This window comes from Mesorhizobium sp. CAU 1741 (genome assembly GCF_039839275.1).
In the GTDB taxonomy this organism is placed as follows: Bacteria; Pseudomonadota; Alphaproteobacteria; order Rhizobiales; family Rhizobiaceae; genus Aerobium.
In genome coordinates, this window is record NZ_JBDOQP010000002.1 from 392,809 (window position 1) to 449,532 (window position 56,724).

Genomic DNA, 56,724 nt, shown 5'->3' on the forward strand with positions numbered 1-56,724 from the left:
GACCAAGGTACGCAACTGCTTCACGTTGCTGCCCTTGGGATCATACAGGTCCATTACCTGCTTGACCTCGCGCAGCGAGAAGCCGGTCTTGGTTCCCAGCAGGATCAATTTCAGCTTCGTGACGTCACGCTTCGTGTATAGACGGGTGTTGCCCTCGCGCTTCGGGGTCAGCAGACCCTTGTCTTCATAGAAGCGCAGGGTACGCAAGGTAACGCCGAACTGCTTGGCCATATCGCCAATACGAATGTAGCCGTCCGAATGCTCGGCGCCACTGGCCATGCTTTCGCTGGCCGACATCAGATTCATCATTTCACAATTCCCCGTTATCGCGTTCCGACATCTTGCGGAACAGACGACTGGATACCCTTGGGGCGAAAGGCATCCGTTGCATCACTTGAAACAGGACGCGCCGTAAGCCGGCTCGTCAGCATGGCGCGCATATAATCGCTGGCCCGGGATGCCGCAAGTGCGAAATCCTGACGCAGGGTCACGCCACACCTTGGCATCAACAGGGCGACGCGAACATGGTTAACGACTTCTTTACCAGCTCGGGAGAAAGGTGAGCGCGTCGGTGTCCCGTGTTTATCCTGTATTTCGTTGCCACGGTTCTTCCACTCTGGGAGTTCGACCGCATGTGTGCCCTCCACCATACGTGGCGACGCGCGGAAAGAGCTTCAAGGCAAGACGTGAGAACAGCCGGCAATTCCCGGCGACCAAGGCGGCAGCGGACGCTTCTATGAACAACACACGATCCTATCTCGATTCGATCAATGCGGGCCGCAAGCGCCGGCCGAGCACCTCGCTGGAGGAATTGAGCGAAACGCTCGACGAGATCGAGAGCCGAATCGGTCCTTCCCGCGACGACAGGCGCGGCGGTGCCCGGATGCGCCCGCTGGCACGCAGGCTGGCGGCCGAGGCCTCCTATCCGGACGCCTACGACAATCGCGACCGGACCTACCCGGCAGCGCCGCGCAGCCCTGCGCCGGACAGGCGCCGCGCGCCACGACGCGAAGAGCAGCCAAGCCCGGACGAGCTGAACGCCCTGCGCGAGGAACTGCGCCATCAGATGAGCACGGGCCTGAAGCGCGAATTCTTGCGCCTGCGCGACGATATCGAGAAAGCCCTGCAAGGTGCCGCGCCGGCGACGCAGGTCGCGGAACTGGGCGTCGAGTTCGAGCGGCTGGCGGCGATGATCCACAAGCTCGCCCAGCGCACCGACGACCGTCAGCTCAACGTGCTGCGGCTGGAAGTGGAAGAAGTGAAGAACGCGCTTGGAAAGCTTGCGCGCGAAGACACGATACAATCGCTCGACCGCCGCTGGGAAGAGCTCGACCAGCGCTGGAGTGAGCTTGCCACCCAGGTCGCGCAGTCCGGCCGCGACCGCAGCAGCGACGCGGCCGTTCAGGCGCTCGGTGCACGGCTGGAGCAGATCAGCGAGGCGGTTGGCGCGCTGCCCGATTCGCTGGCGTTGCGCGCGCTCGAAGACGAAATGAAGACCCTGGCCGTCACGGTCGACCGGATTGCCCATCGCCAGGACCGGATCGCACCCGATACGCTCGCCGCGATCGAAGACAGGCTGGACGAGATATCGCGGGCGATCGCGGTTTCGGCCGCGCAGGCGGCGGCCCCTGCATACGACCATGAGCCGCTGGAGCGCATCGAGGCACGGATTTCCTCGCTTGCGCACCAGCTTGGCGAAGTCGTGGAAGACAATCCGGCAAGCGCGCTCGCCGACCAGTTGGCGATGTTGTCGAGCCGCGTGGAGGAGATCGGCCACCGCGTCGACGTTCCGAGCGAAACAATCGACCGCCTCGCGGCCCAACTCGACGCGATCACGCGCAAGCTTGACCACACACCTGCAGCGCCAGACATGAGCGGCGTGCTGCGCGGTCTGGAAGACCGGTTCGCATCGCTCTCCGGCCTGCTCGAACAGCGCCAGGACGACGCCCTCTCGCAGGGGCAAAGCCTCTTCCTCGAGCTCGAAAGACGGCTCGACCAGGTCGCCTCGCGCCTCGAAGATGGCGGCCAGGCCGTTCCTGCGGCGCAGGACGCCCAGTTGCTCCAGGCCATGGACATGCGCTTTGCGGAACTGGCCTCGCAGCTTGAAGCACGCCGTCCCGCACCGGCAGACGACCATGCGATCCGCGACCTGGAAGCCAGGCTGGAAACGATCTCGACCCGGCTCGAATCGTCGGTCGAGCGGCCCGCCGTCGATCCTGACCTGATCCGCAGCCTGGAAGCGCAGATCGCCGGCCTCGCCGCGCACATATCGCAGCCTGCCGCGCCCGCCCGCGAACCGGAAAACCTTCTGCCGCGGCTCGACCAGATCGAAAAGTCGATCACCGAAAGCCGACGTGACGTGATGGAAGCGGCCCGCATGGCCGCGGAAGATGCCGTGCGTTCGTTCTCCGGATCGGCCGGCGACGGCGCGGTGGTGGCCGGGCTTGCAGAAGACCTCAAGTCGCTCGAGGCGCTCACCCGCAAGTCGGACGATCGCAACGCCAAGACGTTCGAGGCCATTCACGACACGCTGCTGAAGATCGTCGATCGGATCGGAGCCGTCGAAGCCGGCGCCTCGCGCGGTAACGCGACACCGCCCCCGCGCACCGAAACCGCGCGCGACGCGCTGCTTTCGCTCGACGAGACGCCCTCGCTCTCGGCCATCTCGGACGCCATGCCGCTGGCACCTGTTGCGGACGATGGCGAAGACCGCAGTCTCATGCGCACCGGCAAGAAGAAGCGCTCGGCCGCAGCGGCCGCAGCGGAAGCCGCAGCTGACGCCGCGCGCGAAGAGCAATCTGGAAAATTCGAGGCGGCGGGTCGCCTTTGGAAGCTGGGTGGACTGAAACGGGCTCTTTCAGCACGTGGCAGCAAGCCTACGCTGGAGCAATCCGAACCGATTTCCGGGCTGCCGGAAGCCTCCGTTTCGGATGCGCCGGAGATCGACGCCGAAACCCCGCTGGACCCGCAGGTCGCAAACCGCCCGCTCGAACCCGGCTCCGGCGCGCCCGACCTCAACGCGATCATGAAGAGGGTGCGCGACGAGCGCGGCCAGCCCGCGCGTGGCAGCGATCCGGATGCCGCAAAGGCGGACTTCATCGCCGCCGCACGCCGTGCCGCGCAGGCGGCCGCCGCCGAAGCGGAAGTCATGAAGCGCAGCCCGCAGACGAAGGCGAAGGGCGGGAAGTTTTCCAGCCTGCTCGGCAACAAGCGGAAGCCGGTGCTGATGGGCATCGCGGCGGTGTTGATGGCTCTCGCTGCCTTGCAGTTCGCTCGTTCCTGGAACAGCGATCCCGAGACGGCCAGCGTGCGCCCGGCTGCTCCCTCGGTCGAGACTGCACAGATACTCGAACAGCCCGCTCCGGCGCCTGCCGCACCTTCGGTTGAAGAGCCCGTGCTCGCAGGCCAGGAAAGCTCAGCACGCTCGATGATGGCGATGGCGCCCGAAAGTCCGGAAGACGTTGCCACGGACTGGCTCGATACCGGGGCCGCCACACCGGTCGCTGAACCAGTTGCCCCGGCACCGGAGGCGGCGGCTGCCACGGATGAAGGGGCAGCGGAGATCGAAGCAGCGCCCGCCGCCGGCGATCAGACCACGGTCGTGATCCCGGTGGAGGCCGGACCGGCGCCCCTGCGGGAAGCGGCGGCCACGGGCGACCCGAAGGCGCTGTTTGAAATCGGCAACCGCTATGCCGATGCTCGCGGCGTCGAACAGGACATGGCGACCGCCGCCGAATGGTACCGGCAGGCGGCCGAACAGGGTCTGGCGCCCGCGCAATACCGCATCGGCAACATGTACGAGAAGGGGCTGGGACTGGAAACCGACCTCGCGCAGGCGAAGTCCTGGTACACGCTCGCCGCCGAGCAGGGCAACGCCAGCGCGATGCACAACCTGGCTGTGCTGAATGCCATGGGCGCTGATGGAGCGGCCGACAACGAGGCCGCCGCCCGCTGGTTCGAGCGCGCTGCCGAACTCGGCGTCAAGGACAGCCAGTTCAATCTCGGCATTCTTTCAGCCAAGGGCGTGGGCATGCCGCAGAACCTCGAGGAAGCCTACAAGTGGTTCTCGCTTGTCGCCGATGCCGGCGACCGCGACGCCGCGCAGAAGCGCGACGAGATCGCCAACGCACTGCGCCCCGAACAGCTCGAAACCGCACGCGACGCGGCGGAACTGTGGCGCGCCAAGCCGCTCGATGCCGAAGCCAATGCGGTCGAGATTCCCGACGGCTGGCGCGAAAGCGACGAGACGACGTCGAGCGTCGACATGAAGCAGGCAGTGCGCAACATCCAGCTCATCCTCAACAAGAACGGCTATCAGGCCGGCACCGCGGACGGGGTGATGGGGCAGAAGACGAAGACCGCCATCGCAGCCTTCCAGAAGGACAACGGCATGGCGGCAACGGGGGAGGTCGACGAGGCGCTCGTGCGCGCATTGCTTGACCGCCGCTGAATGCGCCACCGCATGTCGCATTGATGCAAATACCCGCAAATACGGCGATTTTTTCCGCCTGAAGCGGCCTGGACGGTTTGACTTCGTGTTCCTGACGGCGCAAGAACGAAGGACTTTCATGACCCTTGCAGCGCCGGTTTCTCGCCGGTGTCAGGGCACGTTCAGTCGAGTTTGGCGGTGGGCATTTATCTCCCGATCGCGGAAATGTCAGTCAACATGGTCGTCCTTCTGGCCATGGGGGCTGCGGTGGGCTTCCTCTCCGGAATGTTCGGCGTAGGTGGCGGATTTCTGATTACGCCCCTGCTGATCTTTTACAATATTCCGCCAGCTATCGCGGTCGCGACCGGTGCCAACCAGGTCGTCGCGTCGTCGATTTCGGGTGCCCTGTCGCATCTCAAGAAGGGGACGATCGACTTCAAGCTCGGCACCGTCCTGCTTGCGGGAGGCATATTCGGCTCCAGCTTCGGCGTATGGGTGTTCTCGCTTCTGCGCAGCATCGGCCAGCTCGACCTGTTCGTCTCGCTGCTCTACGTCGCATTGCTCGGCAGTGTCGGAGCACTGATGCTCATCGAAAGCGTCAATGCGCTGCGCCGCTCCAAGGGCGGCGTGTCGCCCTCTCTGCGCAAGCCGGGCCAACACAACTGGATTCACCGCCTGCCGCTGAAGATGCGCTTCCGCACCTCGAAGCTGTTCGTCAGCGTCATTCCCGTGCTCGTGCTGGGCGCGGTGATCGGCTTCCTGGCGTCGATCATGGGCGTAGGCGGCGGCTTCATCATGGTGCCGGCGCTGATCTACATGCTCAAGGTGCCGACCAACGTGGTCGTGGGGACATCGCTCTACCAGATCATCGTCACGGCCGCCTACACCACCGTCGTGCATGCCACGACCAACCAGGCAGTAGACGTGGTGCTTGCGTTCCTTCTGATGGTCGGCGGCGTGGCGGGTGCACAGTACGGCGCCAAGGCCGGCCAGAAGCTGCGTGGCGAACAACTGCGCGCGCTGTTGGCGCTGCTGGTTCTGGCGGTTGCGCTGCGGCTGGCGTTCGACCTGTTCGCGCCGCCAGCCTCGGTGTACTCGCTCTCCCCTCTGTCGGGGGTGTGAGCGATGAAGGCGGCGCTTAGCAGGGCAATCGCCACGACGCTCGCGGCGCTGCTGGCGCTCGCACCGGCCGCACTCGCCCAAGCGCCCGAGACGGCGCCGCAGGAGAGCATCCAGATCGGGCTTTCCACCGATCGCGTCGCGATCACCACCGATTTTTCAGGCGCAGACCTGACGATCTTCGGCGCGCTCGACAATGCCGACCCGTTCATCAGCCGGCAGGGACGCTACGACGTGATCGTCGTGCTGGAGGGCCCGCCGCGTCCGCTGGTGGTGCGCAAGAAGACGCGGGTGCTGGGGATGTGGATCAACACCCAGTCGGAAACTTACATCAACGTGCCGTCGTCCTATTCGCTGGCTACCACCCGCGCCTGGCAGGACATCACCTATCCGGACAACTACCGACAAATGGCGCTGGGTTCTGAAAACGTCTCGGTGACGCCGCTTCGCGCCGAGGGAGACCGCACGACGCTGGCGGAATTCACCGCCGCGCTACGCGACCGCAAGCGGGCGACCGGCCTCTACAGCGAACGCATCGGCGGCGTGCATTTCCTGTCGCAGAGCCTTTTCCGCGCAACGCTCCATCTTGCGCCGAACGTGCCTGTCGGCACGCACCGCGCGCGTGCTTTCCTGTTCAAGAACGGCGTTTTCGTGCGCGAGAGCTCGGCTCAGCTCGCCATCCTCAAATCCGGCTTCGAGCAGCGCATCTATCGTGCGGCCCAGGAGCACGGCTTCCTCTATGGGTTGGGGGCGGTTGCGTTGGCCTTCGTCACGGGCTGGCTCGGACGCATGATCTTCAGAAGGGACTGAGCCGGCCTCAGCCGGCGCGAAGGCGCTGGCCCGCCACCGCATAGACACGGCTTGCGCCGAGCATATGGGCGAAGAAGGTTTCCCAGCGAAACAGGCCGCGATAGGCCCTGTCGAGAACGTTGAGCGAGCCGGTAAACGCGCCAAAGGCCGGCATCACCATGCGATCGCCATCGGTCGCGAAGCAGCGGCGTCGAACCGCCCGGCCCCGCTGCACGACCATGGCGCCGGGATGCAGGTGCCCCGCGATCTCACCGGCGTCCGCGCCGGGCATCGGCTCGTGACGGAAGCGCAGCCGTCCGATCGCGATCTCGCCGACGACCGTGCCCGGCAGATCGACCGGCGCATCGGGATCGTGATTGCCGGTGACCCACAGCCAGTCGCGTCCGCTCATCAGTCCAAGAAGGGTCTCGCGATACTGGGCCGGCATGCGCCCCGAGCCGCCGCAATCGTGAAAGCTGTCGCCCAGGCTGATCACCGTTTTCGGCTTGTGGGCGGCGAGCACGGCTTCCAGGCGTTCGAGCGTTGCACCGGTATCGTAGGGCGGCAGCAGCCTGCCGCGCCGCGCGGCCGACGACCCCTTCTCGAGGTGAAGGTCCGAAACCACGAGCAGGTCCAGATCCGGCAGATAAAGCGCGCCGCGCGGATCGCACAACGCCGCTTCGCCGGCGATGTCGAGCGGCCGGGCGGGTCTGGAGACGCCGGTCATGTCAGGCATTGCGTTCATCGTTCCAGGTGGTCCTCTCCCATCGCCTCGCGGATCAGATCATCCTCGACTTCCGATAGAAGCATGTCGTCGGCCTCACCCTTGACGCTTTCCCTGCCGATTTCCAGCATGACGGGAACCGCGAGCGGCGAGATTCGGTCGAGGCCCTTATGCACGATTCGACCCTTGATGCGCGAGAGCAGGTCGGCGAGCCTCCTGACATCCAGCAGGCCGGCCGCGGCATCCGCCCGCGTCGCGCGCAGCAGGATGTGGTCGGGGTCGTGCGTGCGCAGGACGTCATAGATCAAATCGGCTGAGACGGTGACCTGCCTGCCCGTCTTTTCCTGCCCGGGGTGGCGCTTTTCGATCAGCCCCGCGATAACCGCGCAGGCCCGAAACGTCCGCTTCAGCATCCAGCTTTCCGCCATCCAGGCGTCGAGATCGTCGCCCAGCATGTCCTCGTCGAACAGCATGGAGAGTGGCAAGTCGCCGGAGCGATGCATGGCCCCCATGTCGGCATGCGCCCAGACAGCCAGGGAATAGTCGGTGGCCACGAAGCCGAGCGGGCGCGCGCCGGCCCGCTCCAGCCGCCGTGTCAGGAGCATGCCGAGCGTCTGATGCGCCAAACGGCCCTCGAAGGGATAGACGACCATGTAGTAGCGCTTGCCGCGCGGAAACGTTTCAACCAGCATCTCGCCGGCCTTCGGCAGCATCGACTTGTCGTTCTGGAGCGACAGCCAGTCGGCCACCTGCTCCGGCAATGCGCTCCAGCGCGACGGATCAGCCAGCATCGCGCGCACTTCCGCCGCCAGATAGGTGGAGAGCGGAAACTTGCCGCCGGCGTAGGAAGGCACCTTCGCATCCTGGCCTGGCGCGTTCGAGACGTAGCATTCGTTCTCGCGGATGCCTTCGAAGCGCAGCATCTTGCCGGCGAAGAGAAACGTGTCGCCATGCGCGAGCGTCTCGACGAAATACTCCTCGACCTTGCCCAGAGACATGCCGCCGGTCGGGCTGCGCCTGCCGCCGGCGCGAACCATGCGCACATTGAGCATCGGCTCTTCGATGATGGTTCCGACATTGAGCCTGTATTGCTGGGCAAAGCGGGGATGGGAGACGCGCCACAGTCCCTCCTTCGTCTGGCGGATGCGCGCATAGCGCTCGTACGTGCGCAGCGCGTAGCCGCCGGTGGCAACGAAATCGACGATCCGCGCGAAGGTTTCAGTGTCCAGCTCGGCATAGGGCGCGGCGGTGCGCACTTCCTGCAGCAGCGCGTCGGCTTCAAAAGGCTGCGCACAGGCCATGCCCATGACGTGTTGCGCCAGCACGTCGAGCGCGCCTTGCGCCAGAGGCGGCGTATCCTGCGCGCCGAGATAGTTCGCCTCGAGTGCGGCTCGGCATTCCAGCACTTCGAAGCGATTTGCGGGCACCAGGATGGCACGGCTCGGCTCGTCCATGCGGTGGTTCGAGCGCCCGATGCGCTGCGCCAGCCGGCTGGCGCCCTTGGGCGCGCCGATATGGATGACGAGGTCGACATCACCCCAGTCGATGCCGAGGTCGAGCGTCGACGTGGCCACCACGGCGCGCAGTGCGTTGGCTTCCATCGCGTTCTCGACCCTTCGCCGCTGGGCGACGTCGAGGGAGCCGTGGTGGAGCGCGATCGGCAGCGTATCCTCGTTGATCCGCCACAGCTCCTGGAACAGAAATTCGGCCTGACTGCGGGTATTGACGAAGAGAAGCGTCGTGCGGTGTGCCTTGATCGCATCGTAGACCTCGGAGATGGCGTAGCGCGCCGAATGGCCCGCCCACGGCACACGTTCTTCGGAGTCCAGGATGGTGATGACCGGCTTGGCGCCACCCTGGACGGTGATGATGTCCGCCATGCCGCCGGCTGGGTTCGTTGCCGGGTTCTGGGGCACCAGCCAGCGGCGCAGCCCGTCGGGATCGGCGACCGTCGCCGACAGGCCGATCGTCTGGAGCTGCGGCGCCAGCTTGCGCAGCCGCGCGACGCCCAGCGCCAGCAGATGCCCGCGCTTCGAGGTGACCAGCGAATGCAGTTCGTCGAGCACGACATATTTCAGGCCGGCAAAGAACCGGTCGGCATCCTTCGACGCGATCAACAGGGCAAGCTGCTCCGGCGTCGTCAGCAATATGTCCGGCGGCGCAAGCTTCTGGCGCGCACGCTTATGCTGCGGCGTATCGCCAGTGCGCGTCTCGATCGAGATGTCGAGCGTCATCTCGCTGACGGGCCGGCCAAGATTGCGCTCGATGTCGACGGCCAGCGCCTTGAGCGGCGAAATGTAGAGCGTATGCACGCCGGTGTGGGCCTCGCCCGGCTTCCGCTTCGCCCGCTGCGAAAGGTCGGTGAGAGCGGGCAGGAAGCCGGCCAGCGTCTTGCCCGCACCCGTCGGCGCGACCAGCAGCACGGATGCGCCGGCGCGCGTCTTCCCCAACAGGTCGAGCTGATATGGACGCGGCGACCAGCCGCGCGTCTCGAACCAGCGTGTGAATGTCTCGGGCAGGAGGGGCGGAAGCTTCGTCACGAACCACAGGTAGCGCCGGGAGAAGGGATCGCCAAGATGGGAAATGAGCGGCGTTGGTGAGGCGGAAAGGGTCCGGCATGGATCCCCGGGTCAAGCCCGAGGATGACGAATGGAAATAGGAAATAGCCAGTCTTGCCACGTTTACGCTGTACCAGCCCACGCTAACTCGGCGTACTGTACGCAGGCATATCCTTCTCCACCTCGTCATCCTCGGGCTCGACCCGAGGATCCATGCCGGAACCGTGCAACTTCACTGCCGGTGATGACGACGTGGATAGCGTCGTCAGCCATGCGATGCTCAGCCGGGACTCAATCCCCTACCATCGCCCTGTGAACAGCCCACCTCTCCGCCTCGTCGTCCTCGGGCTTGACCCGAGGATCCATGCCTAAACCGCTCACCCACCCCGCGACGGAACAGACATTCGGCGCGCCCCTTTCCGGGATCGCGCAAATGCCTATCTTCAAATGGCCATGCAGCCTCAGCTTCTGCTTCACCCCCGCCCCGAAGGGCTCTATTGCCCCCCGGGCGACTTCTTCATCGACCCGGTACGCCCGGTCGATCGCGCGCTTATCACCCATGGCCATTCCGACCACGCCCGCGCCGGCCACCGCCATGTGCTCGCGACGCGCCAGACGCTCGACATCATGGCGCTGCGCTATGGCGAGGACTTCGCCGAGGCAACGCAGGTCGCGGAATATGGCGAGCGGCTCGCCGTGAATGGCGTCGACGTCTCGTTCCATCCCGCCGGCCACGTACTGGGTTCCGCACAGATCGCCGTCGAGCATGGCGGGATGCGCATCGTCGCTTCCGGCGACTACAAGCGGGCGGCTGACCCCACCTGCGCGGATTTCGAGCCGGTGCGTTGCGACGTCTTCATCACCGAGGCCACCTTCGGGCTTCCGGTCTTCCGCCACCCCAAGGCAAGCGACGAGGTGAGCCGGCTGCTCAAGTCGGTCTCCCAGTTTCCCGAGCGCGCGCATCTCGTCGGAGCCTACGCGCTCGGCAAGGCGCAACGCGTCATAAGGCTCATTCGCGACGCGGGCCATCACGACCCGATCTACATCCATGGCGCCCTCGCCCGGCTGTGCGACTACTACAAGCGCGAGGGCATCGATCTCGGCGCGCTGGAGCCGGCGACCGTGGAAGGCGGCGCCAAGTCCGGGTTCGCCGGTGCGATCGTCGTCGGTCCGCCCTCGGCATTTGCAGATCGCTGGGCGCGCCGCTTTCCCGATCCGGTAACCTCGTTCGCCTCGGGCTGGATGCGCATCCGCCAGCGGGTCAAGCAGCGCGGCGTGGAGCTGCCGCTTATCGTCTCGGACCATTGCGACTGGGACGAGCTGACCGAGACCATCGTGGAAACCGGCGCCGGCGAAGTCTGGGTGACACACGGCCGCGAGGAGGCCGTCGTGCGGTGGTGCGAAATCAACGGCATCCGGGCACGACCGCTGCATCTCGTCGGCTATGAAGACGAGGCGGAGGAATGAAACGCTTCGCCGAACTGCTCGACCGGCTGCTGCTGACGCCGTCACGCAATGCCAAGCTGAAGCTGATGGCGGATCATTTTCGCGAGGTGCCGGATCCCGACCGTGGCCTGGCGCTGGCCGCCATCACCGGGAATCTTTCCTTTGCCTCGGTCAAGCCGGCGCTGCTGCGCGCGCTTGTCGCCGAACGCATGGACGAGGTGCTTTTCGCCTACTCCTACGACTATGTCGGCGACCTTGCCGAGACGATATCGCTGGTGTGGCCGAGCGACGAGGCGACGCCCTCCAACGACGCCGACATCACGCTCTCGTTCGCCGTCGAGCGCCTCGACAATGCCAGCCGGTCCGATGCACCAACGGTGCTGGCGGGGCTGCTGGATCGACTGACGCCGGAGTCGCGCTTTGCGATCATCAAGCTCGTCACCGGCGGATTGCGCGTCGGCGTGTCCGCCCGGCTGGCAAAGCAGGCGCTTGCCAATTACGGCGATGTCGACGTCCACGACATCGAGGAGATCTGGCACGGGCTGGAGCCGCCTTACGAGGAACTGTTCGCCTGGCTCGACGGAAAGGCACCGAAACCCGAGCGCGCAGCCCTGGCGCTTTTCCGCTCGGTGATGCTCTCCACTCCCGTCCAGGACGGCGATCTCGCGAAACTCACCCCTTCCGACTACGCCGCCGAGTGGAAATGGGACGGGATCCGTGTCCAGGCCGTATGTGAAGGAGGGCGCCACCGGATCTATTCGCGAACCGGCGATGAGATTTCCGGCGCGTTTCCCGACCTGCTCGAGGCGATGAACTATTCCGGCGCGCTCGACGGCGAACTGCTCGTTGGCCATCCGCCGGACCATACCGGTTCGTTTTCCGATCTCCAGCAGCGGCTCAACAGGAAGAGCGTGTCGGCCAAGACGATGCGCGAATTCCCTGCTTTCATGCGCTGCTACGACCTCTTGCTGGAGGGTGACGAAGACATCCGCCCCCTTGCATTCGCCGAACGCCGGCGGCGGCTGGAGCGCTTCGTCGCAACGCTCGATCCCGCACGTTTCGACCTCTCCCCGCTGGTGCCGTTTTCGCAATGGGAAGAACTCGACCGCCTGCGCATGGCCCCGCCGCACCCGATCATCGAGGGGGTAATGCTGAAGCGGCTCGATTCGTCTTACGTGGCTGGCCGGCCAAAGGGACCATGGTTCAAGTGGAAGCGCGATCCGCACATCATCGACGCCGTGCTGATGTATGCCCAGCGCGGCCACGGCAAACGGTCGAGCTTCTATTCGGACTACACGTTCGGCGTGTGGACCGGTTCGGAAACCGAGCCGGAACTGGTGCCGGTGGGCAAGGCCTATTTCGGTTTCACCGACGAAGAGCTGCGCCAGATCGACAAGTTCGTGCGTGACAACACGATCGAACGGTTCGGTCCGGTACGCTCGGTGCGGGCCCAGCCCGACCACGGGCTGGTGCTGGAGGTGGCCTTCGAGGGCCTGAACCGATCCACGCGACACAAGTCCGGCGTGGCGATGCGTTTTCCGCGCATTTCCCGTCTGCGATGGGACAAGCCGCCCGCCGAGGCGGATCGTCTGGAGACGCTGACGGCGATGCTTGACGGGTAGGGACTATTCCGTCGTCGAGACCCGGATCGCATAGATGTCGACGACCTTTCCGCCACCCTCGACGTCCGGGTTGATGGCGATCGTGCCGCCCGCACCGGGATCGACTTCCGGCAGGTCGATCTCGAACAGGAACTCCTCCCGCGTGCTTCCGACGGCATAGCGCTTGCGCCCGCAGTCGCCGAGTTCGGCAAGGCTGCAATCGACGGAAATCTGGGTTTCCTGTCCGTCCTCGGTCTGCGCGACGACGTTGAAGACCGCGCGACGACCGGCGATCTGCTCGAGCACGCCCTGCCCGACATCGAACAGCACCGGCGAGCCGGAGGCGCCGGAACTGATACGAATGAACGGTTCACCGTTCTCGTTGGAGAGCTCGGCGCTCGAATCACCTGGCGCCGTGACCGTGCTCGCATCGGTAGGGTCGAATACGTTGATCCAGTCACCCAGATCCTGACCGGGGACAACCATGCGCGGCTGGCCGGTCGGCTCGTCGGGTGCGAAGTCCTCACTGTCCAGGGGCGGTACGGCGGCGGTCTCAGACTGCGGTGCGGACGGCGCAAGCGCCCACCACGCGCCCAGTCCGGCAATCGCCAGCACGGCAACCGTGACAATGATCGCGGTCAAAGATCGGCCGCGGCGCGAGCGTGGTGCATATTCGCCATAGGACGGCGGCTCGATCTCGTCGTCGAGCGCGCCCTGGACAGGCGCCGCGCGCGCTCGGTCCTCACGCGAGACCGATGGCATTTCGATTTCGGCTGCCGTTGGACGCTGCTGCTGTGGCGCCGCGTCTACGGCAGGAACCGCGGGCAGGAACTCCGCCTCTATTTCCGAGATTTTCGCTGACAGCGCCTGGCGTCGCTGTGCCGCAGCCGCCTGCGTGGCATTCGGGCTGGCCTCCAGCGCGCGCTCCAGTGCGGCAAATGCCGATCGGTAGACCTTCTCGCGGAAGTCGCGCCGAGACGGGTCTCCCTTGTCAAAGGCACTGCGTATCGCTTTTTCGAATGCGTCCAAGCCTTGAATCCACCGCACGGATGTCTGTTACACGCCATGGTTAACCTTCCGTACGCCTTCAAGCAATCGGCATGCGGCCATTGCCATGCATGCACGCCTACGCAATGCACAGGTGAGTGCGCTTGCGGGAGAGATCGGTTCTGGTAGGGTTGACGTTTACGAAAACGTCAACAGCAAGGGAGAGAGGCGAACCATGGCGTTGCCCGACATTCTGAAAACAAACCTTCGCATCCCCGTCGTCGCTTCGCCGATGTTCATCATTTCCCACCCGCCATTGGTGCTCGCCCAGTGCAAGGCCGGCATCGTCGGCTCCTTTCCAGCCCTCAACGCCCGTCCCGAGGCGCAGCTCGACGAGTGGCTGGCGCAGATGAGCGAAGAGCTTTCCGTGCATGACGCCGCGCACCCCGATCGCAAATGCGCGCCCTACGCGGTCAACCAGATCGTCCACAAGTCGAACGGCCGGCTCGAGCACGACCTTGCAATGTGCGTGAAGTACAAGGTGCCGATCGTCATCACGTCGCTCGGCGCCGTGCCGGAAGTCAACGACGCCGTCCACTCCTATGGCGGCATCGTGCTGCACGACATCATTCACGACCGTCACGCCCGCAAGGCGATCGAGAAGGGCGCCGACGGCCTGATTGCCGTGGCCGCCGGAGCCGGAGGACATGCCGGCACGCTGTCGCCCTTCGCGCTGGTGCAGGAAATCCGCCAGTGGTTCGACGGGCCACTGCTCCTGTCCGGGGCGATCGCCAATGGCGGCGCCATTCTCGCGGCGCAGGCAATGGGCGCGGACCTGGCCTATATCGGTTCGCCGTTCATCGCCACGAAAGAGGCCCGCGCCACCGATGGCTACAAGGACATGATCGTGGCCTCCAAGGCGGCCGACATCGTCTATTCCAATCTCTTCACCGGCGTGCACGGCAACTATCTGAAAGGCTCGGTCGCCGCCGCCGGAATGGACCCCGACAATCTCGCCCAGTCTGATCCGACCAAGATGGATTTCGGCAGCGACAAGACCAAGGCCTGGAAGGACATCTGGGGCTGTGGCCAGGGTATCGGCGTTGTCGACGAGATCGTCGGAGCCGCGTACCTTGTCGATCGGCTGGCCGGGGAGTATGAGGCGGCGAAAAGGAAGATCGCCGCCTGATGAAGCTTGCCCCTGCGTCGCGCGTTTATTCACCCCGCGACGTCATCGTCTCCGTGGGGCTCATGCTGGTGGCCTGCGCACTGGTCGCGGCCACCACGCTGATCGCCAAAATGCTCGGTCCCGCCGCCGGCGCAAATCCGCTTCATCCCCTGCAGGTGTCTGCCGGACGCTTCCTGTTCGCGTTCCTCGTCCTGCTGCCGTTGCTGGCATGGAAGCGCCCGGACTTCAAAGGCGCCAGATGGGGCAACCACATCTTGCGCGTGCTGTTCGGCTGGGCCGGGGTGTCGTGCCTGTTTGCCGCGTCCTCGGCGATGCGGCTCGCCGACGCCACCGCGATTTCCTTCCTCAACCCGATCGTTGCGATGATGCTGTCGATTCCGCTCCTGGGCGAACGCGTCGGCCCTTGGCGCTGGGGCGCGGCGGCAATCGCCTTCGCGGGAGCCGTCATCCTGTCGGAACCCGGCACCGAGGCGTTCCAGCCGATCGCGCTGGTAGCACTGGCCGCCGCCGTCTTCATGGGTGCCGAAGCGATCCTCATCAAGAAGCTCACCGACAGCGAACCGCCCCTGCGCATTCTGGCCATCAACAATTTCATCGGAGCCGTGCTAGCGCTTTCGGCGGCATCGTTCGTGTGGCGCGCGCCGTTGCCCGGCCAATGGCTGCTTCTCGCCGCCGTGGGCGCCACGATGGTCACGGTGCAGGCTCTGTTCATCCAAGCGATGAAGCGCGGCGATGCCAGCTTCGTGGTGCCGTTCTTCTACACGACACTGATCTATGCCGGCGTCTACGACTATCTCGTCTTCTCAGAACAGCCGACCACTGCAGGCCTGATCGGCGCGCTGCTGATCATCGGCGGTGCCCTGACGATCGCCTGGCGCGAGCGGGTGCAACGTCGCTCGACCCCCATAACGAGAAGAGCCGCCGGCTGAAGACCGGCGGCTCCTGTCCATGGCTGCCAGCGTCAGTTGGCGCCAGTCACCGTGATGCGGTCCTCGAGCTTGGGCTGGTAGGGCGCGTGCTCGGCCAGATATTCGGCCACGACCTCTTCCATTCCCGGCCCGTAATCGTAAGGGTCGACACCGTTGGACGCGAACAGCGCGTAGCCGTCGCCGCCTTGCCGCATGAAGTTGTTGGTGCCGACGCCGTACATCTTCTCCATCTCGATGGCGGTCCACTGGTCGCCATCCATAACCTCGACGTCCTTGACGCGGCCCTGGTCTGGTGCGACCGACATGTCGAGCGTGTAGCGAAGCCCGCCCACCTGCGGGAACTTGCCGGCGCCATTCTCGATGTCGTTGACGGCGGCTTCCAGCGAGGCGACGATATCGGCACCCGACAGTTTCATCGTGGCGAGGGTGTTCTGGAACGGCAGCACCGCCAGCACGTCGCCGACGGTCGCCATGCCCTCGTCGATGGACGCGCGCAGCCCGCCGCCGTTCTGGATTGCGATCGTCACGCCCTGGTCGGCCGCCTTCCACAGGATCGCGTCGGTGACGAGATTGCCCATCTCGCATTCCTTGGCGCGGCAGGTCTCGCGGCTGCCGTCGATCGGGCCCGCTATTTCGGCCACCTCGGTCGACTTCATGGTTTCGATCGGGCCGGCGAGTTCGTCGATGCGGGCCTCGATTTCCGCATCAGGCGTGATTGAGGCATCGAGCAGAAGCGTGTCGCCCGTGGCCTCGGCGACATAGCCTTCCGCGTCGAAGGTAAGCGCCAGATCGCCGAGATATTTGGAATAGGCCTCGGCCTGGACGATCGGCACTGCCTTGCCGGAAGGATTTTCGACCAGCGTCGCATAGGCCGGCGCGCCCTCCACCGTATTGGAGAGCAGCGTGTGGCTGTGTCCGCCGATGATCGCCGAGATGCCGTCCACCTGCGCTGCGATTTCCTGGTCGCGCGGGAATCCCACATGCGACAGAAGCAGCACCTTGTTGACACCCTCGCCGCGGATCCGCGTGACCGCCTCCTTGAGGTATTCGATATCGTCTCCGATGGTGACGTTCGGGCCGGGCGAGGAAATCGTCGCCGTGTCCGGCGTCAGAACCGACAGGATGCCGACCTTCTCGCCGCCGACATCGAGGATCACCCACTCGTCGACCTTGCCGGCGAGTTTTTCGCCGTCGGCCACCTCGATGTTGCCGCAGATGACCGGGAACTCGACGAAATCGACGAAGTCGGCGAGTACGTCCGGGCCGTTGTCGAACTCGTGGTTGCCGAGCGCCATCGCGTCGAAGCCGATCTTGTTCATGAACTCGCCTTCCGCCTTGCCGCGGTAGGTGGTGTAGAACAGCGATCCCTGGAACTGGTCGCCCGCGTCGAGGGTGATGACGTTCTCGCCGGCATCCTCGATCGCCTTGCGGCGTTCCCAGATCTTGGTCGCGACGCGGCCGAAGCCGCCGAAGCATTCACCGGCCGTTTCGTCTTCGGCCGAGCAGGTGGAGCCATATTTGCTGATCGATTCGACGCGCGAGTGCATGTCGTTGATGTGCAGGATGTTGAGCTTGAACGCGCCCTGCGCATGGGCCGAGCGCATCGAGAAATGCGCGAGGGAGCCCGTGCTCGTGACCGCGAGGGTGGCACCGGCAACCTGCAGGAAGCGGCGACGGCTCAACGCAGGCTTCGCCTGCCCACCCGCACGATTGTTTTCATTCGACATGTCACGCCTCCATTTGCGCGTTGTATTGTTTATGTCCCCGGCGATCTCGAAGCTGCCAGCAACCGCAGCCGGCGCAGGCCGGTACGGCGCCATGATGCCCTTGCTCCATGATCGCTTGATGAATGTTCGCCCGCGTTTACCGTCTGGTCAAGAATTACATTTGCCAGCCGGCTAATCGGTTTGTCCGCTGGACCACCGCAAGGGGCATGACGGGCTGCGCCGCCACTGCTAAACGTGACGCAATATCTATCCCTGCAGAAGGCAGACCCGGAATGCTCAAGACCCCCTACCTCCTCTTTCTCGGCGATGCGCCGGATCAATTGGCCGCCAAGGTTGCCCAAGGCATCAAGGACTGGCGGCCGGAGTTCTCGCTCGGCCAGATGAGGCTTGAGGGCTGCAAGGCGGATCTCGGCCTCGCCGAGATGACGATCGCGGAAGCAAAGGCCGCCGGCGCCCGAACGCTCGTGGTCGGTGCCGCCAACCGTGGCGGCGTCATCTCGGATGCCTGGATCGCGACGCTGATCGAGGCCATCGAAGCGGGCATGGACATCGCATCGGGCCTGCACAATCTGCTGCGGGATCGCAAGGAACTGGTCGACGCGGCCGAGAAGGCGGGCGTCGCGCTTTACGACGTGCGCGTTCCGACGGTGCAGTACCCGATCGCCGACGGCAAGCGGCGCACCGGCAAGCGCTGCCTCGCGGTCGGCACCGATTGTTCGGTGGGCAAGATGTACACCGCGCTCGCCATGGAAAAGGAGATGCGCGCGCGCGACCAGAAGGCGACGTTCCGCGCCACCGGGCAGACGGGCATTCTGATCACGGGGTCCGGCGTGCCGCTCGACGCGGTCATCGCCGACTTCATGGCCGGAAGCATCGAATGGCTGACGCCCGACAACGATGCGGATCACTGGGACCTGATCGAGGGGCAGGGCAGCCTTTTCCACCCGTCCTATTCAGGCGTCACGCTGGCGCTCGTACATGGCGGCCAGCCGGACGCGCTGGTGCTGTGCCACGAGCCGACGCGCAGCCACATGCGCGGCCTGCCGCACTACCAGTTGCCGAGCCTCGAACAGCTTCGCGAAGCCGCGCTGACGATGGCGCAGGTGGTCAACCCGGACGTCAAGGTGGTCGGCATATCGATCAACACTGCCGGCATGGGCGTCGACGAGGCGAAATCCTATCTCGCTGACGTCGAGAAGCGCATGGGGCTGCCCGCCGTCGATCCGTTCCGCGACGGCGCAAGCCGCCTCGTGGACGCACTGTCGGCGATTTGAAGTTTCTGTTCAGCCGTTCAGCGTAGCGCCGCTTCCCTCTCGCCGTCACAATCGCGTTCCGAGCCAGATTCGACATCCGGCTCGGAAGCGACATCGTCCAGATTAAAGAGCGGCCTCTACCTGTATCTCGACCTTCATTTTCGGATCGGCGAGGCGCGCCTCAACGCAGGCACGTACAGGTTCGCTGCCGGCGACGATCCATTGGTCGTAGACCGAGTTCATCCGCTCGAAATTGCGGATGTCCGTGATCCAGATCATCACTTTCACAACCTTGTCACGGCCGCTCCCCGCGTCCAGCAGCAGAGCGTCGATCTGGTCGAGCACGTCCTGCGTCTGCGTTTCGATCTCGCCATCGGTATCGCGTGGGGTGACGCCTTTCAGATAGAGCGTGTCGCCATGCGCAACCGCCGCGCTCATGCGCTTGTTACCCGGATAGCGTTGAAGTGCCATACTCATATTCCTCTCATGTTCAGAACGGGCGCACCTTCGGCTCGTCGAGGTAGCGGATCGCGATATTCTCGATCAACCTGACGATCGCGGCGTTGCAATCGGCGGGAATGCCGTCACAGACGGGCACTACGCCGCCGCCGCCGCCATCCGTCAGCCCCAACCCGACGCCGACATAGTGAAGTTGCTCCTCGATATCGGGATCATGGCAGAGCGACGTGTCGCCGCGCACCATCGCCAAGGCAGCCAGAACGCCATAGGCGCCGATGTTGGATGACGTACCGAATACCAGAATATCCGTGGCAACCGTCGAGAAGATTCCGCCGCCGCAGGGGGTCCGCTGCTCCTGATTGTGCCCCGGTATCGCTGCCATCAAGGCATCGCGAACCTTGCCGAACCCGATCTCGTTGCCGCCATCACCGATCGCGATGGTGCGTTTGCCGCGTTCTCGGGCCTGGTTGAAAAGGTAGTCCACGTTGGTGCGGTACGGATCGCGCACCGCCCCGCTGATGCCGTGCAGGTGGCCGTTCGGGTTGCCGCCGAGACGTTCGATGGCGATCAGCATGTCGCTTTGTTCGAGGATTTCGTCCTGCTGCGCCGTATCGCCCTTTCGAAGCGTCAGCACGGATGCATTCGCGCCGAGGAACTTGAGCAAACCGACGATCGGCGGGATGCACTCGGCATCGGAACAGATGGTCACGGTGTGACCGATCTTTTCCAGCTTCTGGGCCAAGACGGCCGCCCCGAACGGCCCGTCATTTTCACCGACCGGCATGTGGTCCGGCAATGCGGCGCCGGTGACGATCGTGATCCTCGCGGGTTCACGATCGAGGGCCTCGGCGGCGGCCAGCACCAGCGGCCTGTCTTCGGCCTCTCTGCACACCGCAGCCAGGGCCGCCTTGAAACCGCGTTCGCGGCCACGCCTTCTCATTTCGACCGATATGACGCGGTCGATCGCATCTGCTGCAATGTGCATGGGGAACTCCCGTCAGAAATCGCGGTTGATGGTCCGCAGGCTGTTGGTGACGATCTCGCGAAGCATGGTGATCATCGCGCCCTGGACTGGCGTTGAGGTGCCGTCCACGTAGGGCACGACCCGCATCAGGAGTCCGTCCATCGCGCCAGCGGCGATGCATCGGTCGAGCATTCGGTATTCGTCGTCGACGCTGTGGATGACGTCTGGATTGCCGAGCAGGCCGGCAAGCGCGGCCGCGATGCCGTAGCCTCCCCAGTTGGAGACGGCGGTCGAGATGAGAATGTCGGTTTCGGTGACGGTGCCGACCTTCGGGCCGTGCGGCTGGATCTTCGTGATCGCGTCACGGATCTTGCCGTAGCCGATCTCGTTGCCGCCATCGCCGACGCCGATCGTCAGGACGCCGCGCTTCTTCGCCTCTTCGACGAGCAAGTGTGCGCATGCCATGTCGTCCGGGTCCCGCGCCGTGCCTAGCAGGCTGTGGAAATTGCCGGAGATTCCAGGCCCGCCCTTCTCGACGAAGACGATGGCACGCGGCGAGAACTCCGCGAAGATCGCATCGACGAAGGTGGCGCCCGCTTCAAGTCCCAGCGGCATCTCGCGGGCAACTGTCACGCCGCCGCGCTTTGGGAAATCCGCTTCGTCGGCGATGGCGAGACCAATGCCCTCGACCGAGCCGATCACCGGCCCCATGTTTCGGGTCTCGGAGATCATCACCGGCTTGGCGCCGATGCCGATGTCGAGCGCGCGGGCAACTGCCGCGGCGCCCATCGGCCCGTCGGTTTCGCCTTTGGGCAGCCAAGGCGCGGTTCCGGCGCCGGTCACCACGAGAACATGGTCGCCCTTCGAGAGCGCCTTGATCAGTGCCTCGGCCGCGAGGAACGTCAGCGGCTGATCGTTCTGGGCTTCGCGGGCGGCGGCGTACATCTGGTGGGTGACCCCGCGTGGCAGGCCGCTGCCCGGCCTCATCTCGATGTTGATCAGCCGGTCGATATATTCGCAGGTGGTAGCGTCCATGATGTCCCTTCTTCCCTAGTCTGTAAGAATTCTCGAATTGGTCATGCGCCAGCTTGCATAGGCGCGGTCGCCCTTCGCCAACGACCAGCCGGTCACCGGTGCGAAGGCACGCAGTTCCTGGCCATCGTCGGATTTGAAGATCACGATCAGCCGATGGCCCTGGAACAGGATGTCGACGATGTGGCCGGGTAGTCCGGTCTCTTCGCCTCCGACGATGAGGTCCTCGGGCCGGACGGCGATGGTGACGTTCTGTCCCGCCGACAATGAGGATTCCGCCGCTCCCGCCTGCACGCGCCTGCCTGCTACGTCCACGGTCGCGACGCCGTCGCCGACGCTTTCCAGGCGCCCATCGATGAGGTTCGTGGTGCCGAGGAATGTCGAGACAAAGCGTGAGACTGGATTGGCATAGACTTCGCTTGGGGAACCGATCTGAAGAATCTTGCCGTCGCGCATCACGGCGATACGGTCGGACAGCGTCATCGCCTCTTCCTGGTCGTGAGTAACGAAGATCGTCGTCACACCGACATTCTGCTGCAGCAGCCGCAGTTCTACCTGCATCTCCTCGCGCAGGTTCTTGTCGAGCGCAGACAGGGGCTCGTCGAGAAGCAGGATCGCCGGTTCGATCACCAGCGCACGTGCCAGCGCGACCCGCTGCTGCATGCCGCCGGAAAGCTGTCGCGGATAGCGATCGCGGGCATGCTGCAATCCGACCCGATCGAGAACGGATTTGACCCGTTCCGCGATCTCGGGCTTGCGCACGCGTGCCACCTTGAGGCCGTAAGCCACGTTCTCCGCAGCCGTCATGTGCGGAAACAGGGCGTAGTTCTGGAACACGACGCCGAACCGCCGGTCATATGGCGGACGGTGCGAGATGTCGGTGCCGTCGCAGACGATGCGCCCCTCGTCCGGGGCCAGGAAGCCGGCGACCATGCGAAGCAGGGTCGTCTTCCCGCAACCCGACGGACCGAGCAGGCCCAGGAACTCGCCCGCGGCGACGTTGACCGAAACGTCGTCGACGGCAATGTTCCTGCCATAGCTGAGCGATACCCGATCGATATCGAGGCTGGATGCTGCCCGCGCCATCAGAATCTCCGCTTGAAGCCGGAAATCAGCCCGTTGCGGACGATATGCTGAAGCATGGTGACGACCGCGTACTGGACCTCTTCATCCATGCCGTCGACCGCCATGATATGCCGCCCGGTAGAGCCATCCGCCGCGCCGAACGCGACGTTTGCTTCCAGGATGCGACGTTCCGCCTTTGCCGTGTGGGCCAGTTCCGGTTTCTGCATCAGTGCCGCCATCGCAGCGATGATGCCGTAGCCGCCCCAGTTCGACGTGTTGGCCGCCACCAGAACGTCGGTCTCGACGCGGGTTGCGAGCGTCTCGCCCGACGGCTTGTGCTTGTGGATGGCGGGAACGATCTTGCCGTAGCCGATCTCGTTGCCATTGTCGCCGATGCCGAGCGTCGCGACGCCGCGGCGCGTGCCTTCCTCGAAGAGCGGTTCCGCGCGGCAATGGGTGTCGCCGACCGGCTTGCCCGAGGCGGAATGGGCGACGCCGTTGGCGGCCGGCCCGATCTTTTCGATCGAGATCATCAGGCATGGGTCGAACCGGTCGAGATAGCCGCTGCAGGTCGCCTCGGCGGCATCGCCCGGAACAAGCGGGAGCACCGCCGTGCTATAGGGGATTTCCGCGATCGCGCTGATGTCGCGCAGGCCGAGGCCGGCGGCAAGTGCGGTGGCCTCGACGTTGGCGACGAAGGGCTCGTCGGTCAGAAGAATCGGAACCGCGCCGGTTGCCGCGTGGATGGCCAGCGCGAGAGCGACCGCCCCCGGAGGGCCATCGGTCTCGCCCGCAGGCAGGAAGCGGGGATTGCCCGCGCCGGTGACGACGAAGAAGTACCGGCCTTCCTTGGCGTTGGCCATGATGTGCCGTGCGGCGAGCAGCGACAGCGGCAGCCCGCCCTGAGCCTCGACCGCGGCCTCGTGCAGCTTGGCGATGACCCCGCGCGAATAGTCGGAGATCCGCATCTCCACAGTCGTCAGCCGATCGATCTGGCGACAGATGTTTTCAAGGTTTGGGTGTTCCTGATACGCGGTCATGCGCGGCTGTCCTTTCCCTGCATGGTGCTGGCGGCGAAGGTTTCGAGCCCGATGAGGCGCTCGATGACGATCATCACGACCAGCATGAAGACGATGAGCATTGCCGACACCGCAGCGAGCGTGGTGTTGAGTCCGGCTTCGGCTGCCTGGTTGTAGAGAAGGGCCGGCAGCGGCATGGAACCGGGCGACGAGAGAAAGAGCGAGATCGTGACGTTGTCGAACGACATCACGAAGGCCATGACGGCACCCGCCACCATTCCCGGGCGCACCATCGGGATCGTTATATCGACGAGCGCGCGCCAGGGCCGTGCCCCGAGGCTGAGCGCGCAATCGACGAGATTGCGGTCGAGCCGTGCCGCGGACGCCTGGATGGTACGGATCGCGTAAGGGGCGCAGACGACACCGTGTGCGAGCACCAGCGGCATCATTCCACGCACCACGCCGATCTGGCTGAAATACTGCAGCAGCCCCAGGGCCAAGGCGAGTTCAGGCAGGATGATCGGTGACAGGAAGAATGCCTGCAGCAGTGCCTTGCCACGAAATTCAGCCGCCGCCATCGTCAGTCCGACGATCAGCGCGATGGCCACCGACAGGATCGTCGACAGGATCGCCACCTGGAAGCTGAACTTGAAACCCTGCCAATACTGGTTGAGCGTCACGATGTCGGTGAACCAGCGCGTCGTGAAACCGGTCGGCGGAAAGACGAGGAACGGCGTCGGCGAGACGCTGGCGGCGAGCACGACGAAGACGGGTGCCAGGATGAAGGCGCAGATCAGCGCGATCAGCGCGCCGAAGAAAAGGCGCTCGGGAGAATAGCGGCTCATCACCCCGCTCCCCGTATGAGGTGCTTGCGCAACAGCCGTTCGAACACGGTCGTGATGAGAAGCACCGCTACCAGAAGCATCGTGGCGATCGCGGAGCCGAGAGCCCAGTTGAAGGTGGTCTGGAACTGCTGGAGTGCAAGGATCGGCAGTGTCATGACCATCTGGCCACCCAGCAGAACCGGGGTGATGAACGAGCCGACGGACAAGATGAAGACGAGGATCATGCCCGAGACGATGCCGGGGAGAGCCAGGGGCAGGATGATCTCGAGATTGACGCGAAGCGGTCGGGCGCCGAGCGTCGAGGCGGCATCCTCAAGCGACCTGTCGATCGACTGCAGCGTGCTCATGATCGACAGCACCATGAAGGGAAGCAGCACGTGGGTCATGCCGATCACGATGCCGGTCTCGTTGAAGATCAGGCGTATCGGTCTTTCGATGACGCCGAAATACATCAGCGTCGAGTTGACCAGGCCGCGGTTGGAAAGCAGCACGATCCAGCCGTAGGAGCGCACAACGACGCTGATGAGGATCGGCGCAATGGTGATGAAGATCACCAGGCTGCGGACCCAACCCTTGGCACGCCATATGAACAGCGCCAGCGGGAAGCCGATTGCCAGCGCGCAGAGAGAAACGATGATGCCGATCCGGACCGTCACTCCCAGCGTTTCAAGAAAGAGCGGATTGGCGAATATTTCGGCGTAATTTCCGAAAGAGAAGCCGTCTCCGAAGACCCGCCCCCTTTCGGGGACGGAGAAGCTCATGCGCCCGAGAACGAAGAGCGGGAATGCGACCAGCGCAATGAAGTATGCCGTTGGCAGACCCAGAATGAGATAGCGGGTCCACGCCCGCTCACCGGGACGCATCGTCAGCCTCCGACCAGCGGCCGCACCTCTGCGTTCCAGCGGGTCAACCAGTCGCCCTGGTTGGCGTTGACGAATTCCCAGTCCCACAGATGGCTGCGCGTGATTTCGTCGAACGACAGGATCTTGCCCTTCAGTTCCGGCGGAAGGACCGCCTTGCTGCTGCATGGCGCGTAGCCATCGCTGGCCGCGTAAGGCACCGCGAGTTCGGGATCGTAGATCATGCCGATCATCTTCTCGACCAGATCGACGTTTTCCGTGCCCTTCACCGCGTGGTAGGCCTGCGGGTAGAGGAAGGCGCCTTCCTCGGGGAACCGGAACTGGAGCGGAATGCCGAGTTGCGCAACGCGATGGGCGGTGTAGCTGTACCAGGTGGCAACCGATGCCAGGCCCTGCTGGAACTTGGACTGCGCGTCGGACGACAGGCCGTAGAAGCCTGCGAGGCTGGGAGCGAGTTCCTTCACCTTCTCGAACGCGGCGTCGATATTGTGCTGGTCGCCGGTCCACGCATGGGCGAATGCCGCCAGGTGGATCTGCCAGTGACTGATGCCGCCGATCATGATCTGGCCGGCATATTCCTCATCCCACAGAGCCTTGAACGAGGCGGGCGGCTGCGACACCATGCTGGTGTCGTACACGAGGCCCCAGGCGCCGAGATTCACGTATGGCGCGTAGCCATCAGGGTCATGCAGAAACTCCGGCACGTCCTCGATATGGTCGATATTGTTGTAGTTGACCTTCTCCAGGACACCTTCGGCCTTGCCGATCAGCCATGCCCCCTGGAAGGTGACGACACAGTCCATGGTGGGGTTGGCACGCTCGGCCAGGACCTGGTTCAGCAGCTCCGAGCCACCGCCGAAAACGGGCACGACTTCAACATTATGTGCACGCTCGAAATGCTGAAGGATTGCCGAATAGAAGTTCTCATAAGCGACGCCGCCATTCGTTCCAATCACAAATCGACGAGGATTTGCCCGAACGACATTCGGCATCGCTATAGATGAAGATGTTGCTGCCAAACCAGCGAGAACTGTTCGGCGACTGACGCGCACTCGTCCCATTTTAATCTCCATTATATTTGTGAGGTGCACTATTTATTGCACCTTCCCCTTGTTTATTGACTTGAGGCTATAGCGGAAATCCGGGTTGTTCAACGATAATAAATCTATCATAGTGATGCAGAAATTAGATCGCTGGCGTACACGGGGAGCCGCGATGCAACTGCATGGGCAGCCGTTTCGATACTTCCTGGCGGTGGCGCAAGACCGGTCCATCCGTGGCGCCGCCGATCGGCTGCGCATCTCACAGTCTGCTGTCAGCAGGCAGATCCAGAACCTCGAGCTTTCGTTGGGATACCCGCTCTTCGACAGAGGCGCCCGGGGCATCGCCCTGACCCCGGCTGGCCGCGTCCTGCTGCGCTACATCAACGAGACGGCACTGCTGTCGAAGGATCTGCAGCAGGAACTCGACCAGCTTGCCGGTCTGCAGAGCGGTCATGTTTCCGTGGCCGTGGTGGAGGGCTTTACGACGAGCAAGTTCCCGCAGCTTCTTGCCGCCTATCGTGAAAACAATCCGGCCGTCACGCTCGAGGTGATCATCGACGGGTCGCAGTCGATCCAGGATGGCCTGGAGAATGAGCGATACGACCTCGGCGTCCTGTTCAATCCGCACTCTGACCGGCTCAACATCCACATCGCATCACGGCATTCGCTGTGCGCGCTGATGGCACCGGACCATCCCCTTTCGCGCCACAGAACACTCACCGTCGAACAGATACTGAGTTATCCGCTGGTGGTGCCGGCCGTGCATGGTGGCAGCAGGGAGCTCTACAACGCGCTCCTGCGCAGTGTGCGCGCGCCCATCAAGCCGGCGCTGGAAACCAACTCCGCCCACATCGCGGCAGCGTTCCTCACCAGTTCCCAGGGAGTGGGCATTCTCTCGCCGCACTCGGCGCGCCGCTATATCGACGATGGCACGCTGATCTATGTGACGATGCAGGAATCGACGCTCGACGGAACGCTTGCCGTCGCCAGCAAGCGGGGCCGCAAGCTCTCGGCCGCCTCCTCGGTCCTCTGCACGGTCATGTGCCGGACCATCGCCGACCTGTGAGCGAGTTGCAGCTTTTGCAGCGTCATGCCTCCGGAACAGCGAACACGCAAGGTTTGCCGCAACGGCCAGCTAGAGTTGCGACTCGATCGGCAGCCAGGAGATGACGGCCGCGACGAGGCGGCGGCCGGCACGTGCCTCGGGCTCGCGGTCGTGGATGACGACGTTGCCATCGACCTCCTCCGCCCAACGCAGACGTCCGTCCTCGGCGACGAAGACGCGATAGCTCATCTGCGGGCTGGCTTCGTCCTCGAAGAGTTCGCGCAGCGTCGCAACGATGTCGCGCTCGACGAACAGCACACCCATTTCGGTGTTGAGCGAGGCGGAGCGGGGATCGAAATTGAAGGAGCCGACGAAGGCGGTGTGGTCGTCCACCGTGAACGCCTTGGTGTGCAGGCTCGCGCCGCGCGAGCCGAACAGGGATATCTGATGGCGCCGCAGGAACGGCTGCAGCTCATGCAGGCGCACGCCGCCCGCAAGCAGCGCCTTGCGGTAGGGCGCGTAGCCGCCATGAACCGCGGCCACGTCGGTCGCGGCAAGCGAATTCGTCAGAACCGCGACATCCACGCCTGAGGCGGAAAGCCTGGTGAGCAGGTCGACCCCGTCGGTTCCAGGCACGAAATAGGGCGAGGTCAGCCACAAGGAGTCTTCAGCGCTCGCCATGGCGGGACGGAGACTTGACATGATCCAGTTTTCCGGCTGGCGGTTGAGCGCCTTTTCCGGCGGATCGGCCACGATCCTGACCTGGCTGGTCCAATGCACCGGCAGAAGGCTGTCGAACATCACCATCAGCGAGATGCGCTCCATAGCCTTTGCCATGTAGGGCCGGGCGCGCTCGCCATCCGCGGTGGCGGCAAGCACCGCGCGCAGGGCGTCGAGGTCCAGCTTGCGGCGTCGGGCGATGGACCGGATCGGCATCGTCACCTCGCTGTTCCAGAAGTCGTCGAAGACGTCTTCCACCTCGCGAACGATCGGCCCCACCATGACCATGTCGCTGTCGCGGAAGTTCGAGGTTTCGGCTGCGTCGAAATATTCGTCGCCGATGTTTCTCCCGCCGACGATCGCCAGCCGCCCATCGGCGATCCATGCCTTGTTGTGCATGCGCCGTGTGACGCTGAAGGCGCGCAGCACCATCTCCACGCCGCGCCGCAGGCCGCCCGAACGCGCCCGGCTGGGGTTGAACAGGCGCACCGATATGTTGGGATGCGTGTCGAGCGTCAGATAGACGCGATCCTTGCCACGGGTATTGATGTCGTCGACCAGCAGGCGCACGCGCACGCCGCGATCGGCGGCGCGCAGCACCTCGTGGATGAGAAGCCGTCCGGTCAGGTCGTCCTTCCAGTAGTAATACATCAGGTCGAGGCTGCGGCCGGCGGCCCGCGCGGCCAGCGCGCGGATGGCGAACGCGTCGAGATTGGCCGAGACGAGGGTCAGGCCGCTCCGCCCTTCCCGTTCCTCCACGCGCTTGCCGATCCCGGTATCGAGGATGGTGAAGGCGGGATCGATGTCGAAGGCCGCTGTCTCTTCGCCACGCGCACGCCTGGCGAAATGTCCATAGGACAGCACGGCAAGGAGAGAGGCAGCGGCAAAGAGAAGCGCGGCAACGGCAATCATCAGGAGAATATGCATCGCCGGGACATTAGCAGAAGGCACGGCGCGACATCATCCATCCAAAGCGCGATATCGACGATACGCACTCAGATTTAATGTCGGGGAGTGCCTTGGTGATGGCACCCCCCTGTCAGCACATCAGCCGTTGGCCGCGGCCACCGCGCGCTTGGCCATGACCACCACGAGATTGGCGCGGTATTCGGCGGACGCGTGGATGTCGCTCATCAGGCTGGACGACGGCACCGTCACGCCTTCGAGCGCGGAGGGATCGAACTTCTTCGACAGCGCCGCCTCGAGCGGCTTCGAACGGAAGACGCCGTCGTCGCCTGCGCCGGTGACGGCAAGCTTCACCCCTTCCTTGCCCTTTGCGACGAAGACGCCGGTCATGGCGTAGCGCGAGGCCGGGTTGCGGAATTTCTCGTAGCCGCATTTCGCCGGCGCGGTGAAGGTCACCGCAGTGACGATCTCGTCGTCCTTCAGCGCCGTCTCGAACAGGCCGGTGAAGAACTTCGCCGCCGCGATCTCCCGCTTGTTGGTGACGATGGTCGCATCCATCGCCAGCATCGCCGCCGGATAGTCCGCCGCCGGGTCGTTGTTGGCCAGCGAACCGCCGATCGTTCCCATATGCCGCACATGGGGGTCGCCAATATGGGCCGCCATGTAGACGATGGCGTGGCACACCGATTTGAGCTTTTCGTGCGCGGCGACTTCGGCGTGCGTGGTCCCCGCACCGATCGTCACCGTCTTGCCGGCGATCTTGATGCCCTTGAGTTCGGCCACATGGCGCAGGTCGACGAGATCCGACGGCGCGGCGAGCCGCGTCTTCATCGCCGGGATCAGCGTCATGCCGCCTGACACGAGCTTGGCGTCGTCGGCCTTCTTCAGAAGCTTCAACGCGTCGGCGACCGAGGACGCGCGGTGGTAGTTGGTGGAGTACATGGTTTCACCTCCGGTGAGAGAAGAGGGGATTGGGCAGTGGGGAATGGGCATTGGCGTTGGCGAAGGGTTATCACAAACCCATTGCCCACTGCCTATTGCCCATTCCCCTCCTTCCTCAGTGTTTCGTCGCGGCCTTCAACGCCGCCCACACCTTTTGCGAGGTGGCGGGCATCGTCAGGTCGTTGTTGCCGATCGCGTCGGTAATCGCGTTCATCACCGCCGGCGGCGAACCGATCGCGCCGGCTTCACCGCATCCCTTGATGCCGAGCGGATTGCCGGGGCAAGGCGTGTTCTGATGCGACAGCTTGAACGATGGCAGGTCGTCGGCGCGCGGCATGGTGTAGTCCATGTAGCTGGCCGTCAGGAGCTGGCCGGAGCCAGCTTCATAGTTCGCGCCCTCCAGCAGCGCCTGGCCGACGCCCTGCGCGATGCCGCCATGCACCTGGCCCTCGACGATCATCGGATTGATGATGTTGCCGAAGTCGTCGGCAGCGACGAACTGCACGATGTCGGTGACACCGGTCTCGGGGTCGACCTCGACCTCGCAGATGTAGCAGCCGGCCGGGAAGGTGAAGTTGGTCGGATCGTAGAACGCGCCTTCCTTGAGGCCGGGCTCCATGCCGCCCGGCAGGTTGTGCGCCGTATAGGCGGCAAGCGCGAGCTGGAACCACGGCACCGACTTGTCGGTACCGGCGACCTTGCATTCGCCGTTCTCGATGACGATGTCGCCCTCGTCGGCTTCCATCAGGTGGGCGGCGATCTTCTTGGCCTTGGCCTCGACCTTGTCGAGCGCCTTTACGATCGCCGACATGCCCACGGCACCCGAGCGCGACCCGTACGTGCCCATGCCCATCTGTACCTTGTCGGTATCGCCGTGGATGATCGACACCGAATCGATCGGCACGCCGAAGCGGTCCGCGGCAAGCTGCGCGAAGGTCGTCTCGTGGCCCTGGCCGTGGCTGTGCGAGCCGGTCAGCACCTCGATCGTGCCGACCGCGTTGACGCGTACTTCCGCCGATTCCCACAGGCCGACGCCGGCACCGAGCGAGCCGACTGCGGCCGACGGCGCGATGCCGCAGGCCTCGATATAGCAGCTCATGCCGATGCCGCGCAGCTTGCCGCGCTTCCTGGCTTCGGCACGCCGCTTCTCGAAGCCGGCATAGTCGGCTTCCTTCATCGCCGCCTCGAGCGAGGCTTCGTAGTCGCCCGCGTCATAGGCCATGATGACCGGCGTCTGGTAGGGAAACTCGCGCACGAAGTTCTTGCGCCGCAGTTCGGCCGGCGAGACGCCCAGCTCGCGTGCCGCGGTCTCCACCACGCGCTCCACCACATAGGTCGCTTCCGGCCGCCCTGCCCCGCGATAGGCATCGACCGGCGCGGTGTTGGTGTAGACGGCGCGCACATTGGCGTGGATGGCCGGGATGACATACTGGCCGGACAAAAGCGTGGCGTAGAGATAGGTTGGCACCGAAGACGAGAACAAGGACATGTAGGCGCCGAAATTGGCGATCGTGTCCACCTTCAGCGCCGTCATCTTGTTGTCGGCGTCGAAGGCGAGCTGCACTTCCGTTACATGGTCGCGGCCATGGGCGTCGGTGAGGAAGCTTTCGGTCCTGTCGGCGACCCACTTGACCGGAACGCCCGCTTTCTTGGACGCCCACAGGCAGACGATTTCTTCCGGATAGATGAAGATCTTCGAGCCGAAGCCGCCGCCGACGTCGGGCGCGATGACCCTGAGCTTGTTTTCCGGCGCGACGTTGTAGAAGGCGCTCATGACGAGGCGCGCGACATGCGGGTTCTGGCTCGTCGTCCAGCAGGTGTAGTGATCCTCGGCCTTGTCGTAGTGGCCGAGCGCGGCGCGCGGTTCCATCGCGTTGGGCACGAGACGGTTGTTGACGATGTGCATCGTCGTCACATGGGCGGCCTTGGCGATGGCCGCGTCGGTGGCGGCCGAATCGCCGATCTCCCAGTCATAGATCAGGTTGCCGTCCGCTTCGGGATGAAGCTGCGGCGCGCCGGGCTTCAGCGCCTGGACGGCATCGGTGATCGCTTTCTTCTCCTTGTAGGTGATCTCGACCGCCTCGGCGGCGTCGCGCGCCTGCCCCTTGGTCTCGGCGACGACGATCGCCACCGCGTCGCCGACATAGCGCACCCGGTCCACCGCCAGTGGCGACCATGCCCCCATCTTCATCGGCGTGCCGTCCTTGGAATGGACCATCCAGCCGCAGATGAGATTGCCGATGCCGTCGGTCTTGAGTTCCTTGCCGGTCAATACCGCGATGACCCCCGGCATCGCCTTGGCGGCCTTGACGTCGATCTTCTTGATGTCGGCATGAGCATGCGGGGACCGCACGAAGAATGCCTGCTTCATGCCCGGCACGACCATGTCCTCGACATAGCGGCCGGCGCCGGTGATGAATCTCTTGTCTTCCTTGCGCGCCACGCGCGCGCCGATGCCTTCAACTCCCATGGACGTTCTCCTCCAGAACCGCGAGAATTGTGGGTATGCGGGGCGATCGACCGCCGATCAGGCGCTGACGATCCGGAACGTGGCGCGCAGCGTGCTGCGGGAACCGTTCCACCCGGTTCGAAACGTTCAGGCTGCCTTCCTGGCCTTGCCCTTGCTGCCCTTGGCCATGGTTGCCGACGCGGCCAGGATCGCCTTGACGATGTTGTGATAGCCGGTGCAGCGGCAGATGTTGCCTTCGAGCTCGGCGCGAACCGTCTTCTCGTCCAGCCCGTCCGGATGGCGGCGGATCATGTCGGTCGCTGCCATGATCATGCCGGGCGTGCAGAAGCCGCACTGGAGGCCGTGATGTTCCTTGAACGCGGCCTGGATCGGATGAAGCTCGGCGCCGTCGGCCAGACCTTCGATGGTCAGGATTTCCGACCCGGACGCCTGCGCGGCGAGGATCGAACATGATTTAACGGCCTTGCCGTCCATGTGGACGACGCATGCGCCGCATTGCGAGGTATCGCAACCGACATGCGTGCCCGTCATTCCCAGGTGCTCGCGCAGATAGTGCACGAGCAGCGTCCGGTCCTCGACCGTCCCGGAAACCTTGCGGCCATTAACGACCATTGAAACGTCCGACATGAATCTCCTCCAGATCATCGTCTCACCGGCCGTCCTTCGGGGAGCCGGCATGATGCGAATGTATCCTAGCGTAACCAAGAGTCCATGGGGCAAGACGCCGTTCCTGCGCCACATGCGTGTGAACGGCGCTGACCAAACCCACGACAATTCCCCGATCGGGTGCTTGTCTTTCCAAAGCAATGCGGTTATCACGCGCACACTTGCGAGCCGCGCCACCAGCGCGGCCAGGAAGCCGCTTTAGCTCAGTTGGTAGAGCACATCATTCGTAATGATGGGGTCAGGTGTTCGAGTCACCTAAGCGGCACCATTTTTATCCTTGATCAGCTTGGCGGGTTGGCTTCGAGCCCTCACATTTCGATGCGGGCTGACGAGAGAACTGATGGCAGACGGCCGCATATCGCACTGGCAGGACGTCTATTCCGCGAAATCGGAAGACGAGGTCAGTTGGTTCCAGGCTTCCCCTGAACCCTCGCTGACGCTCCTGCATCTGGTGGGGGCCAATTCCAACAGCGCGATCGTGGATATTGGCGCCGGCGCATCGCGGCTCGTCGACCATCTTCTTGCCTCCGGCTATACACACTTATCGGTGCTGGACATCTCCCCTGCTGCGCTGAGCATCGCACGCCGAAGGCTTGGGAAAAAAGCAGGAGCGGTGGAGTGGATCGTTGCGGATGTAACCCAGTGGCGTCCGCTCGTGCCATACGACGTGTGGCACGACCGCGCGACATTCCACTTCCTCATCGGGGAGGCGGACCAGCGGGCCTATGTCGAGCGCCTGCGCGACGCATTGCGTGTCGGGGGGCACGCAATCATCGGCACGTTCGCCCCTGATGGACCACTGAAATGCAGTGGTCTACCTGTGGCGCGCCATGACGCATCGAGCATCGGCGCGCTGCTTGGTGACGGCTTCCACATCGTGGATACGAGAAACCACGACCACATTACGCCGAAGGGCGCAGCGCAACGATTCCAGTTTTCGACCTTTGAGCGCAACGCCTGACGCAACCACTACGCTCCCGCTGCGTTATGGGCGAAACTAACAAAATATACAGGGTCAGTCAGATGGATGCCGCTCAGTTCCGGCTTCCCGTTCGCCTGCAGAAGGCGGACGGGAAATGTATCGATGAAATCTACAGCGCCGAAGAAGCGCTCGACCTGCTGCTTGCGTGGCCGGACCAGCGTGGCCGTGCCTATGACAAGGCGGTGAAGGCGTGTTTTGCGGCGACAGTGGATGTGGAGAGCGCCGATCAGGCGCAGAAGGAATTCGCCGCATTTGCCAGGCTCAGCGGCATCCTTGCCAACGACATGCTGCCGGTGAATGCGCGGTCTCGTCGCACAGGCTTTCGCCAGCGGAACATTCAGGCCGCAACGCCGTCGCTCGCTTGAATTTCCCTCGGATAGTCTCTATATCGAGGATGCCGTCGCAAGGCGGATATGGTGCTAAACCGGCTGTGCAATAGACGATTCGGACGCGGTTTCGAAACCGCCACCTCCACCAGGAGCCCATGTTGGCGATGCGTTGCTGATGGGGGTGAAATGGGATCGACGGGCGTTGAAAGACAGTTCGCTGTACCCGGCATTGTACCACCGTTATCGGGCTAAACTTGTAGTTGCAAACGACAACTATGCTGAGGCACGTCTCGCTGCTTAATGCGGCGCGATAGTCTCGAATTAAGCCCTGTGGGTTAGCACCTTCAGGCGGGGTTCGGAGGTACCTGGCAACAGAAACCTCCACTTCCTCTAAGCCCTGACGATTTTGCGCTGGATTGTCCCATCCGGTGGTTTCCGCACGTCTTGATTGTGCTTAAAGGTGTTCGATCGATGCTGTAGGGTGGCAATCGCCGTCCGGGAGGGGAAGCATGGACAGTCTCATCACGATATTCCTGCCGCTTGCGCTGGCGATCATCATGTTCTCGCTGGGGCTCGGCTTGACGCTCGACGACTTCCGGCGCGTCGCCACCCGACCGAAGGCCTTCGCCATCGGAGCCGCGTCGCAACTGGTGCTGATCCCCGTCGTCGCCTATGCGCTGGCCGTGCTGTTCACGCTGCCGCCAGAACTGGCGGTCGGGATGATGATCCTCGCGCTATGCCCGGGCGGAGTGACCGCCAACCTGCTGACAAAGCTGGCCAGCGGCGAGGTGGCGCTGTCGATCTCGCTAACGGGCATCATCAGCCTCGTCGCCGTCTTCACGGTTCCTGTCCTCGCCTCGTATTTCGCCAACCACTTCATGGGCCTCGACGCACCGGCCATCGACGTGACGGCGCTGGGCATCTCGATGTTCCTGATAACGCTGGTCCCGGTGATGATCGGACTGGCGATCCGCTCCCTGGCCCCGGATTTCGCCGTCACACTGGATTCGATCGTCTCCCGGGTCGCGGTCGGACTGTTCGTCATCGTGGTCGTGGGTGCGCTCGCCGCCAACTGGGGCCTGTTCGTTGCCAATTTCGTGCAGCTCGCACCCGCACTCGTCATGTTGAACGTCATATTGCTTGCCGCCGGCATCGGCTTCGCGCGCGCCTTCGGGCTCAGCCTGCCGGAGGGCAAGGCGATCGCTCTGGAGACCGGCGTGCAGAACGCGACGCTCGGCATCACAGTCGGTTCGCTGATCGTCGAACAGGCCGCGGCGCTGCCGCCATTCAGCCTGCCTTCCGCCGTCTACGGGATCACCATGTATGTGGTGTCGATCCCGTTTGTGTTCTGGCTGCGCGGGCGCAACTAGGCGGCGTCACGCAGGGTCCGCCGCAATGCCTTCAGGCCGTTCACCGCCATAGGCCCAGTCGAGCAGCCGGACGGTGTGGACCACCGTGAGGTCGCTGGCCGAGGCAATCTGCGTCATGCAGCCGATATTTCCGGTGGCAACAATCGCGGCGCCGGTTGCCTCGATGTTCCTGACTTTGCGATCACGCAGCGTCGCCGAAATCTCCGGCTGCAGGATGTTGTAGGTGCCGGCCGAGCCGCAGCAAAGGTGGCCCTCCGCCGGCTGCTTGACGATGAAGCCGGCGCGCGCGAGCAGCTCCTTCGGTTCGCGCACGATCTTCTGGCCATGCTGCATCGAGCAGGCCGAGTGGTACGCCACCGTCAGGCCGGGACGCACGGTTGGCTCGGGAAGGTCGATCGATGAGAGATACTCGGTGACATCCTTCGCCAGAGCGGAGACGTGTGCGGCCTTCTCGGCATAGGCCGGATCGAGCCGCAGCATGAAGCCGTAATCCTTGATCGTCGTGCCGCAGCCGGACGCGGTGATGACGATCGCGTCGAGCCCGCCATCGTCGATCGCGCGCGTCCACGCATCGACGTTGCGCCGAGCAGCCTCCAGGGCTGCCTCCTCGCGGCCCATGTGGTGAACCAGCGCGCCGCAGCAGCCCTCTCCAGCCGGCACCACGACCTCGACGCCCAGGCGCGTCAGCAGCGAAATCGCCGCTTCGTTGATGCCGGGCTCGAGCACCGACTGCGCACAGCCGGTGAGGATCGCGACACGCCCGCGCCTGGCCCCGGCGGCTTCGTGGGTGGCCGGCCGGGCGGCGGGTGAGGCGGCAGGAACCGCACGGGGCGCCAGCCTCAGCATCGCGGCAAGCGGTCGCAACGGCCGGACTGCATCGAGAAGCGGCGCGAAGGGGCGCCCCAGTGTGGCCAGTTTCAGGGCGGCGCGAAAACGCACCGGATAGGGCAGGACGGCGGCCAGCATCATGCGTGTCAGGCGGTCGAGAAGCGGTCGCCGGTAGGTCTTTTCGATGTGGGCGCGGGCGTGGTCGACGAGATGCATGTAATTGACGCCCGACGGGCAGGTGGTCATGCAGGACAGGCATGACAGGCAGCGGTCGATATGCGTCACGATCTGGTCGTCGGCCGGGCGGCCGTTCTCCAGCATGTCCTTGATGAGATAGATGCGCCCGCGCGGACTGTCGAGTTCGTTGCCCAGCGTCACGTAGGTCGGGCATGTGGCGGTGCAGAAGCCGCAATGCACACATTTGCGCAGGATGGATTCCGACTCGGCCACATGCGGGTCAGCGAGCTGGGCAAGCGAAAAATTGGTCTGCATGACGGGCTAGAGCATCCAGCTTTCGGGGTTCCTGATCGGCTCGTTACGGCTCACGGCCTGCAGGCCGACGATGCAGCGCACGATGACCCAGATCGCCACGGCGATGCCGAGCAGGAAGCCGACAGCGACGATCATCAGAAGCAGCGAAACGACGCCTCCCAGAAGCGCAATCCAGAACGTCCGGATCAGCCAGGTGTAGTGGGTCTCGATCCAGCCGCCCGCCTTGCCGCGGTTGATGTAGGCCATCACCAGGCCAACGATCGCCGAAATGCCGATCACGAACCCGACGAGGTAGAGCACGTAGATGACCTGAACGTTGGTGGGGCCGGGTTCCAGCCAGCGGTCGCTCTGCCGTGGCGCAACGGGCGGCGGTGTCGTCGGGTCGCTCATCAGGGTCTCCTTCGGATCAGTTTCAGCACGCAGGCTATCACAGGCGCCTCACGCACTCATCCTGCCCGGATTGAGAATGCCTTTGGGGTCGAACTGCTGCTTGAGCCGCGCAGCAAGGGCGGCAAGCGCCGGCGGCTGCGGCTCGAATACCGCCTCAGAGGCGCGGATCGGCGGTGATGCGCGCACCAGCGTCGCATGTCCGCCGCCATGGATGGAAACCAGCCGGCGCAAAAGCGCGGCCTCCGGATCCGACTCCATGCGCAGCCAGATCAGCCCACCCTGCCAGTCGTAGAACGCATCGACGGCCGCCTGCATGCGCAGTGCCATCACCATGCGATGCCCTTGCGACGGCGCCATCGACACGCGCCACACCGGACGGGATGTTCCGTCGGCGAACGGCACGCAATCGCGGATTTCGCGCCACAGCCGGCGCGATTCGTCCGCCTCGAGCCGCTCCGCGCCGCCCTGCCCCGTCAGCAATTCGGCCAGCCTGTCGAAGCGGTAGGCAACGGACGGCCCAAACCCTTCGAGGCGCAGCAAGGTCGACCCCCGGCCCTTAAGCGCTCCGTCGAGCACGCGGCCCGTCACGCTTTCGGGCAGATGCGCCGCCCCCGCGACTTCGCCGCTGGAGCCCATGGAAAGCGCCATCGCCTGCGCTGCGAGTTCTTCCGTCAGCCCGCGCAGAACCAGCGTCGCCTCCGTCTCGGCGCGCGGCAGCACCTTGAAGGTGACGTCGGTCACCGCCGCCAGCGTGCCCCATGAGCCGGCCATGGCCTTCGAAAGATCGTAGCCGGTGACGTTCTTGACGACGCGTCCGCCGGACTTGAACACTTCGCCGCGCCCGGAGACCGCATGGATGCCCAGCACATGGTCGCGCGCGGCACCGGCCTTGATCCGGCGTGGGCCGGAAAGATTGGCCGCCATCATGCCGCCGATCGTGCCCCTGCCGGGCTCACCGCCCAACAGCGGACCGTAATCCATCGGTTCGAAGGCGAATTCCTGGCCGTTCTCGGCAAGCAGCGTTTCGATCTCGGCCAGTGGCGTACCGGCGCGGGCGGAAAGCACCAGTTCCTCGGGCTCGTAAAGCGTGATGCCGGTCAGATTCGACAGGTCGAGCACATGTTCGGTCTGGAGCGGCCGGCCGATAGCGCGCTTGGAGCCATGGCCGAGAATTTCGATCGGCGATTCCTCGGCGACGGCCCATTGGACGGCGGCGAGCGTTTCCTCGGCAGTGGCGGGGGTGAAGGTGGTCATGGAGAGCCTGCCGTCGAAGTGGTTCCTCGCCCCCACGCAGTGGGGGAGAGGTGGCACGCGAAGCGTGACGGAGAGGGGGTCTTCATCGAGAAGCCTTCATCGCCGGCTTGAACTTCACGTCAAGCGCATCTGTCCTTTCGCTCAAGCGCCCATCCAAAACCGCAAGGATGGTCTCACATACAAGCGCAGTAGACTTCAGCGCATCGTGGCTCCAAAAGCGAAGGACCGAATAGCCGAATGCACACAAGAACTCATCCCGACGCAGATCGTGGTCGTCGTCAACGTGCTGGCTGCCATCGAGTTCGATGATCAATTTTGCCCCCCGGCAAGCAAAATCGGCGAAGTATGGTCCAACAGGCATCTGGCGCACGAACTTGTAGCCGCTAAGTCGGCCGGCTTTCAGTTCGTTCCAGATGACTGCTTCGGCCATGTTGTCCCCACGACGCAACTCGCGGGCGCGGGCCAGCGATTTCGGCGCGCGCCGGCTCGCCGGCTCCGCCGTCCCCCTCTCCGTCTCGGGCTTTGCCCGAGCCACCTCTCCCCCGCAAAGCGGGGGCGAGGAACGGTGCTCGTCGGCAGAGGTCACCATCAAAACCTCGGGATGTCGGGGAACGCCACCTTGCCCCGATGCACATGCATGCGGCCCAGCTCGGCGCAGCGATGAAGCTGCGGGAAGACCTTGCCGGGGTTGAGCAGATGGTTGGGGTCGAAGGCGCATTTGACGCGGATCTGCTGGTTGAGGTCGTCTTCGGAGAACATTTCCGGCATCAGGTCGCGCTTTTCCACACCCACGCCATGTTCGCCGGTCAGCACCCCGCCGACCTTGACGCACAGGCGCAATATGTCGGCGCCGAAGGCCTCGGCACGTTCAAGTTCGTCGCCTTTGTTGGCATCATAGAGGATGAGCGGGTGCAGATTGCCGTCGCCGGCGTGGAAGACGTTGGCAACACGCAGCCCGTATTTTTCGGACAGCTCGCGCATGCCCGCCAACACCTTGGGCAGTTCCTTGCGCGGAATCGTGCCGTCCATGCACAGATAGTCCGGCGAGATGCGTCCGACTGCCGGGAAGGCCGCCTTGCGGCCTGCCCAGAAGGCCGCCCTCTCCTCTTCCGATGTCGAGATGCGGCAGGTCGAGGAGCCGTTTCTTGCCGCGATGGCTTCGACTTCGGCGATCAGGTGATCGACCTCGGCGCCGGGTCCGTCGAGTTCGACGATCAGCAGCGCTTCAACGTCGAGCGGATAGCCGACCTGGACGAAATCTTCCGCCGCGCGGATCGCCGGGCGATCCATCATCTCCATGCCGCCGGGAATGATGCCGGCACCAATGATGTCTGCGACGCACTGCCCGGCCTCTTCGCTGGACGGGAAGCCGATCAGCAAGGCGCGCGCGGTCTCGGGCTTCCTGAGGATACGCACCGTGACTTCGGTGACGACGCCGAGCAGCCCTTCCGAACCCGTCATGATACCGAGAAGGTCATAGCCTTCGCTATCCAGGTGTTTGCCGCCGAGCCGGATGACATCGCCATTGATCAGCACCATCTCGATGCCGAGCACATTGTTGGCCGTCAGACCGTATTTGAGGCAGTGCACGCCGCCCGAATTCTCGGCGACATTGCCACCGATCGAACAGGCGATCTGAGACGACGGGTCGGGCGCATAATAGAACCCCTCATCCTGGACCGCATGGGTGATGCCGAGATTGGTGACACCCGGCTGGGCCGTGACCGTCCGGTTGGGATAGTCGACGTCGAGGATGCGGTTGAAGCGGCTCATCACCAGCAGCACCGCGTCGGCCAAGGGCAGCGCGCCTCCGGAAAGCGACGTTCCCGAGCCGCGCGGCACTACCTTGATGTTGCGGTCGGAACAGTATTTCAGGATGCGCGCGACCTGCGCCGTTGTCTCCGGCAGGACCACGACCATCGGCACCTGCCGGTAGGCGGTCAGCGCGTCCGTCTCGAAAACGCGCATGGCGTTTTCGGCATCGACGACGCCTTCGCCGGGCACGATGATGCGCATGTCGGCGACGATCTCGTCGCGACGGGCAAGCGTGGCCCTGTCGGGCGCGGGCATGGCAAGACCTGACACGATGTCTCCTTTTCCACCCTCCAGCGTCGTGCGGCGAAATCGCTTTCGCCGACGAAACTCAGTCCTTATAACCTCCGCCAGCCCCTCGAACAGAGGAAAACGGCATGGGAGCCGCCCCTCACGGGAAGACGAACGGGCATGACCGAGGACCAACAGACGACATGCTGACCATAGCGGATCTCAAGCAGCGCGCCCGCAGGCGGGTGCCGAAGATGTTCTTCGACTATGCCGATTCGGGCGCCTGGACCGAAAGCACCTATCGGGCCAATGAGGCGGACTTCGCCGCCATCAAGCTGCGCCAGCGCGTCCTGGTCGACATGACCAACCGCTCGCTGGAATCGACGATGATCGGCCAGACGGTCGCGATGCCGGTGGCGCTGGCCCCGACGGGCCTGACCGGCATGCAGCATGCCGATGGCGAGATGCTGGCGGCCCAGGCCGCCGAGGAATTCGGCGTGCCGTTCACCCTGTCGACGATGAGCATCTGCTCGATCGAGGACGTGGCGTCGGTGACGACGAAGCCGTTCTGGTTCCAGCTCTACGTCATGAAGGATCGCGACTTCGTCGCCAATCTGATCGACCGCGCCAAGGCAGCGAATTGTTCGGCCCTGATGCTGACCGCCGACCTGCAGATTCTCGGCCAGCGCCACAAGGATCTGCGCAACGGGCTCTCGGCGCCGCCAAAATTCACGCCGAAACATATTTGGCAGATGGCGACGCGGCCGGCATGGTGCATGGGTATGCTCGGAACCTCGCGCCGCACCTTCCGCAACATCGCGGGGCACGCGAAAGGCGTCACCGACCTGTCGTCGCTGTCGGCATGGACGGCGGAACAGTTCGATCCACAGCTCTCGTGGAAGGATGTCGAATGGATCAAGGAGCGCTGGGGCGGCAAGCTTATCATCAAGGGCATACTCGATGCCGAGGACGCGCGGATGGCCGCCGCCACCGGCGCCGACGCGATCATCGTGTCGAACCATGGCGGACGCCAGCTCGACGGCGCGCCGTCATCGATATCGGTGCTGCCTGAAATCGTCGACGCGGTCGGCGACCGGATCGAGGTTCATTTCGATGGTGGCATCCGTTCCGGACAGGACGTGCTGAAGGCTCTGTGCCTCGGCGCAAAGGGTACCTATATCGGACGCCCGTTCCTCTATGGCCTAGGCGCCGGCGGCAAGGCGGGCGTGCGTCTGGCGCTGGACATCATCCGCAAGGAACTCGACGTGACGCTGGCATTGTGCGGCAAGCGCAACATCGCCGACGCAGGGCCGGACCTGCTCTACAAGGCGCCAGGCAAGGCGGCGCCGTGACGGCCTCCGGCGCGCCGGGTGTCCACTTCCTCGACGCGTCCGCGCCGGACGGCATGCGCATCTACGCCATCGGCGACGTGCATGGCCGCTTCGACTGCCTGACCAAGATGCACGGGCTGATCGCCGCCGAGATCGCGCGCGACGCCCCCCGCGACTGGCGGGTGATCCATCTCGGCGACTATGTCGACCGCGGGCCGCAATCGGCCGAGGTGCTCGACCTGCTGGCAAACGCGCGCGCGCACGATCCACGTATGATCGCGCTGATGGGCAATCACGACGAGGGCTTTCTCGATTTTCTCGCCGATCCGGCGGATGCCAGCCTGTTCATCGACTATGGCGGCTTCGACACCGCCGCGTCCTACGGCCTGGTGCTCGACACGAGCGACCGCGACGCGCTTTTCGAAAGCCATCGGCAATTGCTGGCGGCAATGCCTGAAAGCCATCTCCTGCTGCTGCGTGACCTCCAGCGGTCGGTGTCGTTCGGGGATTTCTTCTTCTGCCATGCCGGCGTGCGGCCGGGCGTGCCGCTCGACGAGCAAAGCCCGCACGACCTGATCTGGATCAGGCGAGAGTTCCTGCATCACCCGGGGCTGTTCGAAAAGGTCGTGGTGCATGGCCACACGCCGCATCACGAGCCGGAGGTGATGCCCAATCGCGTCAATGTCGACACGCTCGCCTATGACAGCGGAACGCTGACGGCGTTGGTGGTCGATGGACGGGAGAAGCGGTTTCTCGTAGCGCGGGCGTGAGTCAGTCGACGCTGGCGGTGACACCATAGCCATCGACGGCAGGCAGGTCGCCCGCGGCATCGGCGGCATAGATGCCTGCGCCCCACATCAGAATACCCGACAACATGAACATGGACAGGAACAGGGCTTTCACAGGCGACATCTCGGTTGGTATCCAGCGTTTGTAGTTGATCAGAGTTACCATCCGGTTTCCGGCGGCCACCCTGCGAAATCTTCTGAATGTAGGAATCCGCCCGGGGCGGCTTGGTTCCCGAAAAAGCGACGGTAATGTCATTCGGTCCCCACCTCGTCCCATCACCGTCGGGCCGGGCTGATAGGCCTGCCGCCGGCAAAACGCCAGCGGATTCACGCGGCCCCACAGCGGATTCGCCGGAGCGTATCCCAAATGCAACGGCACACCGCCCATTGCCTTGCCGCTACCAGCCTTATCGGGTAGGAAACCCCCGCCCCGACTGAGGCGCATCTCCAGAAAAGACGGACGGAAAACCATGGCTGACAAGGCGGACAGGATGAAAGCGCGGCTCCCTCGCGGGTTCGTCGACCGCCATTCCGGCGACATTCGCGCCGTCGACGCAATGACGGCGAAGATTCGCGACGTCTACGAACTCTACGGCTTCGAACCGGTCGAGCAGCCGATGGTGGAATACACCGATGCGCTGGGGAAATTCCTGCCCGACCAGGACCGGCCGAACGAAGGCGTGTTCTCCTTCCAGGACGACGACGAGCAGTGGCTGTCGCTGCGCTACGACCTGACCGCGCCGCTGGCGCGCTTCGTGGCCGAGAATTTCGAGCAGTTGCCCAAGCCCTATCGCAGCTACCGGCAGGGCTGGGTGTTCCGCAACGAGAAGCCGGGCCCGGGCCGGTTCCGCCAGTTCATGCAGTTTGACGCCGACATCGTCGGCACGCCGGGCGTCGCCGCCGACGCCGAAATGGCGATGATGATGGCCGACACGCTGGAAGCCGTCGGCATCGCGCGCGGCGACTACGTCATCCGCGTCAACAACCGCAAGGTGCTCGACGGCGTGCTGGAGGCGATCGGCCTCGGCGGCGACGAGAATGCCGGTCGCAGGCTCGGCGTGCTGCGGGCATTAGACAAACATGACAAATTCGGCAACGACGGTGTGCGCCAACTGCTTGGCAAGGGTCGCCTGGATGAGAGCGGTGACTTCACAAAAGGTGCCGGCCTCAACGACGAAGCCATCGACGCACTTCTTCAGCTCTTTGGCACCAGAGCCACTGACGAACTCCTGAGCGACCTTCTTCAGCGCTTCGAACACAAGTTCGGGGAGTTTTCACAGGAACGCGTCGACAGCCTTGTCAGCGCATCGCTCGGGCTTCAAAACTTGCTCTCATCCCCGTTTGCTCTGAACGATAAATTTTTTGAGGGCACACGCGAACTGATGACAATTGCGAACCTCGTTCTCAATGCCGGCTACGATATGGACCGCATCCGCATCGACCCTTCGGTCGTGCGCGGCCTCGAATATTACACCGGCCCCGTCTACGAGGCCGAGCTGACCTTCGAGGTACCGAACGAGAAGGGCGAGATCGTGCGCTTCGGCTCGGTCGCGGGCGGCGGGCGCTATGACGGGCTTGTGTCGCGCTTCCGTGGCGAGCCGGTGCCGGCGACGGGCTTTTCCATCGGCGTGTCGCGGCTGACGGCGGCGCTGAAGAACCTCGGCAAGCTCGACACGTCAGACGTCATCGCGCCGGTCGTCGTCCTCGTCATGGACAAGGACACCGAAAGCCTCGGCCGCTACCAGAAGATGGTCGGCCAGCTTCGGCAGGCCGGCATCCGCGCCGAAATGTATCTCGGCGGTGCCGGCATGAAGGCGCAGATGAAATATGCCGACCGTCGCGGCAGCCCCTGCGTCGTCATCCAGGGCGGCGACGAGCGCGCCAATGGCGAGGTGCAGATCAAGGACCTGATCGCCGGCGCCAAGGCTGCCGAAGGCATCGCCGACCACGCCGAATGGCGCGACAGCCGCCCGGCGCAATTCTCCGTCAAGGAGAGCGACCTCGTCGAGGCGGTCAAGAAGGTGCTCGACGAGCAGAAGGCGGAACGGGGCGTCTGATATGTATGGCGCCTTACGTTGCCCCCCTCTGTCCTGCCGGACATCTCCCCCACGAGGAGGGAGATCAGCTTTCATTTTCGTTGTCGCTTGTCCTGCAACGCTGACGATTGATTCCATCATCGACACAGCCAATCTCCCCCCGTGTGGGGGAGATGTCCGGCAGGACAGAGGGGGGCGCCGTAGGGTGTGGACGTCGCATTTTGCGAACCACACCACCTCCCCCCTTGAGGGGGAGATGGCCGGCAGGACAGAGGGGGGTGCTTCCTGGCGAGGCACACCCTCATGACCGCCCTGCCCGCCTTCGCATCCGACATCCTCGCGCTGTTCGAGGAACGCGGTGCCGGCCTTGCCGACGTGGCGGTTCTGCAGCCAGCCGATCCGTTTCTCGACATGGCTGGCGAGGATTTGCGCCGCCGGATCTTTCTCACCGAAAGCGAGACCGGTGCTGCGCTCTGCCTGCGGCCGGAATTCACCATCCCCGTGTGCCTCGACCACATTGCGGCGCAGGCCGGCACGCCGCGCCGCTACGGTTATCTTGGCGAAGTCTTCCGCCAGCGCCGCGACGGCGAGGCGGAGTTCTTCCAGGCCGGCATCGAGGATCTCGGCGAAACCGACATCGCGACGGCCGACGCGCGCTCGCTCGCCGATGCCCATGCGCTGCTGATGCGGGTGCTGCCGGGACATGACCTTGCAGCCACGCTGGGCGACCAGCGCGTGTTCGAAGCCGTCCTGGCCGCGCTCGGATTGCCGCGCGGCTGGCGCACGCGACTGGCGCGCGCGTTCGGTTCGGCCGAGCAACTCGCCGCGGCACTCGACGACCTCGCCAACCCCACCCGGTCGAGCGCTTTCGGCGAAACCGTCGCCGCGCTGGTGCTCGATGGCGACGCCGACGGCCTTGCCGGCCATGTCGCCGGCCTGATGGAACGCTCGGGCCTGTCGCCGTCGGCAGGCCGCACGCCGGGCGCGATCGCCCGACGCATGATCGAAAAGGCGGAGCTACGCAGCGTGCGCCTGTCGAAGGACGCGTTCGATGCACTGAAGGATTTTCTAGCGATCCGCGTGCCGCTCGAGCAGGCTGCCGACGCGCTCGCGGCCTTCGAGAGCCGCGCCGGCGTGGCGCTCGGCTCGGCGATGGAGCTTTTCGCGGCGCGCGCGGAGGCGATCGCCGCGCAGGGTCTCGGCACCGGCGTCGTGGCCTACGATGCCGCGTTCGGCCGTCCGCTCGATTATTATACGGGCCTCGTCTACGAGATTTCGGCTGGCAGTTCCCGGCCGCTCGCCGGCGGCGGGCGCTACGACCGGCTGCTGACGCTGCTCGGTGCCGAAACGCCGATCCCCGGCGTCGGTTTCTCGGTATGGCTCGATCGAATCGCAGCCCTGCGGGGAGACGCGCCATGACTGTGACGCTTGCCCTGCCCTCGAAAGGGCGCCTGAAGGACGATTCGATGGCCGCGCTCGCAAAAGCGGGGTTCTCGGTCGTCACCCCAAAGGACGAACGCCGCTATCGCGCCAGCGTCGACGGCCGCGACGACATCGAGATCGCTTTCCTGTCTGCTTCCGAGATCGCCCGTGAACTGGCCAGCGGCACCGTGGACCTCGGCGTCACCGGCGAAGACCTCGTGCGCGAGACGATCGCGGAATGGCAAAAGCGCGTCGCGATCGGCGCGCGTCTCGGCTTCGGTCGCGCCGATGTGGTGGTGGCGGTGCCGGACGCCTGGCTCGACGTCGACACGATGGCCGACCTCGACGATGTCGCGGCCGAATTCCGCCAGCGCCATGGCCGCCGCCTGCGCATCGCCACAAAATACTGGCGGCTGACGCAGCAGTTCTTTTCCAGCCAGCACGGCATCCAGGTCTACCGCATCGTCGAAAGCCTCGGCGCCACCGAAGGCGCGCCGGCGGCGGGTTCCGCCGATGTCATCGTCGACATCACCTCGACAGGCTCGACGCTGCGCGCCAACCACCTGAAGATCCTCGACGACGGGGTCATCCTGAAGTCCGAGGCGTGCCTGGTGCAGTCGCTGAAGGCCCGCACCGCACAGGACGACGCAACGCTGGAAGAGATATTGAAGGCAGTGCGCGGAGCTTAACCGCCCGCCGGCTGATGCGTTCCAGCCCGCGACAGCAAAAAGGGCCCGGATCGCTCCGGGCCCCTTCATGTTCAGCGATGGATGCAGCAGTCAGCGCTTGTCGACCGACAGCGCTCCGGGGCCTGCGACCGACAGCGCTAGGAAGCCGCCGGCAATCGCGAAGTTCTTGAAGAAGTTGTTGAACTCATTCATGTCGGCCCAGTTGGTATGGCCGAGCAGGGCGGAGCCGATCGAGAACGCGGCCAGCGCATACGCGCCCCAGCGGGTCTTGAAGCCGACGAGGACGGCGAGCCCGCCCAGCACCTTCACGGCAATGACGATCCAGGCAACGAGCATCGGTGCGGGCAGGCCGAGCGAGCCCATGTAGCCGGCGAAGCCGCCAGACGCGAAGATCAGCGGAATGCCGGAGGCGAGGAACAGCGCGACGAGAAAGATGCGCGCGACGAGAAGGGTAAGGTCGTTTGACATGGGAAAGGCCTCTCCGAGGTTGATGGCACTCACATAAAGGAATGCCGCAATGCAGCAAGCCACTGCATTGCGAACTCAGTGTTCACCGAAATCCAACGAACATCGAATTGGCGTTCACATTCAGCCGGGGCGCGTCATCGCCTCTGGCCGCACGATCGTGTCGTACTCCTCTTCGCTCACCAACCCGGTGGCCAGCGCTTCCTCGCGCAATGTGGTTCCGTTCTTGTGCGCGGTCTTGGCGATCTTGGCGGCGTTGTCGTAGCCGATTTTCGGCGCCAGCGCCGTGACCAACATCAGCGAACGATTGAGAGCGGCCTCGATATTGTCTTCGCGCGCGACGATTCCGACGACGCAATTGTCTGTGAAGGAGACCGCCGCATCCGAGAGCAGGCGGACCGACTGGAGGAAGTTGTAGGCCATCACCGGGTTGAACACGTTCAGCTCGAAATGACCCTGGCTGCCTGCGAAGGTGAGTGCCGCGTGATTGCCGAAGACCTGCACGCAGACCTGGGTCAACGCTTCGCACTGGGTCGGGTTGACCTTGCCGGGCATGATCGACGAACCGGGCTCGTTTTCCGGCAGCGCCAGTTCGCCGAGGCCCGAGCGCGGGCCGGAACCGAGGAAGCGGATGTCGTTAGCGATCTTGAACAGCGACGCGGCCACCGTGTTGATCGCCCCGTGCGAGAACACCATCGCGTCGTGTGCTGCCAGCGCCTCGAACTTGTTCGGTGCCGTTGTAAAGGCAAGCCCCGTGATGCCGGCGATCTTTTCGGCGACCTTCTCCGCGAAGCCGATCGGCGCGTTGAGGCCGGTCCCCACCGCCGTGCCGCCCTGGGCAAGCTGCATCAGGCCTTCCAGCGTCGACTCCACACGGGCGATGCCGTTCTTCACCTGCTGGGCGTAGCCGGAAAACTCCTGGCCCAGCGTCAGCGGCGTGGCGTCCTGCGTGTGGGTGCGGCCGATCTTGATGATGTGCTCCCAGCCCTTGGCCTTGGCGTCGAGCGCCGCATGCAGGTGCTTGAGCGCCGGCAGCAGGCGATGAACGATCTCCTCCGCGCAGGCAATGTGCATCGCCGTCGGATAGGTGTCGTTGGACGACTGGCTCATATTGACGTGGTCGTTCGGGTGAACCGGCTTCTTCGACCCCATCTCGCCGCCCAGCATCTCGATGGCGCGGTTGGAAATGACCTCGTTGGCATTCATGTTCGACTGGGTGCCGGAGCCGGTCTGCCACACGACCAGCGGGAAATGCTCGTCGAGCTTGCCCTCGATCACCTCCTGCGCGGCCTTGACGATTGCCTCGCCGACGGCGGCGTCTAGCCTGCCGAGATCCATGTTGGCCTCAGCCGCCGCGCGCTTGACGATGCCCAGCGCGCGCACGACCGGCAGCGGCTGCTTTTCCCAGCCGATCTTGAAATTGCCAAGCGAGCGCTGCGCCTGGGCGCCCCAGTAGCGGTCCGAGGCGACTTCGATGGGGCCAAAGGTATCGGTTTCGGTGCGGGTCATTGTCCGTCTCCTGGTCAGAGCCGTGCGTGGCTTGCTCACCTCGAGTGGCTGGCGTGGCCGGCATTGATATCGGCTGGTCAGATCATGTCGATCAACCAAAGCAACGCTGCATAGCGCGCCGTCTTGGCAAACGCCACCACGATCAGGAAAAGGATGAACGGCGTGCGCAGCAACCCGGCAACGACGGTCAGCGGATCGCCCACCACGGGCAGCCATGCCAGAAGCAGGCTCGGCCAGCCGAAGCGGGCATACCAGCCAGCCGCGCGTTCCATCTGGGCCGGTGACACCGGAAACCAGCGGCGGTCAGCATGGCGCACGAGGAAACGGCCCATTGCCCAGTTGATGCAGGAGCCGGCGATGTTGGCGGTGCTGGCGACGAGCAGCAACCGCCATGCGGGAATTTCGCCCGCCACATGCAGGGCGGAAAGCGCCGCCTCCGACGTGCCCGGCAGCAGCGTTGCCGAGGTGAAGGCGGAGATGGCGAGCGCGAGAAGTGACGGGTCGACCACCTGTCGGCACTACCTTTCGGCCGGCGCGCGCAACAGGCCCCAGCGCAGTCCTCGCTTGCGTTGCCCGCGCCACAACATCGCGGCCGCGAGCACCACCGTCAACAACTCGGCGGTAGGACCGGCAAACCATATCCCCACCTCACCGAATGCCACTGGCAGTATCAGCACAAGCGGTACGGTGAAGACGTAGGTGCGGGCGACCGTCAGCACGATTGCCGCACGCGCCTCGCCGATAGCCTGGAGATAGCCGGAAAGGACGAGCATGCCGCCTGCAACGACGTACAGGATAACCATTATCGGCATGATGCGTCCTAGTTCCGCGATGGTCCGGGGATCGTCGACGAAGAGTTGACCGATCCAGGAGGCGGAGAAAATCATGACCACCTCGAACGCGCCGGCATACACGATCGCCACGACCAGCCCCCATTTGAAGGCGTCGTCCGAGCGCTGCCATTGGCCCGCGCCGTAGTTGTTGCCGACGATCGTCTGTGTCGCCATGTTGATGCCCATCATCGGCATGTAGGCGAAGCTCATGAGTCGGGTCACGATGCCATACGCCGCAATCGTGGACGCATAACCCTCCCCGCCCCAGCCCTGCACGGCAAGGATGACCGCCACCGAAACAAGCGAAATCCCTATGAAGCTGAGACTTTGCGGTGCGCCAAGCGCAAGTATCTCCCGCCAGGAATAGGCAAGGTCCCTTGCGCGCAGCGCCGACCAGCGCAGACGCGTGGCCCCAAAGCCGCGATAAGCGATGACGATGACCAACGCCAGAAATTGCGCCAGAACCGTGCCGGCAGCAGACCCGCTGACCCCGTAGTCAAGGACCGCCACAAACAGGTAGGTCAAGGCAATGTTGGCGGCAGAGACCAACACCGTCGCCAACGTCATCAAGGCAAGCTTGCCTTCGCAACGCAGCGCGTCGCCATTGACGCTGAGGACGAACATGACCGGCGAGCACCAGATCAGGATCGCGATATACTCGTGGCCCATCGCGGCAAGCTGCGCGGAGCCGTTGGCCAGACGCGTGGCAAGGGTAATGCCGGTTGCCGCAAACGAGACCATCAGCAACGTACAGATGACGAGCGCCAAGCCGTGCGCGCCAGTGAACACTGCGCGGGCCCGCTCGATGTCACCGGCGCCGAGCGAGCGGGCGAGCCGGCTTGCCATCCCGTTGGCGACAAGCGTGGACAGCGCTGCCATCAACATGAAAAGAGGGAATGTCAGGGTCACGGCCGCCAGCGCCTCGGCCCCAACATAGGCGCCCAGGAACCACGCATCGATCAGCGTCTGGGCGCCGTTGGTCAGCATGATGAAGATTATGGGGGCGGCGGTGCGCAGGAAAAGGGGGCCGAGCGGCCCCTCGAGGAACGGATTTATGTGCGCGCGATCAGGCGTCGCCATTGTGTCGTCTCCGGACAAGCATCGGTTGGAGATCGATGGGGACCCGCATTGCCCTTCGTCCGATGCGTCGGTTTCGACTGCTGTTCGGATCGAGGCTTCACCATTGCTTTCGCCGCGGGTGGCCGGCGCCTCGTGCCTTGCCTCTCGTAGGCTTGCGTCTCCCGGCTGTCAATAAACCCGTACCATCATGCAAAAAAGGAGCGGCTCGTCGCCACTCCTCTAATCCGTGCTGCCTGTCAATGGGGCGTTTCAGAGCGCCTTCTTGACCTTGTCCTTGGCGTCACCAAAACCCTTCTGGACCTTGCCGGCGGCCTTTTCGGCCTTGCCTTCCGCTTCGGTCTTCTTCGAACCGGTCGCCTTGCCGGCGGCTTCCTTCACGGAACCCTTTGCCTGCTTGGCGACACCCTTGACCTGATCCTTATTGACCATCTGGCTTTTCCTTCGCGCAGCCGCACAGTTGCGGCGTGCATCAACGGTAAGGACAGCATTTGGTTGCCGCAGGCCAAAAGAAAGGGGCGGCATCGCTGCCGCCCCTTCGAACTTTCAGCGTTACGGACTTCTTAGAAGTCCATGCCGCCCATACCGCCCATGCCGCCGCCGGGCATTGCCGGCATCGGGCTATCCTTCTTCGGAGCCTCGGCGATCATGGCCTCGGTGGTGACCAGCAGGCCGGCAACCGAAGCGGCATCCTGGAGCGCCGTGCGAACGACCTTGGTCGGATCGACGATACCGTTGGCGATCATGTCGCCGTATTCGCCGGTCTGGGCATTGTAGCCGAAGGTAGCCGACTTGTTGTCGAGGATTTTGCCGACAACGATCGAAGCCTCGTCACCCGAGTTGGTCGCGATCTGGCGGGCAGGAGCCTGCAGGGCGCGGCGGACGATGTTGATGCCGGCTTCCTGGTCGGCATTCTCGCCCTTGACCTTCAGGTTGGCCGAAGCGCGCAGCAGCGCGGTGCCGCCGCCGGGAACGATGCCTTCTTCGACGGCCGCGCGGGTCGCGTTTAGGGCGTCATCGACGCGGTCCTTCTTTTCCTTGACCTCGACTTCGGTCGCACCGCCGACGCGGATGACCGCAACGCCGCCAGCGAGCTTCGCAAGGCGTTCCTGCAGCTTCTCCTTGTCGTAGTCCGACGTGGTCTCTTCGATCTGCTGCTTGATCTGGGCAACGCGGCCCTGGATCTCGGCCTTCTTGCCGGCGCCGTCGACGATGGTGGTGTTCTCCTTGGAGATCTGCACCTTCTTGGCGCGGCCCAGCATGTTCAGGCCGACGTTCTCGAGCTTGATGCCGAGGTCTTCCGAGATCACCTGGCCACCGGTCAGGATCGCGATGTCCTCGAGCATGGCCTTGCGGCGATCGCCGAAGCCCGGAGCCTTGACGGCAGCGATCTTGAGGCCGCCACGCAGCTTGTTGACGACGAGCGTGGCCAGAGCCTCACCCTCTACGTCCTCGGAGATGATGACGAGCGGCTTGGACGTCTGAACGACGGCTTCCAGAACCGGCAGCATCGCCTGGAGGTTGGAGAGCTTCTTCTCGTGGAGAAGGATGTAGGCGTCTTCCAGCTCGGCAACCATCTTGTCCGGGTTGGTGACGAAGTACGGCGACAGGTAGCCGCGGTCGAACTGCATGCCTTCGACGACTTCAAGCTCGGTCTCGGCGGTCTTGGCTTCCTCGACGGTGATGACACCCTCGTTGCCGACCTTCTGCATCGCCTTGGCGATCATCTCGCCGATTTCCTTCTCGCCATTGGCGGAGATGGTGCCGACCTGCGCGACTTCTTCCGAAGTCTTGATCTTCTTGGTGGCCTTGGCGAGCTGCGCAACGACGTCGGTGACGGCGAGGTCGATGCCGCGCTTCAGGTCCATCGGGTTCATGCCGGCTGCTACGGCCTTGTGGCCTTCCTGCACGATCGCCTGGGCAAGCACGGTTGCCGTCGTCGTGCCGTCACCGGCGATGTCGTTGGTCTTCGAGGCCACTTCGCGCACCATCTGGGCGCCCATGTTCTCGAACTTGTCTTCCAGCTCGATCTCCTTGGCGACGGTGACGCCGTCCTTGGTGATGCGCGGAGCGCCGAAGGACTTGTCGATGACGACGTTGCGGCCCTTCGGGCCGAGCGTCACCTTCACCGCGTCGGCGAGGATGTTGACGCCGCGCAGCATGCGCTCGCGGGCATCACGGGAAAATCTTACGTCTTTGGCAGCCATGTTCAGCTCCTGTTTTCAAAGCCGTTCGACGTCGAACAGGCCAGAATGCGATTGAATGCGGAAGGTCTCGGCGTCAGCCGACGATGCCCATGATGTCGGATTCCTTCATGATCAGAAGGTCTTCGCCATTGAGCTTGACTTCGGTGCCGGACCACTTGCCGAACAGCACGCGGTCGCCGGCCTTGACGTCCAGCGGGACGAGCTTGCCAGCTTCGTCACGAGCGCCGGAGCCGACGGCGATGACTTCGCCTTCCTGCGGCTTTTCCTTGGCAGTGTCCGGAATGATGATGCCGCCGGCGGTCTTCGCCTCGGACTCGACCCGACGAACGACCACACGGTCATGGAGCGGGCGGAATTTCGACTTTGCCATCTCTGGTGTCCTCGATAAGGATAAAAAGGGATTTCCTCCATCCGGCGGAGCCGGATATCGGTTAGCACTCCCTTTTGGTGAGTGCTAACGTGACGCCCAGATAGTGATTGTGGCGAAACGAGTCAAGATCATCAGGCCGGAATGATCGTGCGAACCCAGTTGCGCGCGATCGCAAGACCGGCCGTGTCGGCCGCTGGCCCGAAACGCTTTGCCTGCTCGGGGTGTCGCATGTGCCAGTCGGGCTGGCGATCGGCAAGCCAGTCTTCGAACACGCTGTTCCACTGCGCGACGAGAGCGGTGTCGGCCTCGAAATGGAACTGGATGCCGTAGGCGGCGCGCCGAACGCGGAATGCCTGGTTGTGGACGTCGAGATTGCCGGCCAGGCGCACCGCGCCGCGCGGCAGGATGAAGGTGTCGTCGTGCCACTCGAAGATCGGGAACGCGGCGTCGACGCCGGCAAACAGCGGATCGGCTTCGCCGTCCTCGTTGAGTTCCACCTGGCGCCAGCCGAATTCCGACGCTCCACCGATGATGTTTTCCGCGCCATAGGCACGGGCAAGAAGCTGGCTGCCGAGGCAGATGCCGAGCACCGAGCGGCCGGCTTCGGCGAAGGCCCGCATCAGATCGCACAGCGCCGGCAGCCACGGACAGGCGTCGTCAGCAAGGGCGTTCTGGCCGCCACCGAGCACGATCAGCGCGTCGTAGCCTTCGGGCCTGCGCGGAATGGCCGCCTGCCGGTCGGCCCGCAGCAGATGAATGTCCGCGTCCCGTTCCGCGAGTGCCCTGCCGACCTGGCCAAGACCTGTCCCTTCGAAATTCTGGACAACGAGAACGCGCATCAAATCTTCCATATCGGTGGTGTCAGCCGGGCGCGCGAGCGATAGCATGAGGAAACCCACGCAGCAAAGGAGAAGCCGGTGCCGCTGCAGAACCGCGTCGATCCATCGGGCCGCATCCATGCCGTCGCGGCGCGCGGCCTGTTCACCGGCAATCGCGGCGTCATCCATGACCCGCAAACGAGGACATTGCTGTCACGACGCTGGACGACAAAGGCATGGATCATCTGCACGCTCGAGCATCCGCGCGGCGTGAAGCGCGACCCGATGGGGCGCAACGCCCCTTCCGGCGGCCCCGGCTGGACGGAACTCTTCTTCCTCGACGAAGTCACCGCACTCGCCGCAGGCCATCGCCCCTGTTTCTACTGCCGAAGGGAAGCGGCGGCGGTTTTCCTCGCCTGCAGCGGCAAGCCGAACGCGCCAGCGCTGGACGCGACGGTGCACGAACAGCGCACGACGAGCCGGCCACGGCTCGACGCAACGGAAATCGCCGCCCTTCCCGACGGCACGGCGATCGGCATTGGCGACAGTGCGTTCATGGTACGCTACGGGACGGCTATGCCATGGAGCTTTTCGGGCTACGGACCTGCCCGCTCGCTCCCGGAAGCTGCACTGCTGCTCACGCCGATGGCAAACGTCATGGCCCTTAAGGCGGGATACGAACCGCTCTGGCATGCAACTGGCGCCCACATGCCCGCTTGACCCAGGTCCGTCATTTCCGCATCACAGCGTCCATGCGCGCGAACTACAAACTGCAGCGGCTTTTCGTGCCGCACGATCTCGCAGCCGGCGTCGAATTCGAGCTCGACAAGGGACAGAGCCACTACATTGCCCGCGTCCTGCGGATGGCGGAAGGGGCGCCATTGCTGGTCTTCAACGGGCGAGACGGAGAATGGGCCGCGCATGTCGCGGCAGTTGGAAAGAAGGCGGTTCGGCTTCGCGTTGCCGATCGGACGCGCTCGCAGCCGGCCACCCCCGACCTCGTCTATGCCTTCGCTCCGTTGAAAGTCGGAAGGTTGGACTACCTCGTCCAGAAGGTTGTGGAGATGGGCGTCGGCGTGATCCAGCCCGTCATCACCCAGCACACCCAGATGGCCAAGCCATCGCTCGACAAGATCCAGGCCAACGCCATTGAGGCGGCCGAACAATGCGGCGTTCTTTCCATCCCATCCATCCGCCCGCCGCTGAAGCTGGAACAGTTCCTCGGAGGTTGGGAAACGGACCGGCGGCTGATCTTTTGCGACGAGGATACCGAGACCGACAATCCGTTGCCCGCTCTCCAATCCATCACCGAAACCAGGTTCTGCCTGCTGATCGGGCCGGAAGGCGGTTTCTCGGACGACGAGCGGCGGATGCTGCGCGCCCTGCCATTCGTCAGCGCGATCCCGCTCGGTCCACGCATATTGCGGGCCGATACCGCCGCCGTCGCGGCACTCGCATTGGTCCAGGCAACGGTCGGCGATTGGCACTGAGCATCAAGCAACCGTCAACATGCTGTCAGGATTTTTCGCTTGATCGCGGACCGCTCTTGCGTTCAACACTCGCGCGCCGCTGCTGCGAACGGCCGGCCGGGCATGACTGAGGAAACGACATGGCGCGCGACACGACGGATTTTCAGCCCATCGAGGGCATGGATCAGCTTGTCTCCTACCTCTCCGCCGGCAACAAGCCGAAGGAAGAATGGCGCATCGGCACCGAGCACGAGAAGTTTCCCTTCTATGTCGACGGCAACAGCCCGGTTCCCTATGGGGGCGACAACGGAATCAGGGCGATCCTGGAAGGCATGCAGCGCGTGCTTGGCTGGGAGCCGATCATCGACGCCGGCCACATCATCGGGCTTGTCGAGCCCACCGGCCAGGGCGCGATCAGCCTTGAGCCGGGAGGCCAGTTCGAACTGTCGGGAGCGCCGGTCGAGACCATCCACCAGACCTGCCGCGAAGGCAACGCCCATCTCGCGCAACTGCGCCAGATCGCCGAGCCGCTCGGCATCCGCTTTCTCGGCCTTGGCGGCAGCCCGAAATGGACGCTCGCCGAAACGCCCCGCATGCCCAAGTCGCGCTACGACATCATGACCGCCTACATGCCGAAGGTCGGCACGAAGGGCCTCGACATGATGTACCGCACCTGCACGATCCAGGTGAATCTCGATTTCGACAGTGAAGCCGACATGCGCCGCAAGATGCAGGTTTCGCTCAAGCTGCAGCCGCTTTCCACAGCGCTGTTCGCCAACTCGCCGTTCACCGAGGGCCGACCCAACGGCCTGCAGAGCTGGCGCGGCGACATCTGGCGCGACACCGACAACCAGCGCTCCGGCCTGCTCGACTTCTGCTTTTCGCCCGAATTCGGCTTCGCCGACTACGTCAAATGGGCGCTCGACGTGCCGATGTATTTCCTGATCCGCGAGGGACGCTATTTCGACGTCACCCACGTCACGTTCCGCCAATTCATGGACGGCGCGCTCAGGAACGAGGTGCCCGACGGCCTGCCGACCATGGGTGACTGGGCCAACCATTTGTCGACGCTTTTCCCCGACGTGCGGCTCAAGCGCTTCCTGGAAATGCGCGGCGCCGACGGCGGCCCGTGGCGGCGCATCTGCGCCTTGCCGGCGTTCTGGGTCGGACTGCTCTACGACGATGCCGCGCTCGATGCCGCCGAAGCGCTGACGCGGGACTGGACCTTCGAGGAA

51 protein-coding genes, 1 tRNA gene and 1 other RNA gene (2 of these 53 cut by a window edge) are annotated in these 56,724 nt (G+C 64.3%); 22 read left to right on the forward strand and 31 right to left on the reverse strand.

The genetic code is table 11. The features are described from left to right. On the reverse strand, positions 1-306 hold the 5' portion of the coding sequence (locus AAFN84_RS08805) for a MerR family DNA-binding transcriptional regulator (RefSeq protein ID WP_347515083.1). It extends 138 nt beyond the left edge of the window; only the first 306 of its 444 coding nucleotides appear in the window; the start codon lies at positions 304-306; the stop codon falls past the left edge of the window. A gap of 430 nt (positions 307-736) precedes the next feature. Between AAFN84_RS08805 and AAFN84_RS08810 the strand changes: the two genes are divergently transcribed. The 3 genes from AAFN84_RS08810 to AAFN84_RS08820 all read left to right on the forward strand — a co-directional run bounded on the left by AAFN84_RS08810 (position 737) and on the right by AAFN84_RS08820 (position 6,358). Continuing rightward, positions 737-4,450: a peptidoglycan-binding protein gene (locus AAFN84_RS08810; protein WP_347514188.1), complete on the forward strand. Its 3,714-nt coding sequence runs from the start codon at positions 737-739 to the stop codon at positions 4,448-4,450. A gap of 177 nt (positions 4,451-4,627) precedes the next feature. Then, a complete protein-coding gene (locus AAFN84_RS08815) occupies positions 4,628-5,551 on the forward strand; it encodes a sulfite exporter TauE/SafE family protein (RefSeq protein WP_347514189.1) in 924 nt (307 codons plus the stop codon). A 3-nt stretch (positions 5,552-5,554) separates the two neighbouring features. After that, the gene (locus AAFN84_RS08820) at positions 5,555-6,358 is read left to right on the forward strand and encodes a TIGR02186 family protein (protein ID WP_347514190.1); all 804 of its coding nucleotides are present in this window, start codon (positions 5,555-5,557) and stop codon (positions 6,356-6,358) included. 7 nt (positions 6,359-6,365) lie between these two features. Here the strand turns inward: AAFN84_RS08820 and pdeM are convergent, their stop codons facing one another. Beyond that, positions 6,366-7,073 (reverse strand): ligase-associated DNA damage response endonuclease PdeM, encoded by a 708-nt coding sequence (gene pdeM / locus AAFN84_RS08825; protein WP_347514191.1) that lies wholly within the window; start codon positions 7,071-7,073, stop codon positions 6,366-6,368. Between the two features lie 5 nt (positions 7,074-7,078). Continuing rightward, a complete protein-coding gene (locus tag AAFN84_RS08830; protein ID WP_347514192.1) occupies positions 7,079-9,601 on the reverse strand; it encodes a ligase-associated DNA damage response DEXH box helicase in 2,523 nt (840 codons plus the stop codon). A gap of 471 nt (positions 9,602-10,072) precedes the next feature. On the opposite strand from AAFN84_RS08830, the gene AAFN84_RS08835 reads away from it, so the two are divergent. After that, positions 10,073-11,086 carry a ligase-associated DNA damage response exonuclease gene (locus tag AAFN84_RS08835; protein WP_347515085.1) on the forward strand — a complete coding sequence of 338 codons (1,014 nt, stop codon included), beginning with the start codon at positions 10,073-10,075 and terminating at the stop codon, positions 11,084-11,086. Then, a complete protein-coding gene (locus tag AAFN84_RS08840; RefSeq protein WP_347514193.1) occupies positions 11,083-12,687 on the forward strand; it encodes a cisplatin damage response ATP-dependent DNA ligase in 1,605 nt (534 codons plus the stop codon). The genes AAFN84_RS08835 and AAFN84_RS08840 overlap by 4 nt, the downstream gene beginning before the upstream one ends. A gap of 3 nt (positions 12,688-12,690) precedes the next feature. Here AAFN84_RS08840 and AAFN84_RS08845 read toward each other — a convergent pair whose 3' ends face one another. Further along, positions 12,691-13,695: a hypothetical protein gene (locus AAFN84_RS08845; protein WP_347514194.1), complete on the reverse strand. Its 1,005-nt coding sequence runs from the start codon at positions 13,693-13,695 to the stop codon at positions 12,691-12,693. A 193-nt stretch (positions 13,696-13,888) separates the two neighbouring features. Between AAFN84_RS08845 and AAFN84_RS08850 the strand changes: the two genes are divergently transcribed. Both AAFN84_RS08850 and AAFN84_RS08855 read left to right on the forward strand, forming a co-directional pair. Further along, positions 13,889-14,842, forward strand: a complete 954-nt coding sequence (locus AAFN84_RS08850) for a nitronate monooxygenase family protein (RefSeq protein WP_347514195.1) — start codon at positions 13,889-13,891, stop codon at positions 14,840-14,842. Continuing rightward, positions 14,842-15,771 (forward strand): DMT family transporter, encoded by a 930-nt coding sequence (locus AAFN84_RS08855; protein WP_347514196.1) that lies wholly within the window; start codon positions 14,842-14,844, stop codon positions 15,769-15,771. The genes AAFN84_RS08850 and AAFN84_RS08855 overlap by 1 nt, the downstream gene beginning before the upstream one ends. Before the next feature lie 32 nt (positions 15,772-15,803). On the opposite strand, the gene AAFN84_RS08860 is transcribed toward AAFN84_RS08855, so the two are convergent. Continuing rightward, positions 15,804-17,498, reverse strand: a complete 1,695-nt coding sequence (locus tag AAFN84_RS08860; RefSeq protein ID WP_347514197.1) for a bifunctional metallophosphatase/5'-nucleotidase — start codon at positions 17,496-17,498, stop codon at positions 15,804-15,806. 272 nt (positions 17,499-17,770) lie between these two features. Here AAFN84_RS08860 and dgcN point away from each other — a divergent pair, with 272 nt between their 5' ends. Then, on the forward strand, positions 17,771-18,772 hold the full coding sequence (dgcN, locus tag AAFN84_RS08865) for an N-acetyltransferase DgcN (RefSeq protein ID WP_347514198.1): 1,002 nt from the start codon (positions 17,771-17,773) through the stop codon (positions 18,770-18,772). A gap of 102 nt (positions 18,773-18,874) precedes the next feature. On the opposite strand, the gene AAFN84_RS08870 is transcribed toward dgcN, so the two are convergent. Genes AAFN84_RS08870 through AAFN84_RS08905 form a run of 8 tightly spaced genes read right to left on the reverse strand, consistent with a single transcriptional unit; the run spans position 18,875 to position 26,068 of the window. After that, the gene (locus AAFN84_RS08870) at positions 18,875-19,222 is read right to left on the reverse strand and encodes a RidA family protein (protein ID WP_347514199.1); all 348 of its coding nucleotides are present in this window, start codon (positions 19,220-19,222) and stop codon (positions 18,875-18,877) included. Positions 19,223-19,241: 19 nt separating this feature from the next. Continuing rightward, complete coding sequence (locus AAFN84_RS08875; protein WP_347514200.1) at positions 19,242-20,195, reverse strand: glutamate cyclase domain-containing protein; 954 nt, start codon at positions 20,193-20,195, stop codon at positions 19,242-19,244. 12 nt (positions 20,196-20,207) lie between these two features. Further along, positions 20,208-21,209: a glutamate cyclase domain-containing protein gene (locus AAFN84_RS08880; protein WP_347514201.1), complete on the reverse strand. Its 1,002-nt coding sequence runs from the start codon at positions 21,207-21,209 to the stop codon at positions 20,208-20,210. Between the two features lie 15 nt (positions 21,210-21,224). Beyond that, positions 21,225-22,292, reverse strand: a complete 1,068-nt coding sequence (locus AAFN84_RS08885; protein WP_347514202.1) for an ABC transporter ATP-binding protein — start codon at positions 22,290-22,292, stop codon at positions 21,225-21,227. Then, positions 22,292-23,311, reverse strand: a complete 1,020-nt coding sequence (locus AAFN84_RS08890; RefSeq protein ID WP_347514203.1) for a glutamate cyclase domain-containing protein — start codon at positions 23,309-23,311, stop codon at positions 22,292-22,294. The genes AAFN84_RS08885 and AAFN84_RS08890 overlap by 1 nt, the downstream gene beginning before the upstream one ends. After that, the gene (locus AAFN84_RS08895; RefSeq protein ID WP_347514204.1) at positions 23,308-24,135 is read right to left on the reverse strand and encodes an ABC transporter permease; all 828 of its coding nucleotides are present in this window, start codon (positions 24,133-24,135) and stop codon (positions 23,308-23,310) included. Before AAFN84_RS08895 ends, AAFN84_RS08890 begins: the two co-directional genes overlap by 4 nt. Further along, the gene (locus AAFN84_RS08900; RefSeq protein ID WP_347514205.1) at positions 24,135-24,998 is read right to left on the reverse strand and encodes an ABC transporter permease; all 864 of its coding nucleotides are present in this window, start codon (positions 24,996-24,998) and stop codon (positions 24,135-24,137) included. Before AAFN84_RS08900 ends, AAFN84_RS08895 begins: the two co-directional genes overlap by 1 nt. Before the next feature lie 2 nt (positions 24,999-25,000). Next, positions 25,001-26,068, reverse strand: a complete 1,068-nt coding sequence (locus AAFN84_RS08905) for an extracellular solute-binding protein (RefSeq protein WP_347514206.1) — start codon at positions 26,066-26,068, stop codon at positions 25,001-25,003. A gap of 142 nt (positions 26,069-26,210) precedes the next feature. On the opposite strand from AAFN84_RS08905, the gene AAFN84_RS08910 reads away from it, so the two are divergent. Then, entirely contained in the window at positions 26,211-27,104 is an 894-nt protein-coding gene (locus tag AAFN84_RS08910) for a LysR family transcriptional regulator (protein ID WP_347514207.1), read from the forward strand. A 69-nt stretch (positions 27,105-27,173) separates the two neighbouring features. Here AAFN84_RS08910 and AAFN84_RS08915 read toward each other — a convergent pair whose 3' ends face one another. From AAFN84_RS08915 to AAFN84_RS08930, 4 genes are all read right to left on the reverse strand, one after another. Then, complete coding sequence (locus tag AAFN84_RS08915) at positions 27,174-28,730, reverse strand: phospholipase D family protein (RefSeq protein WP_347515086.1); 1,557 nt, start codon at positions 28,728-28,730, stop codon at positions 27,174-27,176. A gap of 120 nt (positions 28,731-28,850) precedes the next feature. Next, a complete protein-coding gene (locus AAFN84_RS08920; RefSeq protein ID WP_347514208.1) occupies positions 28,851-29,651 on the reverse strand; it encodes a xanthine dehydrogenase family protein subunit M in 801 nt (266 codons plus the stop codon). A gap of 115 nt (positions 29,652-29,766) precedes the next feature. Beyond that, on the reverse strand, positions 29,767-32,121 hold the full coding sequence (locus tag AAFN84_RS08925) for a xanthine dehydrogenase family protein molybdopterin-binding subunit (protein WP_347514209.1): 2,355 nt from the start codon (positions 32,119-32,121) through the stop codon (positions 29,767-29,769). A gap of 126 nt (positions 32,122-32,247) precedes the next feature. Next, positions 32,248-32,748, reverse strand: a complete 501-nt coding sequence (locus AAFN84_RS08930) for a (2Fe-2S)-binding protein (protein ID WP_347514210.1) — start codon at positions 32,746-32,748, stop codon at positions 32,248-32,250. 231 nt (positions 32,749-32,979) lie between these two features. Between AAFN84_RS08930 and AAFN84_RS08935 the strand changes: the two genes are divergently transcribed. The 5 genes from AAFN84_RS08935 (at position 32,980) to AAFN84_RS08955 (ending at position 35,468) form a co-directional block, all read left to right on the forward strand. Then, positions 32,980-33,055: transfer RNA gene (locus AAFN84_RS08935), tRNA-Thr, on the forward strand. A 72-nt stretch (positions 33,056-33,127) separates the two neighbouring features. Next, a complete protein-coding gene (locus AAFN84_RS08940; RefSeq protein ID WP_347514211.1) occupies positions 33,128-33,748 on the forward strand; it encodes a class I SAM-dependent methyltransferase in 621 nt (206 codons plus the stop codon). Positions 33,749-33,810: 62 nt separating this feature from the next. Beyond that, positions 33,811-34,134 carry a DUF982 domain-containing protein gene (locus AAFN84_RS08945; protein ID WP_347514212.1) on the forward strand — a complete coding sequence of 108 codons (324 nt, stop codon included), beginning with the start codon at positions 33,811-33,813 and terminating at the stop codon, positions 34,132-34,134. Continuing rightward, positions 34,127-34,484, forward strand: a transfer-messenger RNA (tmRNA) gene (gene ssrA / locus AAFN84_RS08950). The genes AAFN84_RS08945 and ssrA overlap by 8 nt, the downstream gene beginning before the upstream one ends. Before the next feature lie 123 nt (positions 34,485-34,607). Then, positions 34,608-35,468, forward strand: a complete 861-nt coding sequence (locus AAFN84_RS08955) for a bile acid:sodium symporter family protein (protein ID WP_347514213.1) — start codon at positions 34,608-34,610, stop codon at positions 35,466-35,468. Positions 35,469-35,474: 6 nt separating this feature from the next. Here the strand turns inward: AAFN84_RS08955 and glcF are convergent, their stop codons facing one another. The 5 genes from glcF to AAFN84_RS08980 form a co-directional block, all read right to left on the reverse strand. Then, positions 35,475-36,788 (reverse strand): glycolate oxidase subunit GlcF, encoded by a 1,314-nt coding sequence (gene glcF, locus AAFN84_RS08960; RefSeq protein ID WP_347514214.1) that lies wholly within the window; start codon positions 36,786-36,788, stop codon positions 35,475-35,477. 6 nt (positions 36,789-36,794) lie between these two features. Continuing rightward, positions 36,795-37,178 (reverse strand): hypothetical protein, encoded by a 384-nt coding sequence (locus AAFN84_RS08965; RefSeq protein WP_347514215.1) that lies wholly within the window; start codon positions 37,176-37,178, stop codon positions 36,795-36,797. 48 nt (positions 37,179-37,226) lie between these two features. After that, positions 37,227-38,432 carry a glycolate oxidase subunit GlcE gene (gene glcE / locus AAFN84_RS08970; RefSeq protein ID WP_347514216.1) on the reverse strand — a complete coding sequence of 402 codons (1,206 nt, stop codon included), beginning with the start codon at positions 38,430-38,432 and terminating at the stop codon, positions 37,227-37,229. Between the two features lie 82 nt (positions 38,433-38,514). Then, positions 38,515-38,967, reverse strand: coding sequence for a DUF559 domain-containing protein (locus AAFN84_RS08975; protein ID WP_347515087.1), 453 nt, complete (start codon positions 38,965-38,967; stop codon positions 38,515-38,517). A gap of 53 nt (positions 38,968-39,020) precedes the next feature. Next, positions 39,021-40,517, reverse strand: a complete 1,497-nt coding sequence (locus AAFN84_RS08980) for an FAD-linked oxidase C-terminal domain-containing protein (protein ID WP_347514217.1) — start codon at positions 40,515-40,517, stop codon at positions 39,021-39,023. Between the two features lie 161 nt (positions 40,518-40,678). Here AAFN84_RS08980 and AAFN84_RS08985 point away from each other — a divergent pair, with 161 nt between their 5' ends. Both AAFN84_RS08985 and AAFN84_RS08990 read left to right on the forward strand, forming a co-directional pair. Next, complete coding sequence (locus tag AAFN84_RS08985) at positions 40,679-41,827, forward strand: alpha-hydroxy acid oxidase (RefSeq protein ID WP_347514218.1); 1,149 nt, start codon at positions 40,679-40,681, stop codon at positions 41,825-41,827. 53 nt (positions 41,828-41,880) lie between these two features. Then, positions 41,881-42,576 carry a metallophosphoesterase gene (locus AAFN84_RS08990; RefSeq protein WP_347515088.1) on the forward strand — a complete coding sequence of 232 codons (696 nt, stop codon included), beginning with the start codon at positions 41,881-41,883 and terminating at the stop codon, positions 42,574-42,576. Position 42,577: 1 nt separating this feature from the next. On the opposite strand, the gene AAFN84_RS08995 is transcribed toward AAFN84_RS08990, so the two are convergent. Beyond that, positions 42,578-42,760, reverse strand: coding sequence for a hypothetical protein (locus tag AAFN84_RS08995; protein WP_347514219.1), 183 nt, complete (start codon positions 42,758-42,760; stop codon positions 42,578-42,580). Positions 42,761-43,064: 304 nt separating this feature from the next. Here AAFN84_RS08995 and hisS point away from each other — a divergent pair, with 304 nt between their 5' ends. The 3 genes from hisS (at position 43,065) to hisG (ending at position 46,741) form a co-directional block, all read left to right on the forward strand. Continuing rightward, positions 43,065-44,651: a histidine--tRNA ligase gene (gene hisS / locus AAFN84_RS09000; protein WP_347514220.1), complete on the forward strand. Its 1,587-nt coding sequence runs from the start codon at positions 43,065-43,067 to the stop codon at positions 44,649-44,651. A gap of 282 nt (positions 44,652-44,933) precedes the next feature. Continuing rightward, positions 44,934-46,049: an ATP phosphoribosyltransferase regulatory subunit gene (locus AAFN84_RS09005; RefSeq protein ID WP_347514221.1), complete on the forward strand. Its 1,116-nt coding sequence runs from the start codon at positions 44,934-44,936 to the stop codon at positions 46,047-46,049. Then, complete coding sequence (hisG, locus tag AAFN84_RS09010; protein WP_347514222.1) at positions 46,046-46,741, forward strand: ATP phosphoribosyltransferase; 696 nt, start codon at positions 46,046-46,048, stop codon at positions 46,739-46,741. Before AAFN84_RS09005 ends, hisG begins: the two co-directional genes overlap by 4 nt. 90 nt (positions 46,742-46,831) lie before the next feature. Here the strand turns inward: hisG and AAFN84_RS09015 are convergent, their stop codons facing one another. The 8 genes from AAFN84_RS09015 to AAFN84_RS09050 form a co-directional block, all read right to left on the reverse strand. Then, entirely contained in the window at positions 46,832-47,209 is a 378-nt protein-coding gene (locus tag AAFN84_RS09015) for a DoxX family protein (RefSeq protein WP_347514223.1), read from the reverse strand. Between the two features lie 120 nt (positions 47,210-47,329). Beyond that, positions 47,330-48,715, reverse strand: a complete 1,386-nt coding sequence (gene fumC / locus AAFN84_RS09020) for a class II fumarate hydratase (protein ID WP_347514224.1) — start codon at positions 48,713-48,715, stop codon at positions 47,330-47,332. 77 nt (positions 48,716-48,792) lie between these two features. Beyond that, positions 48,793-49,224: a YqaA family protein gene (locus tag AAFN84_RS09025; RefSeq protein WP_347514225.1), complete on the reverse strand. Its 432-nt coding sequence runs from the start codon at positions 49,222-49,224 to the stop codon at positions 48,793-48,795. Between the two features lie 9 nt (positions 49,225-49,233). Further along, positions 49,234-50,628, reverse strand: a complete 1,395-nt coding sequence (locus AAFN84_RS09030) for an MATE family efflux transporter (RefSeq protein ID WP_347514226.1) — start codon at positions 50,626-50,628, stop codon at positions 49,234-49,236. A gap of 249 nt (positions 50,629-50,877) precedes the next feature. Beyond that, positions 50,878-51,057: a CsbD family protein gene (locus tag AAFN84_RS09035; protein ID WP_347514227.1), complete on the reverse strand. Its 180-nt coding sequence runs from the start codon at positions 51,055-51,057 to the stop codon at positions 50,878-50,880. 131 nt (positions 51,058-51,188) lie between these two features. Then, on the reverse strand, positions 51,189-52,832 hold the full coding sequence (gene groL, locus AAFN84_RS09040) for a chaperonin GroEL (protein WP_347514228.1): 1,644 nt from the start codon (positions 52,830-52,832) through the stop codon (positions 51,189-51,191). Positions 52,833-52,905: 73 nt separating this feature from the next. Next, the gene (gene groES / locus AAFN84_RS09045; RefSeq protein ID WP_347514229.1) at positions 52,906-53,202 is read right to left on the reverse strand and encodes a co-chaperone GroES; all 297 of its coding nucleotides are present in this window, start codon (positions 53,200-53,202) and stop codon (positions 52,906-52,908) included. A 131-nt stretch (positions 53,203-53,333) separates the two neighbouring features. Beyond that, complete coding sequence (locus AAFN84_RS09050) at positions 53,334-54,041, reverse strand: type 1 glutamine amidotransferase (protein ID WP_347514230.1); 708 nt, start codon at positions 54,039-54,041, stop codon at positions 53,334-53,336. 78 nt (positions 54,042-54,119) lie between these two features. Between AAFN84_RS09050 and AAFN84_RS09055 the strand changes: the two genes are divergently transcribed. The 3 genes from AAFN84_RS09055 to AAFN84_RS09065 form a co-directional block, all read left to right on the forward strand. Further along, the gene (locus AAFN84_RS09055; protein ID WP_347514231.1) at positions 54,120-54,740 is read left to right on the forward strand and encodes a hypothetical protein; all 621 of its coding nucleotides are present in this window, start codon (positions 54,120-54,122) and stop codon (positions 54,738-54,740) included. A 32-nt stretch (positions 54,741-54,772) separates the two neighbouring features. After that, positions 54,773-55,510 carry a 16S rRNA (uracil(1498)-N(3))-methyltransferase gene (locus AAFN84_RS09060; RefSeq protein WP_347514232.1) on the forward strand — a complete coding sequence of 246 codons (738 nt, stop codon included), beginning with the start codon at positions 54,773-54,775 and terminating at the stop codon, positions 55,508-55,510. A gap of 119 nt (positions 55,511-55,629) precedes the next feature. Then, positions 55,630-56,724, forward strand: partial view of a glutamate--cysteine ligase gene (locus AAFN84_RS09065; RefSeq protein WP_347514233.1) — the 5' portion only. The gene runs 279 nt beyond the window's last position; 1,095 of the gene's 1,374 nt are visible here — the first part of the coding sequence; its start codon is at positions 55,630-55,632; its stop codon lies beyond the right edge, outside the window.

What these genes read in the sequence shown, in the direction of transcription:
- AAFN84_RS08810 (WP_347514188.1), top strand. Translation starts at nt 737, where the DNA reads ATGAACAACACACGATCCTATCTCGATTCGATCAATGCGGGCCGCAAG.
- AAFN84_RS08820 (WP_347514190.1), top strand. Translation starts at nt 5,555, where the DNA reads ATGAAGGCGGCGCTTAGCAGGGCAATCGCCACGACGCTCGCGGCGCTG.
- pdeM (WP_347514191.1), bottom strand. Translation starts at nt 7,073, where the DNA reads ATGCCTGACATGACCGGCGTCTCCAGACCCGCCCGGCCGCTCGACATC.
- AAFN84_RS08835 (WP_347515085.1), top strand. Translation starts at nt 10,073, where the DNA reads ATGCAGCCTCAGCTTCTGCTTCACCCCCGCCCCGAAGGGCTCTATTGC.
- AAFN84_RS08840 (WP_347514193.1), top strand. Translation starts at nt 11,083, where the DNA reads ATGAAACGCTTCGCCGAACTGCTCGACCGGCTGCTGCTGACGCCGTCA.
- AAFN84_RS08850 (WP_347514195.1), top strand. Translation starts at nt 13,889, where the DNA reads ATGGCGTTGCCCGACATTCTGAAAACAAACCTTCGCATCCCCGTCGTC.
- AAFN84_RS08855 (WP_347514196.1), top strand. Translation starts at nt 14,842, where the DNA reads ATGAAGCTTGCCCCTGCGTCGCGCGTTTATTCACCCCGCGACGTCATC.
- AAFN84_RS08860 (WP_347514197.1), bottom strand. Translation starts at nt 17,498, where the DNA reads ATGTCGAATGAAAACAATCGTGCGGGTGGGCAGGCGAAGCCTGCGTTG.
- dgcN (WP_347514198.1), top strand. Translation starts at nt 17,771, where the DNA reads ATGCTCAAGACCCCCTACCTCCTCTTTCTCGGCGATGCGCCGGATCAA.
- AAFN84_RS08870 (WP_347514199.1), bottom strand. Translation starts at nt 19,222, where the DNA reads ATGGCACTTCAACGCTATCCGGGTAACAAGCGCATGAGCGCGGCGGTT.
- AAFN84_RS08875 (WP_347514200.1), bottom strand. Translation starts at nt 20,195, where the DNA reads ATGCACATTGCAGCAGATGCGATCGACCGCGTCATATCGGTCGAAATG.
- AAFN84_RS08880 (WP_347514201.1), bottom strand. Translation starts at nt 21,209, where the DNA reads ATGGACGCTACCACCTGCGAATATATCGACCGGCTGATCAACATCGAG.
- AAFN84_RS08885 (WP_347514202.1), bottom strand. Translation starts at nt 22,292, where the DNA reads ATGGCGCGGGCAGCATCCAGCCTCGATATCGATCGGGTATCGCTCAGC.
- AAFN84_RS08890 (WP_347514203.1), bottom strand. Translation starts at nt 23,311, where the DNA reads ATGACCGCGTATCAGGAACACCCAAACCTTGAAAACATCTGTCGCCAG.
- AAFN84_RS08895 (WP_347514204.1), bottom strand. Translation starts at nt 24,135, where the DNA reads ATGAGCCGCTATTCTCCCGAGCGCCTTTTCTTCGGCGCGCTGATCGCG.
- AAFN84_RS08900 (WP_347514205.1), bottom strand. Translation starts at nt 24,998, where the DNA reads ATGCGTCCCGGTGAGCGGGCGTGGACCCGCTATCTCATTCTGGGTCTG.
- AAFN84_RS08905 (WP_347514206.1), bottom strand. Translation starts at nt 26,068, where the DNA reads ATGGAGATTAAAATGGGACGAGTGCGCGTCAGTCGCCGAACAGTTCTC.
- AAFN84_RS08910 (WP_347514207.1), top strand. Translation starts at nt 26,211, where the DNA reads ATGCAACTGCATGGGCAGCCGTTTCGATACTTCCTGGCGGTGGCGCAA.
- AAFN84_RS08915 (WP_347515086.1), bottom strand. Translation starts at nt 28,730, where the DNA reads ATGCATATTCTCCTGATGATTGCCGTTGCCGCGCTTCTCTTTGCCGCT.
- AAFN84_RS08920 (WP_347514208.1), bottom strand. Translation starts at nt 29,651, where the DNA reads ATGTACTCCACCAACTACCACCGCGCGTCCTCGGTCGCCGACGCGTTG.
- AAFN84_RS08925 (WP_347514209.1), bottom strand. Translation starts at nt 32,121, where the DNA reads ATGGGAGTTGAAGGCATCGGCGCGCGCGTGGCGCGCAAGGAAGACAAG.
- AAFN84_RS08930 (WP_347514210.1), bottom strand. Translation starts at nt 32,748, where the DNA reads ATGTCGGACGTTTCAATGGTCGTTAATGGCCGCAAGGTTTCCGGGACG.
- AAFN84_RS08940 (WP_347514211.1), top strand. Translation starts at nt 33,128, where the DNA reads ATGGCAGACGGCCGCATATCGCACTGGCAGGACGTCTATTCCGCGAAA.
- AAFN84_RS08945 (WP_347514212.1), top strand. Translation starts at nt 33,811, where the DNA reads ATGGATGCCGCTCAGTTCCGGCTTCCCGTTCGCCTGCAGAAGGCGGAC.
- AAFN84_RS08955 (WP_347514213.1), top strand. Translation starts at nt 34,608, where the DNA reads ATGGACAGTCTCATCACGATATTCCTGCCGCTTGCGCTGGCGATCATC.
- glcF (WP_347514214.1), bottom strand. Translation starts at nt 36,788, where the DNA reads ATGCAGACCAATTTTTCGCTTGCCCAGCTCGCTGACCCGCATGTGGCC.
- AAFN84_RS08965 (WP_347514215.1), bottom strand. Translation starts at nt 37,178, where the DNA reads ATGAGCGACCCGACGACACCGCCGCCCGTTGCGCCACGGCAGAGCGAC.
- glcE (WP_347514216.1), bottom strand. Translation starts at nt 38,432, where the DNA reads ATGACCACCTTCACCCCCGCCACTGCCGAGGAAACGCTCGCCGCCGTC.
- AAFN84_RS08985 (WP_347514218.1), top strand. Translation starts at nt 40,679, where the DNA reads ATGCTGACCATAGCGGATCTCAAGCAGCGCGCCCGCAGGCGGGTGCCG.
- AAFN84_RS08990 (WP_347515088.1), top strand. Translation starts at nt 41,881, where the DNA reads ATGCGCATCTACGCCATCGGCGACGTGCATGGCCGCTTCGACTGCCTG.
- AAFN84_RS08995 (WP_347514219.1), bottom strand. Translation starts at nt 42,760, where the DNA reads ATGGTAACTCTGATCAACTACAAACGCTGGATACCAACCGAGATGTCG.
- hisS (WP_347514220.1), top strand. Translation starts at nt 43,065, where the DNA reads ATGGCTGACAAGGCGGACAGGATGAAAGCGCGGCTCCCTCGCGGGTTC.
- AAFN84_RS09005 (WP_347514221.1), top strand. Translation starts at nt 44,934, where the DNA reads ATGACCGCCCTGCCCGCCTTCGCATCCGACATCCTCGCGCTGTTCGAG.
- hisG (WP_347514222.1), top strand. Translation starts at nt 46,046, where the DNA reads ATGACTGTGACGCTTGCCCTGCCCTCGAAAGGGCGCCTGAAGGACGAT.
- AAFN84_RS09015 (WP_347514223.1), bottom strand. Translation starts at nt 47,209, where the DNA reads ATGTCAAACGACCTTACCCTTCTCGTCGCGCGCATCTTTCTCGTCGCG.
- fumC (WP_347514224.1), bottom strand. Translation starts at nt 48,715, where the DNA reads ATGACCCGCACCGAAACCGATACCTTTGGCCCCATCGAAGTCGCCTCG.
- AAFN84_RS09030 (WP_347514226.1), bottom strand. Translation starts at nt 50,628, where the DNA reads ATGGCGACGCCTGATCGCGCGCACATAAATCCGTTCCTCGAGGGGCCG.
- AAFN84_RS09035 (WP_347514227.1), bottom strand. Translation starts at nt 51,057, where the DNA reads ATGGTCAATAAGGATCAGGTCAAGGGTGTCGCCAAGCAGGCAAAGGGT.
- groL (WP_347514228.1), bottom strand. Translation starts at nt 52,832, where the DNA reads ATGGCTGCCAAAGACGTAAGATTTTCCCGTGATGCCCGCGAGCGCATG.
- groES (WP_347514229.1), bottom strand. Translation starts at nt 53,202, where the DNA reads ATGGCAAAGTCGAAATTCCGCCCGCTCCATGACCGTGTGGTCGTTCGT.
- AAFN84_RS09050 (WP_347514230.1), bottom strand. Translation starts at nt 54,041, where the DNA reads ATGCGCGTTCTCGTTGTCCAGAATTTCGAAGGGACAGGTCTTGGCCAG.
- AAFN84_RS09060 (WP_347514232.1), top strand. Translation starts at nt 54,773, where the DNA reads ATGCGCGCGAACTACAAACTGCAGCGGCTTTTCGTGCCGCACGATCTC.